The organism is Bacillus stratosphericus (assembly GCF_020524495.1).
In the GTDB taxonomy this organism is placed as follows: domain Bacteria; phylum Bacillota; class Bacilli; order Bacillales; family Bacillaceae; genus Bacillus; species Bacillus stratosphericus_B.
This window is the reverse complement of sequence record NZ_JAIVLB010000021.1, coordinates 1-55,908: the sequence shown is the minus strand read 5'-3', so window position 1 is coordinate 55,908 and position 55,908 is coordinate 1. Positions and strand designations below refer to the sequence as shown.

Below are 55,908 nucleotides of genomic sequence, written 5' to 3'. Positions count from 1 at the left end.
AACCGAAGTTCTGTTTTTCGTCAGTTTGACTGACTACCTATGAAGTATCATAGGATTTTTTTATAATAACTCGAATTAACAGGTACGTTTTGTCTTGTTTAGTTTTCAAAGATCATTTTCGTTATCGATCGTAAGCGACTTTAATATCTTAACATTTCGTATCGGTTAAAGTCAAGAACTTTTTCGATTTCTTTTTTTAACCTCGTTGCTGTTTTGTGGCAACGAATAATAATATACCATCTTGATTCTTACCTTGCAATAGTTTTTTTAAAAAAGTTTCATTTTATGAAACATAAAAAGCGCCACAGTTAAAATGGCGCTTTGATTGATGTATTAGCGGTTTCTCATTTGTGGGAAAAGCAGTACATCTCTGATTGATGGGGAATTTGTTAACAGCATGATTAATCGGTCGATACCGATTCCCAGTCCGCCTGTTGGCGGCATTCCATATTCTAATGCCTCTACAAAATCGTCATCCATTAGATGCGCTTCGTCATTTCCTTCTTCACGTTCTTTTAATTGAGCTTCGAATCGTTCTCTTTGATCGATTGGATCGTTTAGCTCTGTGAATGCATTAGCGTGCTCACGGCGTACGATAAATAGCTCAAAGCGATCTGTGAAGCGAGGGTCTTCAGGATTTTTCTTAGCTAATGGAGAAATCTCCACTGGGTGTCCGTAAATAAATGTAGGTTGAACCAATGTTTCTTCTACTTTTTGCTCGAAGAACTCATTAATGATATGACCCACTGTCATGTTTTTCGTAATTTCAATTCCGTGATCAGCTGCATGCTGTTTCGCTTCTTCTACAGACATCTCCTGCCAGAAGTCTACGCCAGTTGCTTCTTTGACCGCTTCAACCATATGGAGTCTCTTCCATTCAGGCTTGAGGTCAATCTCATCTTCTCCATATTGAATAGTTGTTGTTCCTAGTACCTCTTCGGCAATATGAGCAATCAGACTTTCTGTTAAATTCATGATGTCTTTGTAATCTGCATATGCTTCGTATAGCTCGATCATTGTGAATTCCGGGTTATGACGAGTCGATACACCTTCGTTACGGAATACGCGGCCAATTTCGTATACTTTCTCTAGACCACCGACAATGAGACGTTTTAAGTGCAGTTCAATTGCAATACGCATATAAAGCGGCATATCAAGTGCATTGTGATGAGTAATGAAAGGACGAGCTGATGCACCACCAGGGATGCTATGCATTGTTGGTGTTTCAACTTCTAGGTATCCTTTAGAATCTAAGTATCTTCTTATTGATTGAATGATTTTGCTTCGTATGATGAACGTCTGCTTACTTTCTGGATTGACAATCAAGTCAAGGTAGCGCTGACGATAGCGTTGTTCTACATCTTTTAGCCCGTGGTATTTATCAGGAAGTGGACGAAGTGCTTTTGTGAGAACCTCAAAGCCAGTCGCTTTAATTGAAAGTTCCCCCACATTCGTTTTAAATACTGTTCCTGTCACACCAATGATGTCGCCTAGGTCTGAGCTTTTGAATAATTCGTAGGCTTCTTCTCCTACACTATCTTTGCGAACATAGATTTGAATTTGTCCTTCTAAATCTTGAATGTGAGCAAAGCCAGCTTTCCCTTTTCCACGCTTTGTCATCATACGTCCAGCGATTGTCACTTGGGCCGCTTTTTCTTCTAAGTCTTCTTTTGAAAATTCGTCATATTCAGCAATAATTTGTGCAGATTGATGAGAACGGTCATATCGTTCACCAAATGGATCGATACCCTCTTCTCTCATTTTATTCATTTTGTCACGTCTGACTTGGAATTGGTCATTTAGTTCTTCGTTATTAAGCCCTTCATTACTCATTTATTATCACTCCAATAATGTATTTTGCAATAAAAGCAGAAAAACTGCCAGTATATGCACTAGCAGTGAGCTACAAAAAGAAAGATAGTCTTATCCTACTTTTATACTTTGAAGCTCTTTTGCCTCGGCTTCGTTCGTAAAGTCATCAAGAATCTGTACAAGCTCAGCTCTCGTTTCACTTTGATTAATTTGATTTCTTACGTCTGCGTTCCCTCGGACGCCTTTTAAATACCATGCCGCATGCTTCCTCATTTCCCTTACAGCCACATGTTCACCTTTCAGGTCAATGAGTCTGTCTAAGTGAAGTGTGCATACAGCCATTTTTTCACGCACGTTTGGTTCTTCTTTCAGTTCTCCCGTTTCTAAATAATGAACCGTACGATAAATCATCCACGGGTTTCCTAGTGCGGCTCTTCCGATCATCACAGCATCCACACCGGTTTCATCAAGCATACGTTTTGCATCTTGAGGGGTTTTGACATCGCCATTCCCGATGACAGGAATGGAAACGGATTGCTTTACCTCTTTAATGATATCCCAATTTGCTGTTCCTTCGTACATTTGCAAGCGGGTCCGTCCGTGAAGCGCAACCGCTTGTCCACCTGCTCGTTCCACAGCACAGGCATTTTCGGTGGCGAAGATATGGTCCTCGTCCCAGCCCATTCTCATTTTGACAGTAACAGGTTTATTTACCGCTTCTACGACAGCCGAGACCATTTCAAAAATCTTGTTTGGATCAAGCAGCCATTTAGCTCCAGCATCACATTTCGTAATCTTCGGTACGGGACAGCCCATGTTGATATCAATAATGTCCGCCGTTGTATGTTGATCTACAAACTTTGCCGCTTCTACGAGTGTGTCTTTTTCTCCTCCAAATATCTGAAGGCTCAAAGGTTTTTCACGTTCATCAATGTATAGCATTCCCATGGTTCTGGCATTATTGATCAGGATTGCTTTGTCACTTACCATTTCAGCACAGACTAAGCCCGCTCCAAACTCTTTAACTGTCAGTCTGAAGGCAGAGTTACACACACCGGCCATTGGTGCGAGCACTACTTTGTTTTTAATATCGATATCTCCGATTTTAAACATCTTTGTCCCTCCTTTCTTCCTCGATTAGTGGGGAAAGTACTTCCACCGTTATATTTAAAGCATCTGCTATTTGACCAACCATTTGGATTGTTGGTAATCGATTGCCTCGCTCAATTTCACCTAAAACAGAGATGGCCAGTCTTTTGGCGAACCTTCCTGAGTATACCCTTTTCGCTTTAGGTATGCACGAATTCTTCTACCCTACATGTCTTTTTCCATATACTTACACATTCTTGGTCAGTTACGGCGTTTATTTGTACTTTGCCGATTTCTAGGCAAATCTCACTCATCGGAACAAGAACGAATAAACGTTCGTACATTCTAGGGTGTGGTATCACAAGTTGTTCTGTTTCAATATTTTCACGATTATAAAGTAAAATGTCAAGGTCAGCCGTTCGCGGACCCCACCTCACTTCTCTTGTTCTGCCTAACTCTTGTTCAATTTCCTGAGTAAGTGCTAACAGTTCCTCTGGACGAAGCGAGGTAGAAATCTTCACGGCCATGTTCAAAAAGTCATCTTGGTTCTCGTAGCCTACGGGTGTTGTTTCATATATAGATGAGATCAATTCGACTTGAACATCTGGGTGTTCGTGCAGTTTTTTGACTGCTTCTTTTAAATAGGTTTCCTTTTTTCCTATGTTTGAGCCTAAAGCGATATATGCTGTATTGTTCATGTGCGCGATCTCGTTATTTCAATTGCAACGGACTGATAGTGTCCTGGAATTGGCGGATCTGGCTTAACCACCTTCACTGTACATTCCTGAACTGTCGCAAAGTCCTTTAACACTTGGTTTGCAATTCGTTCTGTTAACGTTTCAACGAGGTTAACCGGCTCTCCTTCTACAATGACTTTGCAAATTTTGTAGAGCTCTGCGTAATTGATGGTCTCGTTTAGGTCGTCTGTTTGTCCTGCTTTACTTAAATCAAGTGAAGCTGTTAAATCCACACGGAATCGCTGTCCTAATTTATTCTCTTCTGCAAATACACCGTGATACCCGTAAAATTCCATTCCGTTTACATACACTTTATCGATGATAAGCGCCTCCCTTATTCAGCATGGCATCCATCATTTTTGCCATTCTTGCAATTTCCTTCACATCATGCACGCGGACCATTGCACTACCCTTTTGAATCCCCAAGCATACCGTCGCACCTGTTCCTTCAGCACGTTCTTCAGGCGGCAGGTCTAAGACAGCTCCGATGAATCGCTTTCGAGATGTCGCAAGAAGCAGCGGGTAGCCGAGGTGGCAAAAATGTTCAAGCTCATTCATGACTATCAGGTTATCTGTTTTATTCTTCGCAAACCCTACACCTGGATCTATTATCATCATGTCATCACGTACACCCGCTTGTTTGGCGATTTGAACACTTTCTTTCAAATCTGCAATCATATCTGAAATCAGATGAGTGTAGTTTCGCTCTGGGCGATTGTGCATTAAGATGATGGGAACATTGTGCCTTGCTGCGACATGAGCCATTTGAGGATCGGCTTTCGCACCCCATACGTCATTAATGATAGAGGCTCCAGCTTTCAACGCCTCATCTGCGACATGGGCTTTATACGTATCAATAGAAATAGGCACATCCAATTCCTTGGTGATCTTTTCAATCATAGGAATCACTCTGGAAAGTTCCTCTTGCTCTGACACAAGTGCCGCTCCCGGACGAGTTGATTCTCCGCCAATATCAATGATATGCGCACCGTCTTCCATCAGCTGGGTGGCATGAGCCAACGCTTTATCCATTTGATTAAATTTCCCTCCATCTGAAAAAGAGTCAGGTGTGACATTCAAAATGCCCATGACCAATGTCTTTTCTTCATAGCTAAGGTTATGATGCTTGGCTTGTATGATTTTAGGCTGCTTTATCACTTGTTGCGTCATTATGCCCACCTACTCTTTATGTTCTAGACGTTCTTTTGTATATTGTGTTCTCAACTTTGTTGAGATTGTTCGGTTGTTTTTTAGCAAGACGATCTCTCCTATACTTCTGAAAGGCACAATTCCTTGAACAGAATTCGTCATCCATACCTCATCACCTGAGAGCATATGCGAGACTGGGTATCGTCCTTCCATCAGCGAGACCCCCAAAGCGGGAAGCGTTTCAATACAATATCGACGGGTTATCCCATTTAAAATGCCTGTATCAAGTGCCGGTGTATAGATCACATCTTCTTTACGCCAAAATACATTAGAGGTAATTCCTTCTGCCACAACATGTTCTTTTGTTAAAAAGATGCCTTCTACCGATGGGTCGTTCCCTATTTCTCTTTTTGCCAGCAGGTTGTTCATATAATGATGAGACTTGAGCCGCCTTGGCCCTTCTGGTGTATTTCTTCTTGTTTTAAGAATGACTCCTTGTTTTTCATTTAATAGAGACTTAGGACGGAATGGTGATATCATGACAAAAATAACTGGTTCCTCATACGGGTCTGCAGAAAATCCTTTGCCTTTGCCTGCCGAGACATTGAAACGTATCCTCGCATGGCCATTTGCTATATTGTTTTGGTTCAGTAAGGTATGAATGATGTCGAGTACAAATGGTTTCTCTATTGTGGATTCGATGCAAAGGTCACGCAATGATTGATTGAGCCTTTCAAGATGCCAATCTAACAGGAAGACTTGTCCTGCCAGGCTGGTAAATGTCTCGAATACACCGATGCCATATAGAAAACCATGATCAAAAGGAGAAAGAGTCGCATCTTTCTCCTCTATATACTGACCGTTCAGATAAATAATCATGCGTTTACTTCATGCCCCTTTTTACGATAGGTTTCGATGAAATTCTTGAGCATTTCTTTTCCGAAGGAAGTCATAATCGATTCAGGGTGGAACTGAACACTTTCAATTGGCAGTTCTTTATGGCGAATAGCCATGAGCTCCCCTTCCTTTGTACTAGCTGTTGCGACAAAGCACTCCGGCAGTGTCTCGTTTTTGACAATTAATGAATGATATCTGGTTGCAACAAGCGGATTTTGGAGTCCAGCGAAGACGCCTTTGCCGTCGTGTTCAATCTCTGACGTTTTACCATGCATTAACCGCTCTGCTCGAAGCACATCTCCACCGAATACTTGTGCGATGGATTGATGTCCTAAACACACACCAAAGATCGGAATTTTACCAGCAAAATACTTGATGGCCTCCATACTAATTCCCGCTTCATCAGGACTGCATGGCCCTGGAGAAATCATTAGAAAGTCTGGCTTGAGCTGTTCGATTTCTTGAATTGTTACTTGATCATTGCGTTTCACAATCAATTCTTCACCAAGTTCACCTAAATACTGAACCAGGTTGTACGTAAATGAATCATAATTATCAATCATTAATATCATACTCTGCTCACCTCTAACTCAAAATAGTCTCTTCTTTGCTCAACTGTAATGCCTTTTTCACTGCATAGGCTTTTTTAATGGATTCTTTATATTCGTGCTTCGGTACAGAATCAATGACAATGCCGGCACCTGACTGCATAAAGGCTTTGCCTTCTGTACAATACGCCGTACGAATGACGATATTGAAGTGCATATCTTGATTGAATCCAAACCAGCCTATAGATCCAGTATAAAGCCCTCGTCTTGTTGGCTCAAGTTCTTCTATAATTTCCATCGTTCTCACTTTTGGCGCACCTGTGATCGTTCCGCCCGGGAATACAGCCCTCATGACATCTACCGCATCATATTCATCACGCAGCTCCCCTTGTACATTAGATACAATGTGCATCACGTGTGAATATTTCTCAATGGCCATAAACTCGTTCACCTGTACTGAGCCGTAAGTAGACACTCGTCCAAGGTCATTCCGCTCAAGATCAACGAGCATGACATGCTCTGCTCGTTCTTTTTCATTTTCGATGAGTTCCTTCGCCAATGCTTGATCGTCAGCGTCGTCCTTACCTCTTGATCTTGTGCCAGCAATCGGTCTCGTTTCTAGTTGAGTACCTTTTTTCTTGATGAGCAGCTCCGGGGATCCACACACAATTTGGAAGTCTGGCGTGTGCAGATAAGACATATAAGGAGACGGGTTCACGTGACGTAATGTTTTGTATAAATGATACGGATGAGTATGAAGCTGTTCATCTTGTCTAATGGATAGGTTCACTTGGAACACATCACCGTTTGCGATATATTGCTTAATTGTTTCTACTGCTTCTCCAAAGGTTTCTTCAGTAAAAGGTGCTACTGGCAGAAATTCCGAAGAAGACACGTTGATAGGTGAGTGTCCTGATTCTTCTGAAGTACTTGTCCAGCTATTTTTCAATTCTTCCAGCCTTTGATTAACTTCACTCACAGGTTCCTCTCCCTCTGTATGAGTGATCAGCCATAACACGTCTTCTTCATGATCAAAGACCGCAACATCATTAAACACGAGGAAATACAGATCAGGTGTTTTGAGATCGTCGATTGACAGCATTTTAAAATACTCTATATATCTTGCATAATCATAGCTTAAAAAACCAATCGCTCCGCCTTGAAAGTCCGGGTAATCCTCGTTCGTTTCGGTTTGAAGAGTTTGAAACCAGTCAGCAAATGCTCTGAATGGATCGCCTTCTTTGAACAGCACCTCATCATGATAATGGATGGTGGTCATCCCATCTTTTCCTTTGGCTTTAGCAATCGGGTGAATTCCAGCAATGCTGTATTCTCCGCCGCGTGCACTTTCAAGAAGAACATGGTGTGTTTCACGCACAGATAATTGCTCGTATCGTTTCAAGAATGCATCTTTCGTAAAAGGAATTTTGATGCCCATCGGCCTGCGTTGTGTCATGTTATCATCCTTTTTCATTTTCATTAATCTTATTGTAATGCAATCCAATTTATTTAGAAAATAGTTTTTCTTTCCATCTTCAAAAATCTAAAAAAACCCCAGCAAATGCTGGGGTTTATCGTTTAATCAAATTGATAAAGAGGTGTACTGAGGTAACGCTCCCCATTACTTGGGATGATCGCCAGAACTCTCTTCCCTTTACCAAGCTTTTTCGCTGTTTGAAGCGCTGCGTAAATAGCTGCTCCTGAGGAAATACCGCCAAGGATTCCTTCCTCTTTCGCTGCCTTTCTTGCAAGCTCAAAGGCATCTTCGTTTTTCACTTGGATAATGCCGTCATATACTTCCGTGTTCAAGATGGAAGGGATGAAACCAGCTCCAATTCCTTGGATTTTATGCGGACCTGGCTTTCCTCTTGATAGTACAGGGGAATCTGTTGGTTCTACCGCATAGAGCTGAATCGACGGGATGGCTTCTTTTAGGACTTCACCAACACCTGTAATTGTACCGCCCGTACCAACACCTGCAATAAATGCATTCAAATCACCATCAAACTGTTCAAGAATTTCTTTCCCAGTTGTACGGCGGTGAATTTCAGCATTGGCTTCGTTGCTAAACTGCTGCGGCATGAAATAACCATGTTCTTCTGCCAGTTCTTCTGCTTTTTTAATAGCACCTTTCATTCCTTCTGCACCCGGCGTTAATACAAGCTCTGCACCGTATGCACGTAAAAGGTTACGGCGCTCCTGACTCATTGTATCCGGCATAACCAAAATGGCGTTGATTCCTTTTGCTGCTGCTACCATCGCAAGACCAATCCCTGTGTTTCCGCTTGTTGGTTCGATGAGCGTGTCGCCAGCTTTTAGCTTACCTTTCGCTTCAGCGTCTTCGATCATCGCTAACGCAATACGATCTTTTACACTGCTGCCTGGGTTCATATATTCAAGTTTCAAGTAGACATCCGCACTGTCTTCTTCCACTAAACGGTTTAATTTAACGACTGGTGTATTTCCTATTAATTCAAAAACTGAATTTGCAATACGAGCCATCACTAACACCTCTATCTCCGAGTAATTTTATTGTATTAATATTAAATTATCAATTTCAAAAAATTTTGTCAATGCTTTTAGTCCTGCTCGCCATCGTAAAACCATGTGACTTTTGCTTCTTTCCACAGGGTTTTGACATTCGCCTTTTCACCTAGATCTTCCATAGCGATCTGCCTTTTGATCTGATCTTTGACTTCTTCATAAGAGAAAGAGCGGCCTTTTAATGTTTCTTTTAATTGTATGATGGCATACCCGTTTTTGGTCTCAATCGGCTCTTTTGTCCATTTATCTGGTTGCAGCTTTTGGGCTTCTTGTATGTATAGGGCTGGAATGCTCTCTTGCTCTTCTGTCACAAACCCAAGATCTCCGCCATAGGGAGATGTATATCGGTCAATGGAACGTTCAGCCGCCACAGCTTCAAAGCTGGATCCGCCTTTTAAATCTTTCAATACACTTTCTGCCTCGCCCTTTGTCTTCACGACAGTATGGCGAATACGATATGAGTCATCATATTGATATAAGTCCTTGTTTTTTTCATAGAAGGATTTCGCTTCTTTTTCCGAAACAACGGCATCTCTCGTTAAGAGCTGTTCTAATAAAATTTGATAACGAATCTGCTCTTTCCATTCCTTTTCACTTGTATGTCCATCTTCGTAGAAATTATTAGAAACCGCTTTAAGCATCAGCAATTCTCGATTGATCTCTTTTGAAGACACCTCTAGCTTGTTCTCTTTTGCAAGCTGATTGACCACCTGTTGATTGATCATTTGTTCAAGTGTTGCCTTTCCGTAGCGGTCTTCCATTTTCTTTAACCATTCTTCACGCACAATTCTCTTTTTTCCAATGGACGCAATTTCTTCACCGCTCTTCCCGTTTAAAGAAGCCTGTGACATTTGTGACTTTGTCAGTACATATGCAATGACAACGGCATTGATCATGAGCAACACAAGGATAAATGTCCATATCACTCTTGCTTTAAGTCTCATCTTTCGTCTCCTTTCCATTATAAAAAGAAAACCCGCTGCTTAGAGCTTAGCGGGTTATTTCTTCACGTAGCTCTTCTAGCTCTTCTTTTGTAAATACATAGGTTTCGTTACAAAAATGGCATTGAGCTTCTGCTTGTCTGTCTTGTTCAATCATATCGTCAATTTCGGCTTTTCCTAGGCTGATAATGCCATTAGCAAAACGTTTTTTTGAGCAGTTACAAGAGAATTCGACAGGTACAGTTTCTAAAATTTGAGGTTTTTCTCCGAGCACTTCTTCTAAAATTTCTTCAGGTGTCATCCCTTTTTCAATAAGTTTGGAGATGGGTTCAATGGTTGATAGCCGCTTTTCTAGTCTTTCAATCACAGCATCTTCTGTTCCTGGCAGCAATTGAATGATGAAACCGCCTGCTGCGAGGATAGAGTTGTCTGAATTCACAAGAACGCCTACACCTACAGAGGAAGGCACTTGCTCAGAAGAGACGAGATAATAAGTGAAGTCATCCCCAATTTCACCTGAAACGATTTCTGTTTGTCCTGTAAAGTGGTCTTTCAGCCCTATATCTTTTACAACACTTAAGGTTCCTGTTGTTCCAACTGCACGTCTTACATCTAGCTTACCATGTTCATTTAAGTCAAAGTGAACTTGTGGGTTTGAGACATATCCGCGCACATGACCTTTTGCGTTTCCATCAGCAATGATGGCTCCGATTGGTCCACCACCTTCAATTTTGACAGTTAACTTATTTTCGCCTTTCAGCATAGCCCCCATCATCACTGTGGCCGTCATGGTTCTGCCAATAGCTGCTGACGCAGTTGGCCACGTATGGTGTCTACTTTGTGCTTCGTTGATTGTATCCGTTGTGTTTGCAGCATATGCACGGACTTTACCGTCATATGCTAACGCTTTAACTAAGTAATCCATTTCAATTAAACCTCCTATGGTACACCGACATGATTACGTTCATAAATTAATTGAAGTCCTTTTAATGTTAAGAACGGATCGACAATATCAATAGAGTTTGATTCGTTTCCAATTAATGTAGACAAACCGCCTGTTGCAATGACTTTCGGTGTTTGCTCGGCTTGCTGCTTCATCCGTTTCACTATTCCCTCGACTTGGCCAACATATCCATAAAGTATACCCGATTGCATCGCACTAATGGTGTTTTTTCCAACGATGTGATCTGGGCGGACGATTTCAATTCTCGGCAGCTTAGCGGCTCTTGAATATAAAGCCTCAGTTGAGATGGTAATACCCGGTGCAATCGCTCCACCCATGTATTGTTTTTGTTCATTAATATAACAGTAGGTTGTCGCTGTTCCAAAGTCTACCACAATGAGAGGTGATCCATATAGGTGAATAGCAGCCACCGCATTGACAATTCGATCGGCGCCAACTTCCTTTGGATTGTCGCACATAATGTTTAGTCCTGTCTTCATTCCAGGTCCTACAATTTGGGGTGTAATGTGGAAGTACTTCTCGCACATTCTTTCGAGTGCAAACATCATCGGCGGGACAACAGAAGAGATAATAATACCTTCTATTTGGTCAAACATCAGCCCTACATAGTCAAATAAAGACCGGATTGACATACCAAATTCATCTTCTGTTTTATGACGGCTTGTTTCAATTCGCCAATGGTAGTTTAGATCGCCATTATGATAAACACCTAAAACGGTATTTGTGTTTCCTACATCTATCACGAGTAACAACTTCATCACCACTTTGAATAGTTTCTCAAAAAGAGCATTTTTCGACTTTCTATCATACCATACACGAATTGAGTTCCATTTGTAAACAATTCGAAACCGATCCATTCAGGAATCGAAATAAAAAAAGCTGCCGGTCATCCCGGCAGCTTTCACAGAAGGAGATTAGATCTCCTCATCTTCTTCTTTTTTCTTGATGTTCACTTTCACATCATCGTTTTTCTCTTCGTCATCTGCGTATATACGCTCTGGAAGCTTTCCAGTTTCGTAAAGAGATTTGATTTGCTCAGCATCTAATGTTTCAACTTCTAGAAGGGCTTGTGCGATGATTTCTAGCTTATCTTTATTCTCAGTGAGAATTTGTTTCGCACGTTCGTAGCTCTCCTTGATGAAACGCTGAACTTCTTGGTCAATTTCGTAAGCGATCGCTTCACTATAATTCTGCTCGTTGTTGAAATCACGGCCAAGGAATACTTGACCTCCTTGTGATTGACCGAATTGAAGCGGACCAAGTTTATCAGACATACCGAACTCTGTGACCATTCTTCTTGCAATGCCTGTTGCACGCTGGAAGTCGTTGTGAGCGCCTGTACTGACTTCACCAAACGTAATTTCCTCCGCAACACGACCGCCGAGCAAGCCGACAATTTTATCAAGAAGCTCTGGCTTCGTTTGGAAATAACGGTCTTCTCTTGGAAGCATGACCGCATATCCGCCCGCCTGACCACGAGGAACAATCGTTACTTTATGCACCATGTCCGCTTCGTCAAGGACAAGTCCAATGACGGTATGACCTGCTTCATGGTACGCCACGATATTACGTTCTTTCTTCGAAATGACACGGCTTTTCTTCGCCGGCCCAGCGATGACACGGTCAGTCGCTTCGTCAATATCACGCATATCGATTTTCTTTTTGTTTTGACGGGCAGCCACAAGTGCTGCTTCGTTTAGTAAGTTCTCAAGATCAGCTCCAGAGAACCCAGGTGTTCTGCTAGCAATGGCTTTCAAGTTTACTGTATCATCAAGCGGTTTGTTTTTCGCATGAACCTTCAGTACTTCTTCACGGCCAATGACATCTGGGCGGTCAACCGTAATTTGACGATCAAAACGTCCCGGACGCAGCAATGCAGGATCTAGGATATCTGCACGGTTGGTTGCAGCAATGATAATAATACCTTCGTTGGCACTAAAACCATCCATTTCAACAAGAAGCTGGTTAAGCGTTTGTTCACGTTCATCATGACCGCCGCCAAGACCTGCTCCACGCTGACGACCCACCGCATCAATCTCATCAATAAAGATTAAGCAAGGTGCATTCTTTTTCGCATTTTCGAACAAATCACGTACACGTGATGCACCGACACCGACGAACATCTCGACAAAGTCAGAACCACTGATGCTGAAGAAAGGAACGCCTGCTTCACCTGCAGATGCTCTCGCAAGCAATGTTTTACCTGTACCTGGGGGTCCTACTAGTAAAACCCCTTTAGGTATTCTTGCGCCAAGCTCCGCAAATTTACGCGGATCCTTCAGGAATTCAACAACTTCTACAAGCTCTTGCTTTTCTTCATCCGCACCGGCAACATCTTTGAATTTCACACGCTTCTTCTCTTCTGTGTAAAGCTTAGCCTTACTTTTACCAAAGTTCATGACTCGGCTTCCACCGCCCTGAGCTTGGTTCAATAAGAAGAAGAATAAAATAAAGATGATGATAAACGGAATGATGGTTGTCAGAACTTGCAACCATCCATTTGTTTCAGGTGCTGGTTCTACTTTTACATCTGTATTCTTCAGTGCACTGTAAATTTGGTCAACACCTTGACCATCTGGAACATGGGTAATGAAGTATTCATCTTTCTTCGCGCCATATAATTGACCACGAATTTCATAAACCCCTCTCACAGGCTGAATGGAGATGCTCTCCACTTTTCCCGCACTTAGATTTTGCGAAAATTTGCTGTAAGACATGTTCTCAGGCTTTTGATTAGGGGATCCTAACCAACTAACAACCCCTATCACAAGTAATAAAATAAGTATATAAAAAATCGTATTACGAAAAACCCGATTCATTCCTTACCTCCTCCCACAGTAAGCACAACTATGTTCAATAGTATCATAGAAAATCATTCCAACACAACCAATAACCTCATGTAGACGTATGCTGATTAGCCTTCGTAAACAGAAGGTTTTAACACTCCAATATACGGGAGGTTTCGGTAACGTTCAGCGAAATCCAATCCATAGCCGACTACAAATGCATCTGGCACTTCAAACCCAACATAGTCTGCTTTGATGTCTGCTTTACGACCGCTTGGTTTATCAAGCAATGTCACAATTTTAATGGAGTTTGCTTTACGGTATCGGAAAAGCTCTACCAGATAGCTCAAAGTTAACCCACTGTCGATGATATCTTCCATAATTAGAATATCTCTTCCTTCAACAGAAGTATCTAAATCCTTAATGATCTTCACTTCTCCAGAAGATTCGGTAGACTTTCCGTAGCTAGATACATCCATAAAATCAAGCTCTAAATATGTATCAATGTGTTTAATCAGGTCTGCCATGAATGGAAGAGCCCCTTTCAACACACCAATAGCCAGGGGAAATTTACCATCATAATCGCTGGTTAATGTTGCTCCCAGTTCCTTCACTTTTTGCTGGATCTCTTCTTCTGAGATCAAAATCTTTTCAATATCTTGTTTCATGCTTTTGCTTGCCCCCTACAAATTTTCGTGCTGTCTATATTGTAATACAATGAGATCGCTGTTTGTCATATCATTTTCTTCAAAAACGGATTTTTTCAAACCTGGGATCCAGATGATTTGATGATCCGAGTCAGTGACGATCGGCCAACTGTCTCTTTCTGCAAGAGGCACTTTTTTATCAATAAATATATCCTTCACCTTTTTTGACCCATTCATCCCTTTAAGTTTGATTCGGTCACCATTTTTTCGTGAGCGAATCATCAAAGGGAGGCGAACATGATCTTTTTGAAGCAAGAAAAAATGGTTTCCGTTCCGTGCATCCTTCGGAATATAATTTGATACCACAATAGATCGTCCATTCGGAAGAAAAAGCTCCTCTCCTAACTCAACCTTTAAGTGATGAGCATAAGACTGATCTATGACAAGCGATCGTTCAAAGGTAAACTTACAATGATCATAAGACTTGACAGCTTGTAAACCTTTTGGCAAATCTAATGATCCAGACGGTTGATCCGTATGAGATAACCAGTCCAAAGTCCCTAGAATATGCTGGTTTGAAAACGCTGATTGAGTTTTTTCATAAAGATAGTTTAATATTAGTTGAATGCCTCTTCTTTGTAAAGGCAAAGGCAGGTCAAGCAAAGTCTTCGTTTTGATCTCGACCTGTTTAGTTGTTTGACTAGTAATGACTTGGTTCATTTGTTCCTTTGTTAATGCCTGCAAGTATTGCTCATCCTCAGTCAGCATGTCGCTTACAAACTGAAAGCTTTCGTGCACATGTGGCGCCTCTTCTTTTAACACGGGAAGAATGTGTCTTCTTATCCGGTTTCTCAAGTAGTCATCTGTGTGATTGCTTTGATCAATGACATAGGGAACATGTTCTTTTTTACAAGCTTTTAGCACGTCGTCCTTAGAATAACCAATCAGCGGACGAATCAGCCACCCTTCTTGAAAGGAGCGCTTTGCTTGAATACCTGCAAGTCCTATTCCAACAGTCCCTCTGGTCAGCCTCATCATCATTGTTTCTACTTGGTCGTCCCCATGATGTGCAAGCGCTATAAATTGAGCGTTGTACCGCTCCATCAATTGAAGAAAGAACGCATATCGGCAGTCTCTTGCAGCTGCCTGTTTGTTTAAGCGGTTTTCTTTTGCATATTGGGTCACCTGTATACGGGCCGATTCAAAAGGGATCTCTTGCTCCTTGCAGTAAGCCTCAACAAATGCCAAATCAGTAAAGGATTCTTCCCCCCTGAACATGTGATCAATATGGGCTGCAATCAGCTGGAAGGAACCTTTTCGACGTTTGTTTAGTTCATGCAGTAAGAGCATGGAATCTGGTCCACCGGAAACCCCGACAATGACGGTCGTATTTTCAAGGAAAACATCATGTTTTTTCAAAAAAGAGTCAATTCTATTCACAACTGCCTCCTCACAAAGAGCAGGTAATTTAAAGATATACATATCCTATCACTTTCAGTAGCTCCAAGCAAAGAAGAAGCCTGCTTTTTTACAGCTCTACAATAGGAATAAAACCACATACGCACAGTAAAGAGCGAGTACGCTGCACACGATGAGAATCGATTCAAAAAGCCCTCCTGATTTTTTACGTACTGACTTTCTTTTCGCTCCAGCAACTTGTGATCGTGAAACCACCTGTTGATTTTGACTAACAGCAGGCTTTTGCCTGTTTTTGTGTGCCTGCTTTTTTTGACGCGTCTTTCTTGAGATAAGCAGTTGTCCTTCTTTCAGTATGGCACTTTTCATATCTGCTGCTGATCGATACTTACCTTGAAAAGCAGCCTTTAACACCCTCTCATATCTCTTTAATAAAGGATGTCCTTCAATGGCTCGATAAAGCTGCTTTTCTGGTTCTGCCCCTTTTTTAAATTCTTTTTTATAGGCACAGTTCACCATCACCATACTTAAGGCAAATAGATCATAAGACGGTTCTGCCTTTCTTGTACCAAATCCCCAGTAGCCTCGATCAAAGAACTCAGTATACTCCTTGATTGCCCTTCCTGCCTTTGTCGTTCCTCCAACATCAATACATCGAATAGTGGCTGGAGGACCTGAAACGATGAGATTATCCGGCTTCAAGTCACCAAATATCCAGCCTTCCTTGTGTAAATGAGCCAGGTTAGACAAAAGCTGAATCATTAAGACAACGATCCACTCATCACCTTTTTGTTTAACAAACTCTAGCAGTAACGGGCCTCTCACATACTCCATCACATAAAACGAGCGCTTTTGTAACATACCAGCATAAATGGCATCATCCATATCATAAAAAGAAGGCCCCATGGTTTTCACAGGAGCCTTTGAAAAGGATTTTAATACATTGACTTCAGATGCAATGAGCATACTGTCATCACTCACTTTAAGGGCCACTTGCCCATTTGGCGATTCGGCCAGATAGACAACACCGTTCGCCCCTTTTCCCAGCTCTTTTACAATGCGGTAATGATGGTGATGCCATTTCCCTTTAATCATCGTGCCTAATGGGATGTTAGAAGCCGAATTCATCATTATGCTCTTCCTTTGCTTCAAGTAGCCCTTTACGTGATCGAACTGATTTGAAATGCTGAAGTGCTTCTCGGAGTGCTGGTCCAGTCGGAGTAATTCCCCCGGTTGTCAGCTTTGGAAAAATAGATGATAACGAATCGAACCGAGGCGTCCAGTTCAACACAATTTCTGCATCTGAGTTTTTCCCGGGAAATACACACATCCCAAACCGATTTTCACCAATTCTTGAATTTAAACTAATAGAGAGATCGATGAGTGCTTCTTTGACGGTCGGCAATTTTGGCTTCATACTTGCACTTGTATCAACAAGCACTAGCACTTGAAGATGAACAGTCTCCCCTAACTCATCAACAACCTCCATTACTTCTCCACGCTTATCTGGCGGAAGTTCTTCAATTTCAGCATCTTTACCGAGAATTTGCTGTAATTCTTTATTCACAACACCCTGTAATGTTTGTGTCATCGCCTTTTTTGTGACCATTTGTACCGTTTGAGATAATTGCTGGACGTAGACAACCTGATGGATGCCTCCGCCAGCGAGAGCAATCCCCTCTACTTCTTTCATCGCTTCATGATCGTGTCTGTTTTCTTCCATAATGCCAATGACATTGACTGTGATCCCTTGTTCCTTTGCCAATGCGGCAATCGCAAGTGGGTCTTCCCCATGATTTGAGCAGCCATCTGTAATCAATAAGATTTGGTTTACGTGACCTTTTCGCATCTTCATTCCTCCTGGGATTGTAACTGAATGCTTGTATTCCCATCATCGCCAGAAGAAATTCATATTATACGATATTTTAAGAAATCTCTTGTTTCTCAAGATAGAATGTACCTGTGGGAATGGATGCCCATTTTGGTGTGTTGTGGTCGAGCCTAATGACTACAACCGTCATATCGTCATCAATTTGACCTGCTCTTGTTCGAATGACCTCTTCCATTAATAAATCAGCAATCTCTTGCGGATCTTCTGTTTTAAAGCTTTTCATTTTTCGTTTGACCCACAAATCATGATTTTCAATATGCTTTGGTCCTTCAAAAATGCCGTCGCTCATCATAATGAGCAGATCTCCTGCCTTCATCTGTTCACTCACGACCTCCACTTCAAACTCATCAATAATCCCAATCGGCAAGTTGCTGGCTTGTATCTTCATCACCTGATCACCCCGTTTAATAAAGCTAGGGGTTGAACCGATCTTTAGAAACTTACAGCTCGCATGCTGTAAATCAATAATTGATAAATCTAATGTTGAGTAGATTTCATCCGTCGTCCTTAAAGATAAAATACTATTAATGGTCTTGATCGCCACTTTTTCATCAATACCAGACGCCAATATTTTTTCTAACAGTTTGATCGTTTCATTGCTTTCAAAATGAGCCCTTGCGCCATTTCCCATCCCATCACTAATAGCTGCGGCATATTTACCTGCACCTAGCTCCATCATGCTGTAGCTATCTCCAGATACTAACCCTCCGCCTTTCGCTGCATGCGCTACGCCTGTAGCCACTCGATACGATTTTGCCGAGCCAAAAACAACATGACAATAGCCTGTTGGATGCTCTGCGCACTGCTCTGCTTTTACTAAAATCTGTTCTTCTAAAATATCTGAGAGCATTGGAGCAATAATTTTTTCACATTCCCCATGACCTTGGCAATATGGGATTCTCATTTCAATATCGACATTCCCCTGCTCCAAGCTATAGATTTCTACTTGCTGAATTTCAATCCCGAAGTGCTGAAGCGCTTCTATCATCTGTTCTTCCTGAATAAAATGCTGTTCTCGTTCCCGTTTTATTTCCCGGGAAAAATCCTCCATCACTTGCGAGACGCCCATCAGCTGTTCCGCCACAAGACGCCTGCTGTCTTGGACCTTTTTCTTAAGGGTCTGATTTGCTTTGTAATAAGCAATCTCCTCTTCAATCAATTCCTCGACATGTTTTGATTTTGAGCAATGCTGGCTAAATTTCTTTTTCAATTTCCGGTTATTCTCATACGTTTTTTTATCAGATTCATGCATAACTTGCTTCATCAGTTCATAGGTTGTATCAAAGTTCTGCACCCAGCATTTATTTTTCTTATAGCACGTTTGACAGGATCGTTCTGTGATTGTACTTAAAAAAATATCTACATCTTCTTCCTGCTTCTTCTCTTCAGGAATGGATTCGTAAAATGTCGCAAAACTCTCAGACAGCGCATGAAATACATTAGAGAATTGGTCTACTTTTTTTGCTGTCACATCTCGTACTTTCCGAGCATATTGCTGTTGCTCCTGTACATGCTCTACCGTTCCAGGGATATATTTTGCCACCTTAGAGGTAACTGATTGAGGCGTGAGCAAAAACAGTGCAACGGCAATGAGTGATTCATATAGCGTAGTCATGAGACCTGCTGATCCTTCACCGTACAGTGAAATAAGTAAGGAACCTACAATTAATCCGATGGCTGCTCCTGCTTTCTTCCCCTCTTTTAGCAATCCGCCTAATAAGCCTGAAAAGGCAAGAAGACTCATCTGATAAAGATTCCCTATGTTAGCAAGTCCGAGAATTAATCCTGTCACGACACCAACCGTACAACCAATACTGGCGCCTCCAATAAAGGCAAAGGTAAGCACTACGTAACGCGACAAAATATGCTCTGCTTGCATCCCTTGAAAGGTGATACCCGCTAAGCCTGTTAAAACGGACGCAATTAAAATCATAAAACAAATGATTTCTTCAACCTTTAAGGAGTGTTTGATTTTCCTGACTGTAAAAATCGGTAAACTTTGCAGAAAAATCAATGTCAATATGAACGCAAGTCCTGCTTCAACGCCCGCCATGACGTAATCGTAGCTTTGAACAGCACCTTGCTCAAAATAAACAAATGACCCTCGTGTGATCAGCATGGAAAGAACAATCACAACCGGCAAGGTTTTCACTGGATCTTTGATGATGAAAGAAATGACTTTTGACATGCTAAGAAATACGATCAATGAAGCAAACACAAATAATGCATTTTGAGGTGATATGGTCATTGCCCCAGCGAGTAAAGCAAGACAAGCCAGCATCACTTTATCCTTTTTAATGAGTAGCATGGAACCAAAGAAAGGCAAAGCAAACGGCATAATTTCAGATAAAATAAAGGCTCGTCCTAATAAAAAACCGAGAACAACATAAATAAACCCTCTATAGAAAAAAAGAGAATGCGTATGATGAAGAAACAGGTTTTTTATCTTTTTCAAACCTGCACTGATTCTTTCAAACCCCGCTCCTGTTAAATCCGTTCTTCTTTCTAGTTTTTCCATCTTCTCATCCCCCACCTGATATTCATTGCTTGTCATTATAGCGAAGGTAAAAAGGAAATTTTGTCAAAAGAAGTTGTCGTTTCCAAAAAACGTTCGACGCTTTATTCGTGGAAGAGGCATACTTTCATGTAAGTCGATTTCTTTCATCAGGATTTTACGAAAAGCACAAAAAAACAGCTTTCTTTATGAAAGCTGTTTTGGAAATGACCCGTACGGGATTCGAACCCGTGTTACCGCCGTGAAAGGGCGGTGTCTTAACCGCTTGACCAACGGGCCTTGTTTTTCGTTCTACTTAAAAGGATAGCGGCGGAGGGGATCGAACCCCCGACCTCACGGGTATGAACCGTACGCTCTAGCCAGCTGAGCTACACCGCCATATTTGAAAATGCGCTAAGAAGCACAAGAACTATAATACAAAGGATTCGCTTGTCCGTCAATAGAAAGTTTTAAATTAAATGATGAAATCTCAAAAAAACATCGTGTCAGTACAGGAAAAAAACAGATGCTTTCAGCGTGTAGACAAACCCTCGCATTCGTTGTCAGCCCTGCGTGCTGGTGCTCACGAATCTAAAATTTGCTCCGCTCCAGTACTCGTCCTTCCTAGACTTCAAAGGTTTTCAATCACGCTGAAAAGAAGACAAAGGGCTTAAAATAAAGATCATTTTAGCCCTTTGTCAACAATCTAAAAACACCCGCTGAAAAGCAGATGCTTTGTTGTGATAGATATATAGAAAGCAGCAACAAGTTAACCTCTTCTTGCTCCGCGCCCCCCACGTTTTGATTCCGTGTTACGTTTTAAAGATGTTAAGCGATCTTCGCTATCTTTTAAGAATTTGTTCATTTTTTGCTCAAACGATTCCTTAGGACGGAAATCATTTCTGCTTGGTCTTGATTGTTGTTGAGGACGATCTTTTGCTTTTTTAATGGACAAGCCGATTTTACCGTCTTTTTCAACGTTAATCACTTTCACTTCAACTTGTTCACCGACTTTTAAATGTTCATTAATATCTTTTACATAGTTATCGGCTACTTCACTGATATGAACGAGACCAGTTGAACCGCCTGGCAACTCCACAAAAGCTCCAAAATTTGTAATGCCCGTAACTTTCCCTTGTAACTTGCTGCCAACTTCAATCGACATAAAAAAAGTGCTCCTCCTTAGACTTATAAAAAAATCTCATTTGTTCAATTATACATAAACTGAATTTTAAGTGTCAACAAGGCTAATCGCTCTTATTGTCCACATCAAAGATTTTTTCGCCTTTTTTGGACAAATAATAGTCCCGTCGTGCTAGTTCGAGTACGTATTCCTTGCTTTTCAGCTTCTTGATTTCATCAGAAATATCTTCCTGCTTTGTTTGTAATTGCTTCAATTCTTTTTCGAGCACAACCTTTTTCTCTTCTTTTTCCTTTAATGCGGACGATTGAGACCAGAGGGCACTAGTCACCAAGACAGCAAACATGAGCACGATCACACCAAACACGGTAAGCCTTCTAAGGAGTCCACGGCGTTTGCGTTTTAAGCGCTGTGCTTGCTGTTCCATTTGTTTTTGGTAATCGTTTTGAATTTGTGCGATATTTCTTTTTCTCTCGTTCAAGGATGAAGGCCTCCTCTCTTACTTTGTCCAGAATTGTTTCCATTTCGTTTTGATTGTACGGGATAATTTCTTGGTCCCTTGTAAAATTCCTGCTCCTTTTGAGAAAAACAATCTAACTGATGTTCGCCATTTTTCGGGAATCCGATGAATAATGGTCACATTGAGTAACCAGATGAGCGGATAACAAACAATCGATAGCACCTTCCACACGAGTCGAAACGTAAAACGAACAATACGTAAGAACGAGTGGAGCAAGAACAGAATTGCACTTATGATCAATGTGACAAGCCAGCGGATCGGCTGAAAGACAATGGACATGACCAGTCTTTTAAGGACTAGAACGGCCTTGTATATACACGTGATGATGAACTTCAGAATTTTGATATATAGCTGTTTCATCAATGCCTGATACATTGAGAAACCTAAAGCAACAGCTAGAAAAATATAAAGCCTGAATTCTCCCTCGTTTGTTAGCAGCAGCACATAAAAGAATAAGAGACCTTGCACCATCCAAAAAAGGAGATCGTGAATGACTAGGAACCATTTTGATGTTTTTTCCCGGTTCACAAACAGCTTGTACGTATCAAGCGATGCGCCCAGCCAGATGCCCATCGCCGCCATCGAAAGCATCGTATAAAACTGGACTGTCAGTGTCATTTAAACAGCTTGCTAAAAAATCCTTTAGCCTTCTCCCCATGCTGCTCATCTACATAAATTAAGTCAAAGACACGACCTTTGATGGACACAACGCCTTTTTCTACGTCTAAATTTTTCATTTGTAGATTTTCTCCGCGGATGGCTAGAATCCCCATTACCGTCTCAAGCAGAAATTCTTCACTATCAAAGCTTTCTACCTGCTTGACGCCGGTAATATCTAAATGCTTTCTGTTTCGCATTGTGACATTGTGCTCTGCTTCTGATGACAGCTTCGTGCCTTGAGGTTGATTATAATATTGATTCATTTATACATCCCCCATATCTCATACTTGCAATGTTACTGCATTGTATGTGATAGGAGGGTCTTTTAGAACAAGCCCTATTCTGCTGTTTTTTCTTCTTTCAGCACGGTATACATGCCAGCAGCTTCTTCTTTTTTCGTGGTGTCCTTTAACTCGTTGACTTGAATGGTCACAAGTTTTTGACCAAAGCGAATTTGAAGCTCGTCTCCTTCTTCCACGTCAGAGCTGGCTTTTGCCTGTGTTCCATTAATTGAAATTCTTCCTTGATCGGCTACTTCTTTCGCCAATGTTCTTCTTTTAATTAAACGAGAAACTTTTAAAAATTTATCTAGTCTCATGTGTGTTCACCTCTTTCTATGCGTTTGGCATCGTTCCACAGATCATCCATTTCCTCTAGTGTCATGTCCTCTAGTGAACGTCCCATACCCTTTGCTTTTTGTTCTATATGCTGAAAGCGCCGCATAAATTTTGTGTTTGCGGAAGAGAGGGCTGTTTCAGGCTCTAGCTGATAGAACCTGCCTATGTTGACGAGAACAAACAAAATATTCCCAAATTCATCTTTCATTTGCTTTGTTGCACCTTCGTCCGTCATCTCTTCCACTTCAACGAGGAATTCCTGCTTTTCTTCTTCGTATTTGTTCCAAATATCTTCTACTTCCGTCCAATCAAAGCCGACCTTAGCTGCTTTCTTTTGGAGCTTATAAGCCTTTGTTAGAGCTGGGAGTGTTGCTGGAATGGACTGCAAAATAGATGCTGCCCGTTCTGGCTTCTCCTGCTGCTTAATTTTTTCCCAATTGGCCACCACATCCGATGCTTCAGTGACATTTGTATCACCAAACACATGCGGATGTCGTCGAATCATTTTTTCTGTCACATGCTGGATGACATCATCAATTGAGAAATAGCCATCATCTTCACCAATTTGAGCATGGAGTAAAACCTGCAGCAACACATCTCCAAGCTCTTCCACCATATGATCTGGATCGTCTTCGTCTATGGCTTCAAGTAGCTCATAGCATTCTTCAATTAAGTAAGGTTTGAGCGACTCATTGGTCTGTTTTTGATCCCACGGACAGCCTCCTGGTCCCCTTAATGTACGAATGACTTCTCGGAAAGTATCAAATTGTTGATAGAGCAGCTTTTTATCTTGAATTGGAGGCACATAAACACTCGTTAAGTTATTTATCGACATATCTCGATCAAGTTGAAATAAAGGAACAGCTGTCATCTGTTCCTGACTACTCCCTGCCGCAGTCACAATATAAACTTCATAGTCGTCTGGTAGCTTTTCCATCAGCGTGAGCTTGATATTTGAAGCGGTCATCTGATCATACACCTGACAAATCAATACATGCTGGCTTAAATTAAGATCATCTGCCCGCATATCCCCTGCATCAACGAATTGTAGTCCTTCAATTGGGTCAATCTGCAAGGAATTAAAGGTCGCATCAAGAAAGCTTTGTCCACCGGCAACAGACACCTCAATCCCGTGTTCCTTCTGCTGAGCGACAAGAAGTTGCACTGTTTTTTCTGCTACAAATGGATGTCCTGGTACTGCATAAACAATATCTTTGTCCGCAGCCTCAGCAAATAGAATTTCTGTGATTTCCTGATACACTGATTCAAACTGATCATGCTTTTCATAAACCTCATCCAAAAAGGTAATAGACGGGATCTCCTGCTTTAATTCCGCAGTGAGCGGGTGATCCTTCGTTCTCATAAATACTTCTTTCGCCTGCTTCAGCTGCTTATATACGCCGAGCGTCAGCTGATCCATGTCGCCGGCCCCAAGACCAACGACTGTAATCTTACCAGCCATTTCTATTCCCTCTCATCTGTTTAAAATATAAAATCTTTTCTCCTAATGGAATGAGTCTCCATTCCTCGTCCGTAAATACCTCTAGCTTAAGAATACTATATAAAAAGGCGAAACCACCAATAAAAACTGATGTCAGGCTCTCTAAAACGGAAAACGGACGTTTTTCAAAAGGTATGATCCAAGAAAATAATGCCTGATACCCCACTAAAACGATGGCCATGAAAGCCGCTGATAAAAGAATTTCCACTGGGAACAGCTCTCTCATTGAGATCCACCCTTTGCGTTTCAAATAAAACGCATTGCACATGGCTGCTGTGAGATAACCACATACTGTAGACCATGCGGCCCCATGGATACCAAATAGCGGGACAAGCGCAAACGTCAACCCCCATTTCACTAGCACACTGAGAATGATCACAACAGCTGGGTACACGGGATGTCCCAGCCCTTGAAGCAAAGCTGTTTGCGTAATCGCAATTGACGTAAATGCGATGGAAATACAAAATATTTGCAGCGCATCTGTTCCTAAGTCATTACGAAATAACATTATATTTACTGACGATAGAATACAAATAAGCCCGACCGCTGATCCAATCCCTAGCACCGACGTTGTCTTAAACGATGTACGAACCTTTTGACGAATCACTTCGTGCTGTCCTTCCCTCAAGGCTGACGACAAAAATGGAACAAGAGAAGTTCCGATACTAATTGCAAACACCGTTCCTAGCTGCAAGAAAGGCTGACCTCGGTCATACACACCTTTTGCCGCTTTGGCTTCCGTCTCACTCAGCCCCTCGCTGCGGAGCAAAGCATACAGGTGAAAGGCATCGATCATTTGCATCCATAAAATAAACAATCCACTCACACAAATCGTCAATGTATACAGAACTAAACTTTTCAAAACATCTTTTTTTCGCAGTGTTGCCTGTTTTAACGTCATGCCTGAAGCAGGCTGCTTTCGATATGTCAGCCAAAGGAAAAGAAGCAGTATAAGTGAGACCGCACTTCCTGCGATAGAGGAGAAAACGGCACCCACTCCTGTTTCATAAAGAGAATAACCGTGCCTCATTAAATAGAAGGATAAGACAAGCAAAACACCTACTCTAATGAGCTGCTCAACCAATTGGGATATAGCGGTTGGAAGCATCATGCCGTCACTCTGAAACACACCTCTTAGCATGACTGTGAGCGGCAGGAATAAAAAAACAAATGCACTCATCTGGATGAGTAAGATTAATTCGCTGTCAGCCATCAAGTCCGAAATCCAACCTGCTCCTATGTATAGACAGAGAAATAAGACCAAGCTTAGCAAAGAGATATACACCAAGGATACCCTTGTAATGATCCGGCGATTCTCTTCACCATGCTCACTCAGTAGCTTGGACACCATAACAGGGTACCCTGTTGTTCCGAGCATGATCGCAATGCCGAGAAAGGGATACACCTGCTGATAAATATAAAAACCAGTGTCTCCTACGATGTTTTGAAAAGGGACACGATAAACGGCACTTAGTACCTTTGATAACAAGCCTGCGATGGTCAATATCACCGCACCTTGGAAAAGCCAATGCGGCTGATTCACAGCATTTTTCATGGATGACTCCTTTATGTTCAATCAAAAAATAGAGCTACATTTAAACGCACTCATTATATCATACGTCAATAGAAAGCTGTTTCTTTCTAAGGAGTAGACGACACATTGCATGTTTCGTTTCATCTCATATAAAAAACGCCGACAAAATCAGATGATTTTATCGGCATTCTTTCGTTTTATCAAAAACATATAGAATTATTAGACCTAATGTTCCATTTGACGGGCTAAGAAGCCAGCTGCCGTTTCCGCCGCTTTATGCTCCACTTCTCCCATTGAACGCTCTTTCGAAAATAAGACGACGGCGCCAATTGGATCTCCGTTTGCAACAATAGGTGCTATGGTATAAGCAGATACGTCATCATCAATACCATCGACTAGTTGAATTTCTTTCTTGCTTTCCTCTAATACAGAATTACGCTGATCGAGTGTTCGTTCAATTAAATCACTAATGGATTTGTTTAAGTACTCTTTTTTCGAACTGCCGGATACAGCAATATACGTATCGCGATCACAGATCAGGATGGAATGACCCAAACTGTCGAATAATGCATCAGCATATTCCTTCGCAAAGTCTCCTAGCTCACTAATCGGTGAATACTTCTTCAAAATCACTTCTCCATCGCGGTCGACAAAAATCTCAAGCGGATCTCCTTCCCGGATGCGCAATGTTCTGCGAATCTCCTTCGGAATAACCACTCTACCTAGATCATCGATGCGGCGTACAATTCCAGTTGCTTTCATTCACTGCTTCCTCTCTTTCATTTGATGATATGTTGGGTGAATGGAACAAAAGCGTCCACTTTATGTAACATTCACCACTTGACCCTGAGTTTAGTATCCGTCACATCAAACGTAATATACACGAGAGACAAACAAAATTTTATGAAGATGGAATGGTTTCTTTTTTCACATTTTGAAGGCCTCGAAGCATGCTAAGAACGACCTCCAGCCATTCCTTGGTCTTCTTGCCTTTCGTTTGAACAGATATAATCAGCTTACTGCCTTCCATTCCTAGGCCAATCTCACGTCCATATCGACTGCCTAACTCAAATAATTTTTGACCATCGATTTCGCTGCTTGGTTTCTCATCAAGGGTGAGTCTGACAATGCCTTTCTCCAATTTGATCAACTCAACACGTTCCTGCACAGCGTACACCTTCATCGTCGCAATCGTGAACAAATCAGCCACTTCTTGTGGATATTCACCGAATCGGTCAATCATTTCATCCTGCAGCTCTTTCCGTTCTTCAATGGACCCAATGGCTCTAAACTGTTTATACATCTCGATTTTTTGCTTGCCATCAGAAATATATGAGTCTGGAATGTAGGCATCAATTTGCAAGTCGATCTCCGGCTCAAATTTTTCTTGAGCTGTCGTGTCGCCTCTTCTTTCTTCAATCGCTTCTTTCAGCATTTGAGAATAAAGGTCAAACCCAACGGAATCAATAAATCCATGCTGCTGTGCCCCAAGTAAGTTCCCTGCTCCTCGAATCGTTAAATCACGCATCGCAATTTTAAAGCCTGATCCGAGCTCTGTGAATTCTTTAATGGCCTGAAGTCTTTTCTCTGCTACTTCAGAAAGAACTTTGTCTTTTCGATAAGTAAAATATGCGTAGGCGACACGATTAGAGCGCCCAACTCGTCCTCTTAACTGGTACAGCTGAGAGAGCCCCATTTTATCAGCATCGTGTACAATGAGCGTGTTCACATTTGGAATGTCTACGCCCGTTTCAATAATGGTTGTACTGACCAACACATCTGATTCTCCTTCAAGGAAGTTGATCATCACAGATTCTAGCTCGTTCTCACTCATTTTCCCGTGTGCACAGCTGACTTTAGCGTCTGGAACAAGCATAGAGATTTCGTCTGCTTTCCGTTCAATATCCTCAACACGGTTGTAAAGGAAGTACACTTGACCGCCTCTCGCTAGTTCTCGCTCTATCGCTTCTCTAACTAAAGCGCCATTGTACTCGACAACATAGGTTTGAACAGGGAAACGGTTTTCAGGTGGTGTTTCAATAATGGATAAATCTCGTACACCAAGCATCGACATATGAAGCGTACGCGGAATTGGCGTTGCCGTTAATGTCAGTACATCAATATTGGCTTTCATTTGCTTAATTTTCTCTTTATGCGTCACACCAAAACGCTGTTCCTCATCAATGATTAACAGTCCTAAATCCTTATATACAATGTCTTTTGAAAGAAGGCGGTGTGTCCCAATGACCATATCAATCGTTCCGTTCTTCATCCCTTCTAACGTTTCGGTTGTTTCTTTACGCGTACGGAATCGGCTAAGCTGAGCGATTTTGACAGGGTGGTCCTGAAATCGGTCCATAATCGTGTCAAAATGCTGCTGTGCTAAGATCGTTGTCGGAACAAGTAATGCAACCTGCTTCCCGTCAGCAATGGCTTTGAAGGCCGCACGAATCGCCACCTCTGTTTTTCCATATCCCACATCTCCACAAAGCAGGCGATCCATCGGACGTTCCCGCTCCATGTCTTTTTTGATTTCTTGAATAGAGCGAATTTGATCATCTGTTTCCTGATAAGGGAACGCAGATTCAAACTGACGCTGCATCTCATGGTCAGGTGAGAAGGCATACCCTTTGCTTGCCTCACGTTCTGCGTACAGCTTAATGAGATCATCTGCAATGTCCTGAACAGATGATTCTACTTTTTTCTTGACGCGTTTCCAGTCGCTGCCGCCTAGTTTGTACAGCTTTGGCTCTTTTCCTTCTGATCCTACATACTTCTGCACCTGGTCAATTTGTTCAACCGGTACATAAAGCTTGTCGCTCCCTTGGTAATGAATATTTAAATAATCTTTATGAATGCCGCCGATCTCAAGCGTTTCAATGCCTAAATACTTACCAATCCCGTGGTTAATGTGCACTACATAATCGCCCACTTGAAGCTCTGAATAGCTCTTAATTCGCTCTGCGTTGGTCAGCTTTTGCTTACGTGCCTGCTTCTTCACACGTTTTTTGAAAAGCTCACCTTCTGTGATCACTGCAATTTTTGATAATGGCAGTTCGAAGCCTGTTTGTAGCTCACCTTGTAAAATATACACTTGCCCGGTTACAAGCTCAGCGTCCGGTTTGGCAAGAGCAGCTTCAATGTCATAATCATGTAAAACAGACGACAGCTTCTCTGTACGCTCTTCATTCGCACCTAAAAAGACAACCGTATAATTTTGTTTTTTATAACGTTCAATTTCACTCGCAAGCACATTCATTTGCCCGTGGAAATTCTGCATTTGCTTACTAGATACATTGACAATATTTTGCGGATTGGTCTGCTGGACATGTCTTAAGAACAACGAGTAGTAGAGAATTGACCTCGATTGCTGATTCATCAGCTCTTGGAACGGGAAGGAAAGAGATAAATCATGAAGAATATTCCCTTCTTCAAGCAAACTAATGGTCCAATCTGCTTCTTCCTGTTCAAGCTGTTCTTCCATCTCCTGAATTCTGCTAATTTCATCTAGGATGATAATCGTATCTTGCGATGTATAATCTAGCAAACTAGCAGGCTTTTCATAGAAATAGGAGAGGTACTTCGTCATCTCCTGTGTCACGATACCTTCTAGCAGCTTCTCTCGATCACCAGAAATATTCTGATGCAGCAGCTCTTTTTGTTTGTCTGAGTTGAACTTCTTTAAACTTTTTGCAAGACCGTCATCAAGCTGTTCAATCGCTCTTACTCGTTCAGGGCCTCTCACAATCAGCTCTTTTGCTGGGCCAATCTTGATCTCTTGAAGCGTTTCTAGTGACCGCTGTGTATCAGAGTGGAAGGTCCGAATCGAATCCACTTCTGTATCAAACAATTCAATACGGATAGGATGATCTCCCGTTAACGCATAAATGTCGATGATTCCTCCACGCACACTAAAATCTCCGGGCGCAGCGACCATAGACGTCCGGTCATAACCGATTTGCACGAGTTGCTTTGAAAACGCCTCCAAATCAATTTCTTCACCGAGCTTTAAATGGATTTGACTCTCCTTCCAGATCTCGACTGGCGGAAGCATTCTCCGCACCGCCGCTGCCGGAGTTACGACAATGGGGTTTTCTCCATTTGCTAGTCGATTCAGGACATCGAGTCGCTGTGCTCTTAGCTCAGGGCTGGCAACGGCAATCTCTGATGCAATGAGTTCATTTACAGGATAAAGAAGGACCGACCGATCCGACATCACACTTGCTAGATCATCCGCCACCTTCTGCGCTTGATACAAATTGTGGGTCACAATAAACATCGGCCGCTTTAGTTGGTCTGATATGGCAGCTGAAAATAACGATCTAACGGAGCCTGATAGTCCGGCGAGCAGCTGTTCTTTTAACCCTTCCTTTAGCCCATTAAAAATGGACTGAAAATCATTACTTTGTTTGATAAATGATTGTATGTTTTTCATTTGGCTCCTCCTCCCTGCTTGTTTAAAACAGAAAAACGCTTTGGTCTATTATCCTACACCAAAGCTTTTTATTGAATAAATGTATGATACTGATGGTAATCAGGATTTCTTTCGAGTGCCTCTTGGCAATCCTCACAAATGGTTTGTACATGTAAATCACCATTTTCCTTATAAGAAATCATATCGTTTCTTTCTTCATTTGTTAAGTGATGAAACCCAAGTGCTTCACTTTGAACAGCGATTTCATCTAAACTCCCAACCATTACACCACAGTGCCGGCAGTAATAATGCAAAGCCATACGTGAGATCCTCCCATGTTGAGATTTATGATCAGTATGTGCTTTGCTTAACATTCTTATACCTTTTTATTAAAATCATTCATCACTTCTAAAAATGGCTTTGTTAGAGCTGCCTCACAAGCTTCAACAGACGCTTGAATGGCTGATGCGATGTCAAACTGTTCCTCTTCCGAGAAGCGCCCTAGTACGTAATCGACGACCTTCATGCCATTTTGCGGACGGCCAATACCAATGCGAAATCGGTCAAACTCAGGTGAGCCTAAGTGCTGGATCAACGATTTAATCCCATTATGCCCTCCTGCACTTCCCTTTGTGCGCAAACGAATCCGCCCAGTTGGTAAATCAAGATCATCATAGATGACTTTCAAATGTTCAAGGAGAATATCATAGTAATCCAAAAGTGGGCGCACGCATTCTCCTGATAAGTTCATATATGTAAGAGGCTTAACAAGTAGAACCTTTTGCCCCGAAACAAAACCAGTTCCATATTGTCCCTGAAATTTTGATTGATTTAATGGAATGTTCCATTTTTTTGATAGTTCATCTATTGTCATAAATCCGACATTATGTCTTGTTTTTTCATATTCTCTTCCTGGATTCCCCAATCCAACGAATGCAATCATAAAACCAATAACCTCCTTTGTCCCACATGCACACGCCTAAAAAATGAGCCATATGATTGCCTCATGCAAAAACGTATGAATTCTTTTCATTCTAGCACAAAAGACGCAACCACGGGAGGGTTACGTCTCTAAATGACCAGTTATTCTTCGTTGTCATCCTTTTCTTTAATGGCCTCAGGTTCTTGGGTTTCCTCTTCACTATCTGGTTTAGGAACCTCGGATTGCTGAGGTGGCAAGATAGATGCAACGACTTCTTCTGGATCGTTATTAATTTGGTAAGTTGCTTGAACAGACAGATCACCGACTGTTAGTACATCATTTACATCTAAGTTTGTAATATCAGCTTCAATATTTTGTGGAATATCCTTTGGTTTGGCTGTAATGGATAGTTCAAATAGTGGCTGCTGGAGCACACCGCCATCTTTTACACCTTTGGATTCGCCAATCAGTTGTACAGGTACATCTGCGTCAATATCTCTTTGAAAATCGACCACTTGGAAATCAGCGTGGACAAGCTCATTTTTCAACGGATCTGTTTGTAATTCTGTGACCATCACAGACTTTGTTTCACCGTTGACTTCTAATGTGATGATTGTATTTTTCCCTTCATCACGTAATGTCTTTAATAAATCGATGCTATCTAATGAAACAGCTAGGTTGTCTGTATTTTTTCCGTATATGACACCAGGAACGTGTCCTGAATGACGGATTTTTTGCAGTGTGGAACGTTTGAAATCAGTTCTTTTATTTGCTTTTAAAGTTACCATATTCAGCACCATCCTATTTCTTTTTTGTCACTACTTTCATCAATACCCATAACGGAATCATTTTAAACCTAGTTGGCTGTCATTTATCACAGCAAAAAGAGACCCTAAGCTGCTGCCTAGGGCCTTTTTGATAAGAGAATTAGCTGAAGAGGAAGCTAACAGATTCTTCTTCATGCACACGGATGATGGCTTCTGCAAGCAATGGCCCAACTGAAAGTGGAATGAACTTATCTACTTTCTTGTCATCTGTTAAGTGAATACTGTTCGTTACAACCAATTCTTTGATTTTAGAGTTTGTGATGCGTTCTACTGCTGGTTCAGACAATACTGGGTGAGTACAGCAAGCATACACTTCAGCCGCTCCATTTTCGACAAGCGCATTTGCTGCTAGTGTAATGGTACCAGCTGTATCAATGATATCATCAATCAGAATCGCCGTTTTGCCTTCAATGTTACCAATGATGTTCATGACTTCAGCAACGTTTGGCTTCGGGCGACGTTTGTCGATAATTGCGATTGGCGCTTTCAGGTGGTCTGCCATTTTACGCGCACGCGTCACACCACCGTGGTCAGGAGACACGACGACAATATCATTCAAGTTTTTCTGTTGGAAATAGTTTGTTAAGATTGGCACAGCCATTAAGTTATCGATTGGAATATCAAAGAAACCTTGGATTTGCGGCGCATGTAGATCAAGTGCGATGACACGTGTAGCACCTGCTGTTTCAAGTAAGTTTGCAAAAAGTTTCGCAGTGATTGGCTCACGAGGTTTTGCTTTACGATCTTGACGTGCATATCCGTAATAAGGGATCACAATGTTGACAGTTTTCGCAGAAGCACGTTTTAGCGCATCAACCATAATGAGCAGTTCCATAATGTGCTCATTGACTGGCGCACTTGTTGATTGAATCACATAACAATCACAGCCACGAATACTTTCTTCAATATTGATTTGGACTTCACCGTCACTAAAACGTTTAACAGAGCTCTTTCCTAGATCAACTCCGATACGCTCGGCAATTTCTTTAGCAAGTTCAGGGTTTGAATTCAAAGAGAATATCTTTAAATTCGCATCAGCATAACGATTAGACATGGTAAACCTCCGGGTATTTGGATTATTATTTATGAATATTTTTCACATAATCTTCTTTATTGACTTGTCTTGCTCTAGCAATAGACAATGCATCCTGTGGCACATCTTCTGTGACCGTTGAACCGGCTGCAACGCATGCCCCTTTTCCGACAGTGACTGGTGCAACAAGGTTTGAATTACAACCAATAAAAGCGCCGTCTTCAATCTTCGTTAAGAATTTGTTCTTCCCGTCATAGTTGACTGTAATTGATCCACAGCCAAGGTTTACATCAGCTCCGACCTCTGCATCTCCAATATAGCTCAGGTGAGATGCTTTGCTGCGGTCACCGAAAACCGTTTTCTTAATTTCGACAAAATTCCCGATCTTCACTTGATCGCCAATTTTCGACAACGGTCGAATATGTGCAAACGGTCCAATTGTCACATCTACTCCAACTTCACTATCACAGACAACAGATTGCATAATCATTGTCCGATCTCCGATGATGCTATCAACAATTTCAGTGTTCGGCCCAATAGTGGTGTCTGCACCAATGTTTACATTCCCTTTGATGACCGTTCCAGGATAAATGATTGTATCTTCACCGATAACAGCTTCTGGCGATATATACGTGTTCTCAGGATCAATCAAGGTTACACCATTCTTCATATGCTGATGATTAATACGTCGCTTCATGAATTGCTCTGCTTGTGATAGAGCGATACGATCATTGACTCCAAGTGTTTCTTCAAAATGCGGTGTTTGATAAGCTGCAACTGTTTGCCCTTCATTCTTTAAAATTTCAATGACATCTGGTAGATAGTATTCACCTTGTGCATTTTCATTCGACACTTGCTCAATCACACGGAAGAGATCTTCATTTGAAAAGCAATAGGTCCCTGTATTAATTTCATTGACTTGACGTTCAGCATCATTCGCATCTTTATGCTCCACTATCTTCACAACAGCACCTGTTTCGTCACGAATAATACGTCCATAGCCTGTTGGATCATCCGCATGTGCTGTTAAAATAGTGATTTTTGCTTGATGTTTTTGATGCTCGCTTAACATGGCTTCCATTGTTTCCGCTGTCAATAATGGCGTATCTCCACAAATGACAATTGTTGTTCCCTTTTCCTGCGCAAGGAACGACTTTGCTTGTTTGACAGCATGTGCTGTTCCCAGTTGTTCTTCTTGAAGTGCATATTCACTTCTGTCCCCAAGCTGTTCCTTGACGTCCTCTGCTCCGTGACCGACAATCGTCACAAGCTTAGCTAAAGAAAGCTTTAACGCTTCATTTGCAACATGCTCGACCATTGGTTTTCCGCATACTGGATGAAGTACTTTGTATAGCTTTGACTTCATTCTCGTTCCTTTTCCCGCTGCTAAAATCACTGCGAACCGCTTATCCATTGATTGGCCTCCAATATCCCTATTATCCATAGAAAAATATATCCTAAATAAGGGCCAATTTCAAGGATACTTGAGGAAGTACAATAATTTTCTAATGAATAAAACACAAAGAAACATGAGGAGAAACGCAAAAAAGACAGCATTTAAAAGAAAACATTTCATTTTCTCTTAAAGCTGTCTTTTGGGAATCACATATGATTAAGAAGCTCCAGCTTCTTCATATTCGATTGTTTCTTCTTCTTCGCCTAAGCGATGATATTCATTTAAAACAGCATCTTGGATTTTACCTCGAGTGCTTGAGTTAATTGGATGTGCAATATCACGAAACTCCCCATCAGGCGTGCGTTTGCTAGGCATTGCAACAAACAAACCATTATTTCCATCAATCACACGAATATCATGAACAACAAATTCGTGATCCAGCGTGATGGATGCAATCGCCCTCATGCGACCATCGGTATTCACGCGGCGTAATCTTACGTCAGTAACTTCCACAGTAGTTCACCACCTTTTCCCAATATAAAAGCATTAATTAGGTATTCAACGATTGTGGTGATTCTCCTGCAAATTTTTTTAACTTTTTTTGAAATATCGGGATAATTATACATTTTTTGTCATTCTAATGACGGCACTTACATCTTCTGCGTGAAAAAAAGACATCATGATGATGCCTTTTCTGCATATAATGAAACCAACAGCTTTTATTGAGACTGCCTGTTTATTTCACTAATGCAACAACTTCAATTTCTACAAGCACATTCTTTGGGAGTCTTGCTACTTCTACACATGAACGAGCTGGCTTATGCGTGTGGAAATACTCACCATAAACTTCATTTACTTCAGCGAATTGTTCCATATCTTTTATGAAAACAGTTGACTTTACGACTGTTTCAAATGAAGCACCTGCTGCTTCAAGCACAGCTTGAATATTATGGAAAACTTGATGTGTTTGTTCTTTAATATCTCCGTTGATAAAATCTCCATCTGGTGTTAATGGAATTTGACCTGAGCTGTAAAACATGTTATTGACAATAATCCCTTGAGAGTAAGGTCCAATGGCTGCTGGTGCGTTTTTGGTTTGAACAACTTTTGTCATATCAATCTCTCCCATTCAAATACATGTTTGATCAAAGGTTAAGCTTTGGAATGAAAAAACTCGTGGAAATTGCCTTCATTGATCTCAATCATCTTCTGCTTCATATCAATGGTTGAAAGCTTCAGCAACGATATATATTCATCGACAAGACGTTCATCTACGCCTTCGTCTTCTAAAAGAACACCGATTCCTGCGACATTTGCATTAAATTCCCCAAGCAAATTCATCATGCCATTAATGGTTCCGCCTGCTTTCATAAAGTCATCAATAATAAGGACATTGGAACCTTTATCTAAGCTCCGCTTTGCAAGTGACATGGTTTGAATTCGGTTAGAAGAACCTGACGCATAATTAATACTAACAGTTGATCCTTCGGTTACCTTGTTGTCTTTTCTAACGATCACAACGGGCACGTTTAAGTAACCTGCAACAGAATAGGCAATCGGAATCCCTTTCGTCGCAACGGTCATGACCATATCAATCGCACGGTCTGCAAAAAGGGTCGCAAAAAGCTTACCGATTTTTGAAAGAATCGATGGATTGCCTAAGACATCGGTTAAATATAAATAACCGCCAGGAAGCACACGTTCAGGAGTAGATAAAGCCTTTCCTATATCTTTTACGACTTCATTCGCTTCTTCTAGGTGAATCTTTGGAATATATTTCACTCCGCCAGCTGCTCCAGGTACAGTAAGCAATGTGCCTATTCCCTGCTGTTCGAAGGTTTGTTTAATAATCGTTAAGTCTTCACTAATGGAGGACTTCGCAGATTGATATCGCTCTGCAAAAAATGTTAACGGTACTAGTACGTGCGGGTGGGTTAACAAATAATTTGTTAAGTCCACCAACCTGCCGCTTCGACGAAACTTCATGAACTCCCCCCCAGAACCCGAATAATTTATGAATAATATAACTTAATATACGGATTTAATCAAGGACATTTTATTCGCCGATCAGGCGGACAGCATAAACTTGATCACAAAATCCTCTCAGTCCGTTATATATTCTCTGTACCTTAGATTCATATTGAATCAAGCCAAATACAGTTGGTCCGCTACCACTCATTAAAACAGCATCTGCACCAAAACGCTTCATCTGTCTCTTAATCATGTCTACTTCTGGGTACATCTTTAATGTCACAGATTCCAGAACATTACCAAGTGAACCACACATCTCCTTATAATCTTTCGCTTCAATTGCTTCAATCATACGCTGTACATTTGGGTGTTCTACTTTGCTTGCATCATATTGTCTATAGACTTCAGCTGTAGATACCCCGATCACCGGCTTCGCTAAAATAACCCAGCAATGTGGTGGTGACGCAATAGGCTTTAGTTTTTCTCCACGACCTGTTGCTAGTGCTGTCCCTCCATGCACACAAAAAGAAACATCTGAGCCGATTTCTGCTCCAAGCTCAGCTAGTTCATCTAACGTGAGATTCAATTTCCACAAACGATTTAAACCGCGAAGCGCTGCCGCCGCATCACTGCTGCCCCCAGCTAAACCTGCTGCGACAGGAATTGCTTTTGTAATGACAATCGATACTCCTTTTTGAATACCGAACCTTGTTTTTAGTAATTTAGCCGCCTGATAAGCCAAGTTACGCTGATCATCTGGTACAAATCGATTATGAGATGATACACGGATTTCATCCTTGTCCAGCTCCGTCAACTCTATGCGATCTGCAAGGTCTATTGTTGTCATCACCATCTCTACCTCATGATATCCATCCGGTCTTTTTCCATGAACATCAAGTGAGAGGTTAATTTTTGCCGGTGCTTTTTCTAAAATACGCAAACATTTCACCTACTTCTCCATCTAAACATAAGTATCAATATTGTATCACATTTGATGGATCTGATGAATATTGGCTTTTGCGACTAACACACTTACTTTTCATCAAAAAAGCCAGAGACACCCGAGGTATCTCTGACCCGTTTATTTATCGTTGATTCTCATTTTGAGCCATGTGCTGTTGAGCTAATTCAATGGCACGTTTGACCATATTACCTGCGTCACGCGCACGAATTTCTCCCCAGCCTCCATTTTTGACGGTATCATAAAATCCAAGATCCTTCGCCAGCTCGTATTTGAACTCATCTGACATAATGCCTCGGCGTCTACCCAAACGAAACAGCCCCTTTAATTGAGAATTAAAATCATTGCCACTGCATTCGTGGCTTTATTATTTTATATCGAATCTTTCCTTTTATCCCTTTTAAATAATGGACAGCTCCTACTGAAAAAAGGCAAAACAAAAAGCAGTAAACGAGAAGTTCACTGCCATTAATAAGCGACTGAGCTAGCAGTATCGTCGAACGTTAATTCGACCGTCTCAGTCAGTATATCTGCATAACTGTAAGAAACTCTTTCAAACGAATTCTCATCTTGATCTAATTGAATCACAAAAACAGAAGGGTACGTTTCAGCTAAAATGCCCGAACGCTCAATTGTTTTTCGGCGGCCTCCGTTAGCTTTTAACGTCAAACGTTTACCTAGGTTACCATCAAGCGATCTTTTGATGTCGGACAAAGTCTTCGCCATTGCATCCACCTCACTGAGATAATTATACAACAACGGCCCATTTTTGTCAAATAAAAATTAAATTATATCAACGAACACGAGCCATTGTCAACAAAATAATTTTGACAAACTTCTACCTTTTCTTCTCCCTATTTTCCCAAAATTCCGGTGAATTATGTATCGGTATGAAATTTCTTTCAAAACATAAAAAAACCAGACTGAAATCAGTCGGGTTATGTCGATTCATGGTCTCTTTTATATGGCATACCTACTCTTAAAACACCTTTCGTTTCAATTCCTCCGAGACCTTTTTCTCTTGTTAATGTATTTCGTAGCACATCCCACACGTTGATTCGATCTACAAATGGAGTGAAGCTGATCTTCCCAACAATATAGACGGGGTCGAGCGCATGGATGTTGACACGTGAAGGTGAACTTGCAAAATTGGCACCTGCTTGGATCAAAGATTCAAAATGAGATTGACAGGCACCTGCAAAAATTACGAGCTGATCTAAATGAGGAATTTTCTTTCTTGCTTTTTGAACCGTTTCAACGAAATGACGAGAATGGCGATATGCACCGATATCATTTACGCCGCCCTTTTGTTTGGAATACGCATCATGTCCTGTGATGACCAAGATATCAGGTCGATAATGATCAATTAACGAGTCAATCATGCTTGGCATTTTCTTTTCGTGGCAATGTACACCATACACAGGCACACCAATTCTTTTATATACGTCTAAACATTTCTTTAAGTATGAAGCATCTCCATCTAAATGGAGAACCTTTCCAGGCATGTGGAAATACTGCTCCTGATGCTGATATTGTCCAGATGTATAATACTCTTGTTTTTCACGTAGCAACTGATAATCCTGCCTGAGTAAGTCGAGCGATTCGTTAATTTTCCGTTCGTCGTCCTTCTCCCTTGTCAGTTGCTCCTCTTTTTGTATCAAGACCAAGTCTGACATCTTTGCATCAGCAATCAGCCTCACTTCATTCCCATGCAAAATGGCGGTGGCTTCGTGCTGATCTGTCTCATCAATTCGAATGATACGAAACATAATATCCATTTGATAGGATGCCCTCGTCACCATATCTCCTATTTGAAATTGCATGCTTTTCACTCCACAATCAGGCTCATATCCTGTTGGTATCGTCTTGCGTTGAACATGTTCGTCTTTCATGTGTGCTGTTCTTTCTAGCCTATGCCTGAATAGTTGAAGTGGTGAAAAGCAAAAGAAAAAAGCACTTAATGTGATATGATCCCCTTTAAGTATACATGTAAAAAGCCCAATTTTCATAAGCGTCTGTTACACTATGGAAGAACGGCTGGTCTGTATCGCCAAAGTATCACGATCGGGGTATTATAAATGGTTTAAGAATCAAAGGGTTTGAATCGAATCCTTTTTCTCACATCTTAAAACAGAGAACGCTTACTTTTCTTCGTGTCAAACTGAGGAAGAGCTTCATAAAAGCATAGAAGATTACATTCAATTCTATAATCACGATTGATTCCAGAAAAAATTAAACCAGTGTGCGCCGATAGAATACCGTCACACACTGGCTGCTTAGGCTTTTTATATGTGTCTACTTGACAGGGATTAGACCAAATGTAGGGATTTTTGTAAAACGTTCGACAAACGAGCAAATTCTTCGATTGATAATGATTCACCGCGGCGCTTTCCATCGATGTCGGCTGTTTCAAGCGCTTCTTCAATGAGGGATTTATGTTTCTTACCATCAGGGAGATTGTTCATTAGATTATTCATCAATGTTTTCCGCCGCTGACCAAAGCTCGCTCGAATGAGTTGAAAGAAAAACGCATCATTTTCTACTGAGACAGCAGGCGTTTCACGAACGGTTAGTTTAATGACTGCCGAATCCACATTTGGCTGGGGAACAAAAACTGTTTTAGGCACAACCATCACCGTTTTCGTTTCCGTATAAAATTGAACCGCAATGGACAACGAGTTGTATTCCTTTGATGAAGGGACAGCTGCCATTCGATCTGCTACTTCTTTTTGCAGCATGACCACAATCCCTTTCAATGGAAGGTTTTCTTCAAGCAACTTCATAATAATTGGCGTCGTCACGTAGTATGGAAGGTTTGCTACCACCATCACTTCTTTACAGTCAGCAAAATTTTCTTCAATAACCTTTCTTACATCAGCCTTCAATACGTCTTGATGAATAATCGTGACATTATCATATGGAGAAAGCGTATCGTTTAAAATCGGCAATAAGCGCTGATCGATTTCGAAAGCCGTGACTTTCTTTGCCCGTTTAGCGAGCTGTTCTGTCAACGCACCGATACCAGGCCCAATTTCAATAACGCCCGTTTCATCCGTGATCTCAGCATGATCGACAATGCGATCTAAAATATTTGTATCAATTAAAAAGTTCTGCCCTAAGCTCTTTTTAAAAAAGAAACCGTACTTCTTCAATATTTCCTTTGTTCTGACGGGTGTCGCAATATCTTTATTCATCGGCTTCCTCCTGCATGACGGTCTTTAAGGCCACAATAAAATCATGTTTGGTTATTTGAAACATGTGAAGGCGCTTTTGCAGCTGCTTTGCATTTGTATATCCAATATTTAATAGCACACCAAGTCGTTCACGGCGTCGTTTAGAAGCATCTCCTCCGATAAGGCCTGCGTCGAATAAGTCGTCTAATGAAATGTCGCTCCCCGATTCTTCCATTTCCTCATGGACATGGGCAAGGCATTCCCGAATACTGTCCAAAGAAGCGTGCTCGACGCCAATTCCTTTGTCACGCTTCGCCTTGGCACGATGTTTTGGCAAAAAAGCGTGCTTACAGCCCGGAACCGCTTCTGCGATGGTTTTACGTATCTTTTCACCTGGAAAATCGGGATCTGTTAAAATAATGACGCCTCGCGTCTCCTGAGCAAGACGTACTTGTTGAATGACTGTGTCGCCAATGGCAGATCCATTCGTTTCAATCGTATCTGCATCAACGGCCATCTTCACCCTGGCAGTGTCATCACGACCCTCCACCACAATGATTTCTTTGATTTTCATTTATTCCTCCGCTTGCAAAAACAAAAAATATTTTTGGTCAAAAAATGAAACCTTTCATGCTGTTTTTGCGTCTAATTAATTAGAAAACAGTGCTTCTATTATAACCAAAAAAACAGAGGGTGCGCAAAGCCCTCTGTTCATATAAATGATTTGATGTGTTTATTTGAGCACTCTAATTTTCACTCGTTTATTTCCCCATTGATAAGCTGCCGACTTACTAGGGACGAACACATCAATTTTATTCGCTTTTATAGCAGATCCAGTGTCTGATGCGACGGCATATCCATAGCCTTCCACATACACTTTAGAGCCTAGCGGAATGACACTCGGATCAACTGCTATCACTTTTGCACCCGGATTTGCTTTTAAATTAAAGCCTGTAGACGTTCTGCCCGTACATCCAGAACAGCTCGCTGTATAAGCTGTCGACGTCACATAGAATTCTCTTCCTGACGATTCATTGCTTCTTGCAACCGCAGGGGACGCTTTAGGTTCCTTTTTGGACACTTGTGTACCAATGGCCACTAAACGATCCTTGCTATGTTTTTCAGTTACTTCTTTGATTAATTCTTTAGACACCACTTTGCCGTTTTCTTTCACAATGGCATAGTGCTTTTTCAATTTACCTTCTTCACCTTTTTCAAGTACTTTCTTTTTTCCTTTTTCAAGAGAACGATCCATTTTACGTTTGGTATCAAAAGCAATTTTCTCTTCCACTACATCGGTAACTTTTTCCACCCGAGTGATCTGAATATCTGCGCTTTTTTTAGTAATGTTACTATGTAACGCAGGCTTGATCTTATCGTGCTTCTTGAGCTTGAGCTCTTGTTGCTTTAAAAAGTCAGCGACCGTAGTCGAAGTGGTCCACACTTTTTTATCCTTGCCTCCATCATTTAAGCTGACCTGGAAGGCCTGCTGAACCACAAGATTCATATTTTTTTTAATCTTGTCGTTCTTTCCTGGAGTCACTTGATCGTGCTTCCCAATATCTATCTTCTCATTCTTCAATAATGCTCCAACCGTCTGATCTGTTGTCCATATCGTTTTCTCTTTCCCATCTAGGGTAAGATGAACCGGTATAGCCGCATCATACACAATGTTCATATTGTCTTGAATCTTTGTATTTAGACTTGGAGAGATATGATCCTCCGCCCTGGTCTTTATCCCAAGGTCTGAAAGCAGCTGTGCTACTGTCTCTTCATGTGTACGAATTGTCTTCTCTTTGCCATTTATTAAAATGGTAATAGACTGCTTAGTGAACTCATGCGCACCGTAAGCCGTCCCAGTTCCAGCTAAAAGCAAGCAAGCGACTAAAAATAAAACCTTGCCTTTTCCTAGCTTGACAGAAAACAGATTTTTCATTTTTTGTACGATGAAAAACGCCTCCTTCTCCTCGGAGAGATTATATAGAGTATCTCAAAACCTGTCAACCCTTCCACCCACTGTACAAAAATGCTCGATCGTATACCTATTATGGGAGATTTATGTAAGGAAGGGAAGAAAGACTTATCGACAACTTATCCTATGAGGAGTAGCAAACGTGTAGAACTTTTTCGTTATGTTTCACAATTGGACAAGCTTAAACAAGGATTGACATAATATACTGTCAGTTTATACGGAAAACTTTTTTCGCATTTTCTGTTGTCAATTCAGCAAGCTCTTCAAAGCTTATTTCTCGTAATTCAGCAATTTGTTCTGCGATATATTTAACATAACTTGGCTCATTGCGCTTCCCTCTAAATGGCGCTGGTGTTAAGTATGGGCAGTCTGTTTCAATCAATAGTCGATCACTCGGTATGTCTTTTACAACTTCCTTCGGTTTTTTCGCATTTTTAAATGTCACGGGACCACCAAATGAAATATAGAAGTTCATATCCATGCAGGCTTTTGCGATTTCGAGGCTTCCTGTAAAGCAGTGCATGATACCTCCAACAGCCGCCGCTCCCTCTTCCTTTAAGATGATCACGACATCTTCCGTTGCGTCACGATTATGAATGATGATTGGAAGGTTCACTTCCTTTGCAAGAGCAATTTGACGTCTAAAGACTTCTTTTTGCACATCTTTTGGCGACTTGTCCCAATAATAATCGAGACCCATTTCTCCAATGGCAACGACTTTTTCGTGCTGAGATAATTTTTTGATCCAAACCAAATCCTCATCTGTCATATCAATTGCATCAACAGGATGCCAACCGATGGCCGCATAAATAAAATCATACTCTTCAACTAATTCCATCGCTCTCGTAATTGTTGGTCGATCAAACCCGACCACCACGATTTTCTCTACCTTTTCACTTTTCGCTCTTTCAATTACCTGCTCTAAGTCTTCATTGTATTGTTCCGCATTTAAGTGGGCATGTGTATCAAATAACATCATTGATTTCTCCTTTCGACAATTCTCCTAAAAAACAAAAGGTGTTCGACGAAATGTTACACGTGGAACACCTTTGTTGATTTATAAAATTTTTGTTCCATTCGCTAGAGATTGATCTACTTCAAGAACTTGCAATTTCCCGCCAGTTTCTCCAGTTAAAATCATCCCCTGGGAGATTTCCCCTCTGAGTTTAACTGGGGTAAGATTCGCTACGCAAACGAGCTTTTTCCCTACTAATTCTTCTGGTTGATAGTGTTTGGCAATCCCAGAGACTATTTGTCTTTTTTCAAATCCAAAATCAAGCTGAAGCTTTAAAAGACGATCCGCTTTTTTCACTGGGGCTGCTTCCAAAACCTGAGCGACTCGAAGATCGACTTTCGAGAAATCATCAAATGCAATTTCTGCTCCCAGCTCAGGTAATTCTGTTTCTTCTATTTCAACTTTCTCTTCTTCTACCTTAGGTGCACTTCCCTGCATTTTTTCTTTAATGTAGGCTACTTCTTCTTCAACCTCTAAACGCGGGAACAAAGGCTCTCCTTTTTGTACCCTCGCTTGTTGAATCGCACCAAAAGAAAGAATGCTGTCCCAACTTTTGAGCTTCTGTTCTTCAATTCCAATCTGGAAGAAGATTTTCTCAGGTGTTTTTGTTAAGAATGGTGTTAATAGCACTGCTGTGATTCTAAGTGATTCTGCTAAGTGATACATGACAGAATGCAATTCTTTTCGTTTCGTCTCATCATTAGCTAACACCCATGGAGCTGTTTGATCAATATATTTATTGGTTCTGCTAATTAATGTCCAAACATTTGAAAGAGCCACCGAGAATTCAAGGTTTTCCATTGCTTCTTCATAGGCTTTCACCGTTTGTTCAGCCACCGCTTTAAGCTCCTCATCAAACTCATTGACAGGACCTTTATAGCTGCTTAATGTACCGTCAAAATACTTTTGCACCATGGCAACCGTACGGTTAAGCAAGTTCCCTAAATCATTGGCAAGGTCATAGTTTATACGTTCCACGAATCCTTCTGGTGTAAACACACCATCCGCACCAAATGGTACCTCGCGAAGCAGATAATAACGAAGGGCATCAAGGCCATAACGATCAATTAATGAGACCGGATCTACCACGTTCCCTTTTGATTTTGACATCTTGCCATCTTTCATGAGTAGCCAGCCGTGTGCGAAAATTTGTTTCGGTAGTGGCAGATCAAGTGCCATTAGCATAATCGGCCAATAAATTGTATGGAACCGCACAATTTCTTTCCCTACAAGATGCACATTAGCAGGCCAATATTTTTTATATTTTTTATCCGGATCTGTTCCATAGCCAATCGCAGTTAAATAGTTAAATAAAGCATCAATCCATACATAAATAACGTGTCTCGGATTATTAGGTACCTTAATTCCCCAATCAAAGGTTGTTCTTGATACAGCTAAATCCTCTAAGCCTGGTTTAATGAAGTTATTGATCATTTCATTCTTTCTTGATTCAGGCTGAATGAATGATGGGTTCTTTTCGTAATAGTCTAGTAAACGATCCGCATACTTACTCATACGGAAGAAGTATGATTCCTCTTTAATCAATTCAACAGGGTGTCCACTGTCAGGGCTTTTCCCACTAATGACTTCACCTTTCTTATTTCGCTCAACATCAACAAGCTGTGTTTCTGTATAGAATGTTTCATCAGGAATACTGTACCAGCCCTCATATTGATCTAAATAGATATCTCCTTGATCAAGCAGCTTTTGGAATACTTGCTCAATGATTTTCGTATGTCTTTTTTCCGTTGTACGGATGAAATCATCATTTGAAATGTCGAGTTTCTTCCATAATGATTTGATGTCTGCAACGACTGGATCTAAATACTCAATGGGTTTAATATTTTGCTCTTCTGCTTTTTTCTGAATTTTTTGTCCGTGCTCATCTGTACCTGTTAAATACATCACATCATAGCCTTGAAGACGTTTATAACGAGCCATGGCATCTCCTGCCACTGTCGTATAAGCATGTCCAATATGTAATTTTCCGCTCGGATAATATATAGGTGTTGTCAGATAAAACGTTTTTTTCTTTTCCGGCATGTCGGAACCTCCTGCGTTTGTGTAAATATTAAAAACCCCCGCCCAATGGACGAGAGCGGTTATGATAACTTCGTTAAAATGTGAAATATGCAATTATTTTTTGCGCTTATGCTTCTCTATGATACCATCTTAGTCTTTAAGATCAAGCATATATACATAGAATGGGCTGAAATGATCGAAAAAGATGAGTTTTTCTAAAAAGACGACAAACCGCTCGACATTTTGTCGAATATTGTCGTATGAAATCTACTTCCAGATTTACAATTGTCTAATTTAGGGCAAAAGTCTTGTCAATCTGTATTCGCCATTTATCATATTTCATAGATGAAATCCGAAGAATCCTTATACATCAATAGTTTCAAGGCCTTTTGACTTTAAGAGTTATATTTTACAAACAATAGTAAACAAAATGATTGACGATTTATGGAAACCTTGTTATGCTAGGAATGTAAGGAATTTGTCGAATAATGACGAAGATAATCTTATATTAAGAATAAGAACTTTTTGGGAGGAGAATGAAGATGAAATCTACAGGTATTGTACGTAAGGTTGACGAATTAGGACGCGTGGTGATTCCAATCGAACTTCGCCGTACTTTAGGAATCGCTGAAAAAGACGCTTTGGAAATTTATGTTGATGATGAAAAAATTATTCTAAAAAAATATAAACCAAACATGACCTGCCAAGTAACAGGTGAAGTATCAGACGATAACCTTAAACTTGCTAATGGTAAATTAGTTCTTAGCCGTGAAGGTGCAGAGCAAATCATTAACGAAATCCAAAACCAACTTCAATCACAAAAATAAGTTTTATATAAAAAGGTTCTTGCTCCGTTTGCAAGAACCTTTCTTTATTGTTCAATATGATAGGCATCATATATCGTGCGCTTTGGCACACCTCGTTCGACAGCTGTACGCTTAATGGCTTCCTTCGACGTCAATCCTTCCTCTATGTAATGGATCACGTGTTCTTTTTCAGATAAGGGCTTCCACCAGGCTTCTTCATTCAGCTCTTCTTCTCCTTGATCATTTCCTTGTACCACAAGACAGAATTCGCCACGAATTTGCTGCTCCGCAGCCCACATCAGCACATACTCTAAATCTCCACGAATAAACTCTTCAAATTTTTTTGTCAGTTCTCTCGTAATGGCAATGTTTCGGTTTCCCCACACTTCCTTCATAACAGTCAGCGTTTCTTTTAACCGATGGGGGGCTTCATAAAAAATAATCGTTTCTTGGCGTTTTTTCAGTGCTTCCAGCTGTTTTCTCTTTTCCTTTTTTTGACGATCAAGAAAACCGTAAAAGAAAAAAGGCTGAGGTGCGATCCCTGAGGCAATGAGTGCTGTTAGTGCTGCGTTTGCACCAGGTAACGGAATCACATAGCCTCCGATTTTCGTAAAGTCTTGAACCACTTCAGATCCTGGATCAGAAATAGTTGGTAAACCAGCATCACTCACTAGTGCAATATGTTTTCCTTCTTTTAACCACTCAATTAATTTGTGACCACTGCTATCTTTATTATGCTCATGATAACTTGTTAACGGAGTATCAATTTCGTATACATGACAAAGCTTTTTCGTTTGTCTTGTATCTTCTGCGGCAATATAGTCTACATCTTTTAACGTTTGTATCGCTCGGAACGTCATATCTTCTAAATTTCCGATCGGGGTTGGTACGAGATAAAGTATTCCCATATCTGAATGACCATCAAAGCTTTTCTGTGTCTTTCGCATGTGCCGTCTCCTTTTCCATTCGCATTTCTTCTATATACATGTCTTTCTTTTGACGGGTCCATGTTTTGAAACGATATTCTTGCTGCATTGCTTCCCTTTTGGTTGAAAAGCACTCATGGTAATACAGTTCAACCGGTCGTCTCGCTCTTGTATACTTTGCGCCCTTACCACTATTGTGAACGGTTAGCCTTTTTTGCAGATCATTTGTATACCCAGCATATAAACTGCCATCTGCACATTTCAATACATAAAAGTAATGATTATCCTTCTCCATACAGTATCGTCCTGATTTCCTCTGTATACTCTTGGTCTTCCCCATAAACAAAAAGTGGCGGCAGGATTTTCAAATCTGGCTTTCCATCTTTAATGCCTTCTACTAAGATAGTATTGGCTTCTTTTCCCTGTTTAGGATAAACAAATTGAATTCTTTTTGGCTCAATTCGGTAATTCTTCATCAGTTCAACAATCTCAAGCAAACGTCCTGGACGATGGACCATTGCCAATTTGCCTCCTTGCTTCAGCAGAGTGGAAGACACACGAATGACATCTTCTAATGTACAATGAATTTCATGACGTGCAATCGCCAAATATTCATTTTCATTGATTTCTTCCTTAGATGGTGTCTTAAAATATGGCGGGTTACATGTAATCACATCTACCTTATGGTTGCCATAGCGTTCTGGCATATCCTTCAAATCACCATAAATCAATTCAATCTGGTACTGTAATTGGTTATGCTCCACACTTCTCTTTGCCATATTAAACAAGCGTTCTTGAATTTCAACACCTGTAATAGAGGCCTTCGAACGAGTCGAAAGCAAAAGCGGCACAATGCCATTTCCTGTACAAAGATCAATAATCTCCCCTTTTTGAATCGGAACATAAGCAAATTTTGCTAATAATACCGCATCCAATGAAAAGGCGAACACTGTTTTACTTTGTATAATCTTCATATCTTCAGCGAGCAAGTAATCTAAACGTTCATCTTCTCTTAATGAAACCATGCTGTATCCTTTCTCTTCCTGTGAAAAAGGCTCCCGATTCAGCGGAAGCCTTTTCTCATTTTTTATTTAAAAATGACAGACAGAACAAACAGTCTCCCTCTTTACGAATGCTCCCATAATGTACATTACAAATATGGAAGCCCTCCTGATATAAACGAGCAAGGTTATCATGACCTTCTCCTATATCATAATGACTTGGCTTCTGGGCAAAATCATTCTTCGCCTTAGGCGATTTGTCTTGATCTGACTGATCCAGACGTTCACGCAAGTGCTGATTCTCCATCTGAAGCTGATGATTTTCTTCAATCACTTCACCAATATGATTTTTCAAATCACCTAGCTGGCGATAAAGAGAACCGATTTGTTCTTCTAAATTGATCACCGTATCAAATAGTTCCTTTTTATCCAAGGTGGCACACCTCGTTACTCAGTTGTTTGTGCAGATACAACGCCTTCTTGTAATAATTCTTCCCAAGTATATTCTATCACTTTTTCTTGCCCAGTTAATTCAACTTGCAAAATTCGTTCTAAAATGTTGAGTCCTACTACCTTTCCAGAGCCATTAGACGTCTGAATCGTTTCACCTATATCCGGTAATTGTTCTTTCGCCGTTTCATACTCATCATTCTCATATTTCAAGCAGCACATCAAACGTCCGCAAAGCCCTGAAATTTTCGTAGGGTTTAAAGACAGGTTTTGATCTTTTGCCATTTTAATGGACACTGGTTCAAAATCTCCTAAAAATGTTGAACAGCAAAGCATTCGTCCACAAGGACCGATGCCGCCTAGCATTTTTGCCTCATCTCTTACACCAATCTGGCGAAGCTCAATTCTCGTCTTGAAGATCGATGCGAGATCCTTCACTAGCTCACGGAAATCCACTCTGCCATCCGCTGTGAAGTAGAAGATGACCTTGTTTCGGTCAAATGTGAATTCAACATCAACTAGCTTCATTTCCAGACCGTGTTCACTTACCTTCTGAAGACATGTATCAAAGGCTGACATCGCTGCTTCTTTGTTTTCCTCAACAATGAGCCGGTCTCGTTCGTCTGCTACACGAATTACCTTACGTAGAGGGAGAACCACATCGTGTTCATCTACTTTTTTGTTCGCGATGACCACTTGTCCGTACTCAACCCCTCTGACCGTTTCTACAATGACACAACTATCATTTTCTATATGAAATCCATTAGGATCGAAATAATAGATTTTGCCCGCTTTTTTAAAGCGAACACCAATTACGTTGTACAAGCTTATCCCTCCTGCAACATCAACACCAATTGCTCCATTAGCCCTTGGGCATTCACGTTGGATTGAAGTCTCTTTTTCGCTTCTAATACAGCAAGTATCTGGTTTGTCACCATCTGCTGTGTGGAATGCAGCGCGTGCTGCTTCATTGTCTGGAATAAGTCTTGATAAATGATTTTATCTTCATTTCCTATTTGAATCGACAATACATCACGATATATAAATAAAAGCATATCCAGACCTGTGTCTTGAAGGTCTTTCTCTTTGAAAAAGGGCATCCATTGATCATGTATATAAAAAAATGCATGTTCTTTTCGCTGGTGTAAGACTTCATACAATTTTATCACTTTCGCTCTAGACTCTGCAAACTGATCATTTCGACTTAATTCTAGTGCTTCTGCTAAATTATTGGTTAAATTCGACAAAAGTCTTGCAAGATGCTGAGTTACACCTTCTTGTAAAAGCTGCTGCTCCAAGGATTGTGGCTGCAGCGGCTGAAAACTAAGCATCTGACATCTTGAAATAATCGTATCCAGCATTTTATGTGATTGCTCAGTGATTAAAACCGCCATCGTTTCCCGATTAGGCTCCTCTAAAAACTTCAATAAACTGTTCGCGGCATTGACCGTCATTTTGTTTGCATGAAGAATGATATACATTTTTCGGTGTGATTCTACACCTGCTTTTGTAAATTCCTCCTGCAATGCCTGCACTTGCGCTTTCTTAATCGATTGGCCGTCAGGCTGCACTAGATGTAAATCTGGATGGTTGCCAGACTCAATTCTTTTGCAGTTTTGGCAGGATTCACATGGTTTCACTCCTGCTTCCAAACAAAAAAAGCTCTTAGCCAAAAGCATCGCAGCATCTAGCTTTCCTGTCCCTTTTTTCCCTTCAAATAAGTAAGCATGAGCAAGTCGCTCTTTATCAATACTATTAAAAATCAGCCGCATGACGCGCGGCTGCAAATCATTCATGTCATCCCAGCTAATTGCCATGTTATCACTCTCTATGTGTAAAGGTTAATCAACAAACCTTTTATTTCTCCAATACGTTCAAGCAAATCAATCGATGGTTTCTCTTGATCCATCATATCCTCTGTTAATTCAACAAGCTTTTCATCTAATGCTTTGACTAAAGCGAGTGTTCGTGTGTTGCCGTAAAGGTCAAAGCTCCTTGATGTCTCTATATTTAATCCATTATCGACTGTCTCTTTCACAAAACGCTTCACAAGTCCTTTAAACCTGGCCAAATCCTTTAGGTTTCGTGACTTTGTCAACTTTTTACCAAACACTTCGATATCACTCAGCATGACTGTCAGTTGTTCTAAACGCATTTTGCCGCTTTGCGTCTCCATAGAAGCTTTAAAAGAGGCAGACGTCTGGCTTCCTTTAATTGCTTGAAGTTCGCGCTTTTTTAAAAGCAGCCGCATATCTTGATTAATTTTCACAGCAACCCATCCTTAAAATTGATGAAATTGTTCAACTGGCAGAATAAAGACAGTAGCTCCACCAACTTCAACCTCAACAGGGTATGGTACATATGAATCTGCATTTCCGCCCATTGGTGATACTGGCGCAATCATTTGATCACGTTTACGGCAATTTTCCTTTATAAGCTGTAATGCTTTATCCACTCGGACATCATCACAACCAATGATAAAAGTCGTATTCCCAGACTTTAAAAACCCACCAGTTGAAGCTAATTTTGTCACGCCGAAATGATGTTCAGTCAATATCTTCAACAATTTGCTACTATCTTGATCCTGTACAACGGCAACAATTAGTTTCATTCGATTGGCCTCCTTTGTTTTAGGCAGATGACATGCCGATGTCTTCCTCTATATTATAACAACGATTGGGAATCAGGTCATATTTGATTTTTCTTTAATGTGTCCTGAATCAACAGAAGTACTTCTTCATAGACGTCCTGCATCGGCTGAGACGCATCCACAACACGAAATCGTTCTGGTGATTGCGTAATCAACAATTCATAGCCTTCTCTGACCAGCTGGTGGAAATTCAGCGCTTCAACGTCTAGTCGATTTTTTTCTCTTCCTCGGTTGGCATCGATTCTCTTTAGTCCTTCCTCCGGCGTAATGGAAAAGTAAATGGTCAATTGAGGCATCGTGCCATTAATGGCAAAATCATTAATCGATTTTACTTCTTCAATCCCAAGACCTCTCGCATAGCCTTGATAGGCAAGGGAGCTATCTACAAAACGATCACATAAAACAGTGTCTCCACGCTGCAATGCCGGTTCTACCTTCTCAGCCAAATGCTGTCTTCTTGCTGCTGCATACAGCAAAGCCTCTGTTTTCGCATCCATTTTTGTATTTTTTTCATTTAAAATGACTTCACGAATCTGCTCAGCAATTTCGATACCACCCGGCTCGCGTGTCGCCGTCACTGCATAACCTTGGCGTTCCATTTCTTCATACACTTTTCGAATCACTGTCGTTTTTCCGGCACCCTCTGGTCCTTCAAACGTGATAAACATACCACTCATAGTGTCTCCTCTTCTATATAAACATATAATTTTTTCTGGTGAATCACCTGACTTGCTTGAACATGAACCTGATGCCCGAGCAAATGGCTTAACGTCGCAATCTGATCTACTTCAATGCGCTCTCCCTTCAATATCAAAGGAATGCCCGGTGGATAGGGTATGACCGATTCTGCACTAATCCGGCCTGCTGCTTTTTCAAATGGGACGACTTCTATGCCTTGTCTTTGCTTAACGAGCTCTATTGATGGCGATCTCTTTTGAAGCTGCACTTTGCCTTCAAGTAATGAATCACTTTGTTGAAGGGCCTGTTCTATGACTGTAAAAGGAACCTCCTTCATCTGACCTAGACCAAAAACGAGTAAGACTTGATGTTCGTCCGCGAGTTCTGGGTGAACCTCTACCGATTCAAGCACCCTCTTTAGTTCATAACCTGTCAGCCCTTTTGTTGAACGAATCACGCATTTTAATGGATCGGTAGATAGCGAGTCAGTCTCAACCACTTCAAGATGAGAGATACGGTTGAACTGTTTTTTTAGCTTTTCCAGCCCTCTCATCAATCCGTCCAATTTTCTCTTTTCCTTCATCTCTTCAACATAAGCTCTCGCTACATCTAACGAGGCCATAATTGGAAAAGAAGGTGAACTGCTTTGAAGCATCGTTAGCAATGTTTTTATACACTGCGAATCTATTCTATTGCCCTGAAGATGGAGAAAGGACCCCATCGTCATCGCCGGAAGGGTTTTATGTGCTGATTGTACCACCACATCAGCTCCATAGGAAAGAGCAGATGGAGGAAAGTCACCACCTAATACAAAATGCGCTCCATGTGCCTCATCAACCAAAACGATGATCCCTGCATCATGGCACAATTTTACTAAATTTGATAAATCAGCTGCATGTCCGTAGTAATTCGGATAGGTCAAAACGATTGCTCGGCATTTAGGAAATTTCGCAATGGCTTGTTTGACTGTTTCATCAGTAACATGTGTTGGCACGTGCAAGTGTCGATCTACCTCAGTTTCTAACATAATAGGCGTTGCTCCTGCAAGCTCAATCGCATGGAACACAGACTTATGGCAATTTCGTTGAACAAAAATCTCATCTCCTGTACCGCATGTAGCCATCACCATTGCCAAATTTCCGACCGTCGTGCCATTCACGAGGAAAAAGCTTTGATTTGCACCATATAGCTTTGCCAATAAATCCTCTGCCTCTTGAATCACACCAGTCGGGTGTTGGAGATCATCTAGACCTTCAAGCTCCGTCACATCCAGCTGAAGAATTGATGCATAATAGGACCGTGCCTCATCAAAAAAGACATCTCCATTGTGATGTCCTGGAACGTGAAAAGAATAAGGCTTCTTTTCCGCATGTTGTGATAATGCTGTATATAAAGGTGTTTTCAAACAAATCGACCCTTTTCACTTAAACGATATCTTATTTCTATTATAACGTTCAAACAAGTGAACTGAAAGATGGATTCTCATTCCTTTATTGGTTTATGGTTCGCCAGCTTCTGCTCTGCATCGTACATGTTGCTTTTCAATTGAGCTCTCTCTTGGCTTCCATGCTCTTTCACCTGTAAGGTTTCCTGTAATGTTTCGGCTAATTGGAGTTGAACCTTTTTCAACGCTTCTATCGGTGTAAAAGATGCGTCTTTAAGAAGCTGTCCCTGGTGCTTTGATACCTTTTCAAAGGTTTGCTGGATTCGCTGCTCAAGGGCGGAATTGGCTCGCTGCTGAATATGAGTTAACGCAATCGACATTTGGTTGATCCATAGAGGAATAGATGCGGAAATAGTTGATTGAATGTGGTTGGCTAATGTATGATTTGTATGCTGAATCATTCGAATTTGAGCATTACATTGCAGTGCAATTTGACGACTTAAAAGCAAATCATACTTCCGTTCTTTCAATCTCTTCATATATTCCTCCTCATTTACTTTCTGACTCATCAATTGCTCCTCTAATGTCCGATCATTTGACCGTTTCGTTTCTGATAGGGCCTGCTGCTCTAAATGTGTCAATTTCTCTTCAATTGCTGCAACCTGTAAAGTCATCTCTTGGAAATAAGACTGAATTTCTTCAAATAAACGCTCTAATAACTTATGGTCCGAAATTAATATGCCCCTTGCGTAACGCAACCTTGCTGATAATCTCTCTATCTGAGCTTCTGCTTGTTTAAAACGAGAAATGACCTCATGGGTAGAACGCCTCTCTCGTTGAAACAACCTCAAAAAAAAGCCTCTCTTCTTTGGCAGTAAATCCTCGGGATCCACTAAATGTAGTTGCTGCAAAAAAGCCTCAAGCACAGCTCCTATTTGATCAATATCTTTTTTCTCAACATACTGCATCATGTGTTGTGATTGTTCGAATAACCGCTCCTGCACACGTGTACCATAGAAAAGCAGCTTTTGTGGATTGTCAGGGATCTTTTCCGCACGCTGTTTAGCCTCTTGTTTTTCCTCATCAGATAAAATATCAAACACCCGAAACTGAAGATCTGTAGTAGATGCTGATGATGGTGTAACTTGATCTTCTGGTTTCATCACGTTTGACTCCTTTCATCTATTTTTTGATCATTTTATCTGCCACTTCAAGTTCAATATGAAGTGCTTCTATGTCTCTTCCTAAAACTTGCTGCAAATCATTCGCCAATTGCTTTTGCAGCTCGGACAGTGTAACTCGAGCTTGGCTCAGTGTCATTTCAAGCTCATGACTACGTTTTGGCTGATTATACAGTAGTGCATATTTCTCGGTTAGTTCAACAACAGAATCCAAACTTTCAAAATAAAACCGCTGTGCATCATAAAATCGGTTCGGCTCTTTTTTAGTAATCGTATAAATTCTTCGTGCAAGCCGAAGGATTTCATAATTATGTTTTATCGTCTGTACGTTCTTTACAGCAAATAAAGCTTTCTTTAAACGAACCAGCTTTTGTCCTGCTTCTTTTAGATGCTGTTTAATATATACATAATCACTGCGAGACAGTCCGTGTTTCTTTAAAAACAACCGGAAAGCAACCCATCTGCTCCCTGCAAACATCACGCCCCACCCAATCATTGCAAAAAGTATCGATAATCCAACATGATAATGGAAAACCCCAATACTGACAGTTAAAATCACAAACGAAAAAAGAGTAGAGAGGAAGGCCCATATAAATGCGAAAAAGATTGATTTCATTTCCATCGACTCCTATGAATAATCAGGCTCTCTGTTTATTTTATTATTTATTACGGTTTATGTCCAAACTAAGTACCAAAAAACAGTCCCAATCCTTCATAGATCATAAAAAAAGACCAGTTAATGGTCTATGAATACAAAGGTGGCGTATGGAGATTCTTCAGCTTTCTAACATAATCGGCATAGCTAGGATCCGAGGTCGATGTAGATATTAACTTTCGCTCACAGTCTCGGCACAAAAACTGATGATATAAATAAATTCCCTTTGTTTTTTTCTCTTCACAAATCAAACAAACCGCTTCTCGCTCTTTTTTTTTCATTGTGACACCTCCACTTATAGCTTCAGTATGCCCTAGCGCTTTCAATTGTATACAAAATTAAGAATGTTTTAGATGGTAGTTTAATATATGTATCCATGTCGTATTGAGTGTTTGTTCCTTTTCTTATAAAACACAAAAAAGACCAGTTCCGTCTGGAACTGATCCTTATAAAGCTTGGCGGCATCCTACTCTCACAGGGGGAAACCCCCAACTACCATCGGCGCTGAAGAGCTTAACTTCCGTGTTCGGTATGGGAACGGGTGTGACCTCTTCGCTATCGCCACCAAACCTGATGGAGAGAA

Annotated in this window: 58 protein-coding genes, 2 tRNA genes, 1 rRNA gene and 2 pseudogenes; 2 read left to right on the top strand and 61 right to left on the bottom strand. The window is 41.0% G+C overall.

Annotated elements, in window-relative coordinates:
- Positions 1-333: 333 nt before the first annotated feature.
- The 42 genes and pseudogenes from lysS to yabG all read right to left on the bottom strand — a co-directional run bounded on the left by lysS (position 334) and on the right by yabG (position 39,235).
- Positions 334-1,833: a lysine--tRNA ligase gene (gene lysS / locus LC033_RS10150; protein WP_226568128.1), complete on the bottom strand. Its 1,500-nt coding sequence runs from the start codon at positions 1,831-1,833 to the stop codon at positions 334-336.
- Positions 1,834-1,923: 90 nt separating this feature from the next.
- A complete protein-coding gene (gene dusB, locus LC033_RS10145; protein WP_226568127.1) occupies positions 1,924-2,925 on the bottom strand; it encodes a tRNA dihydrouridine synthase DusB in 1,002 nt (333 codons plus the stop codon).
- A pseudogene (locus tag LC033_RS17035) lies at positions 2,918-3,117 on the bottom strand (helix-turn-helix domain-containing protein). Before LC033_RS17035 ends, dusB begins: the two are co-directional and overlap by 8 nt.
- The gene (gene folK / locus LC033_RS10135) at positions 3,102-3,599 is read right to left on the bottom strand and encodes a 2-amino-4-hydroxy-6-hydroxymethyldihydropteridine diphosphokinase (protein WP_226568126.1); all 498 of its coding nucleotides are present in this window, start codon (positions 3,597-3,599) and stop codon (positions 3,102-3,104) included. Before folK ends, LC033_RS17035 begins: the two are co-directional and overlap by 16 nt.
- Positions 3,596-3,958 (bottom strand): dihydroneopterin aldolase, encoded by a 363-nt coding sequence (folB, locus tag LC033_RS10130; RefSeq protein WP_226568133.1) that lies wholly within the window; start codon positions 3,956-3,958, stop codon positions 3,596-3,598. Before folB ends, folK begins: the two co-directional genes overlap by 4 nt.
- Positions 3,951-4,808, bottom strand: coding sequence for a dihydropteroate synthase (folP, locus tag LC033_RS10125; RefSeq protein WP_226568125.1), 858 nt, complete (start codon positions 4,806-4,808; stop codon positions 3,951-3,953). The genes folB and folP overlap by 8 nt, the downstream gene beginning before the upstream one ends.
- Before the next feature lie 9 nt (positions 4,809-4,817).
- A complete protein-coding gene (gene pabC, locus LC033_RS10120; protein ID WP_226568124.1) occupies positions 4,818-5,666 on the bottom strand; it encodes an aminodeoxychorismate lyase in 849 nt (282 codons plus the stop codon).
- Positions 5,663-6,256 (bottom strand): aminodeoxychorismate/anthranilate synthase component II, encoded by a 594-nt coding sequence (gene pabA, locus LC033_RS10115; RefSeq protein ID WP_226568123.1) that lies wholly within the window; start codon positions 6,254-6,256, stop codon positions 5,663-5,665. Before pabA ends, pabC begins: the two co-directional genes overlap by 4 nt.
- 13 nt (positions 6,257-6,269) lie before the next feature.
- Positions 6,270-7,688 (bottom strand): anthranilate synthase component I family protein, encoded by a 1,419-nt coding sequence (locus LC033_RS10110; protein WP_226568122.1) that lies wholly within the window; start codon positions 7,686-7,688, stop codon positions 6,270-6,272.
- Between the two features lie 122 nt (positions 7,689-7,810).
- Positions 7,811-8,734 (bottom strand): cysteine synthase A, encoded by a 924-nt coding sequence (gene cysK / locus LC033_RS10105; protein ID WP_226568121.1) that lies wholly within the window; start codon positions 8,732-8,734, stop codon positions 7,811-7,813.
- Between the two features lie 77 nt (positions 8,735-8,811).
- Complete coding sequence (locus LC033_RS10100) at positions 8,812-9,720, bottom strand: peptidyl-prolyl cis-trans isomerase (protein ID WP_226568120.1); 909 nt, start codon at positions 9,718-9,720, stop codon at positions 8,812-8,814.
- A 46-nt stretch (positions 9,721-9,766) separates the two neighbouring features.
- Positions 9,767-10,642 (bottom strand): Hsp33 family molecular chaperone HslO, encoded by an 876-nt coding sequence (gene hslO, locus LC033_RS10095; protein WP_226568119.1) that lies wholly within the window; start codon positions 10,640-10,642, stop codon positions 9,767-9,769.
- A gap of 14 nt (positions 10,643-10,656) precedes the next feature.
- Entirely contained in the window at positions 10,657-11,433 is a 777-nt protein-coding gene (locus LC033_RS10090) for a type III pantothenate kinase (protein WP_226568118.1), read from the bottom strand.
- 162 nt (positions 11,434-11,595) lie between these two features.
- Complete coding sequence (gene ftsH / locus LC033_RS10085; RefSeq protein ID WP_226568117.1) at positions 11,596-13,500, bottom strand: ATP-dependent zinc metalloprotease FtsH; 1,905 nt, start codon at positions 13,498-13,500, stop codon at positions 11,596-11,598.
- Positions 13,501-13,595: 95 nt separating this feature from the next.
- A complete protein-coding gene (gene hpt / locus LC033_RS10080; RefSeq protein WP_226568116.1) occupies positions 13,596-14,135 on the bottom strand; it encodes a hypoxanthine phosphoribosyltransferase in 540 nt (179 codons plus the stop codon).
- Positions 14,132-15,554, bottom strand: a pseudogene (tilS, locus tag LC033_RS10075) (tRNA lysidine(34) synthetase TilS). The gene hpt and the pseudogene tilS overlap by 4 nt, the downstream one beginning before the upstream one ends.
- 96 nt (positions 15,555-15,650) lie before the next feature.
- Entirely contained in the window at positions 15,651-16,658 is a 1,008-nt protein-coding gene (gene prkT, locus LC033_RS10070; RefSeq protein ID WP_226568132.1) for a serine/threonine protein kinase PrkT, read from the bottom strand.
- Positions 16,642-17,379, bottom strand: a complete 738-nt coding sequence (locus tag LC033_RS10065) for a vWA domain-containing protein (RefSeq protein ID WP_226568114.1) — start codon at positions 17,377-17,379, stop codon at positions 16,642-16,644. The genes prkT and LC033_RS10065 overlap by 17 nt, the downstream gene beginning before the upstream one ends.
- A gap of 76 nt (positions 17,380-17,455) precedes the next feature.
- Complete coding sequence (gene spoIIE / locus LC033_RS10060; protein ID WP_226568113.1) at positions 17,456-19,939, bottom strand: stage II sporulation protein E; 2,484 nt, start codon at positions 19,937-19,939, stop codon at positions 17,456-17,458.
- A 204-nt stretch (positions 19,940-20,143) separates the two neighbouring features.
- Positions 20,144-20,215: transfer RNA gene (locus tag LC033_RS10055), tRNA-Glu, on the bottom strand.
- A 25-nt stretch (positions 20,216-20,240) separates the two neighbouring features.
- Positions 20,241-20,314, bottom strand: a tRNA-Met gene (locus tag LC033_RS10050).
- 370 nt (positions 20,315-20,684) lie between these two features.
- Positions 20,685-21,080 (bottom strand): S1 domain-containing RNA-binding protein, encoded by a 396-nt coding sequence (locus LC033_RS10045; RefSeq protein ID WP_008357409.1) that lies wholly within the window; start codon positions 21,078-21,080, stop codon positions 20,685-20,687.
- An 82-nt stretch (positions 21,081-21,162) separates the two neighbouring features.
- Positions 21,163-21,537: an FtsB family cell division protein gene (locus LC033_RS10040; protein ID WP_226568112.1), complete on the bottom strand. Its 375-nt coding sequence runs from the start codon at positions 21,535-21,537 to the stop codon at positions 21,163-21,165.
- 18 nt (positions 21,538-21,555) lie between these two features.
- Positions 21,556-22,194 (bottom strand): spore cortex biosynthesis protein YabQ, encoded by a 639-nt coding sequence (yabQ, locus tag LC033_RS10035; RefSeq protein WP_226568111.1) that lies wholly within the window; start codon positions 22,192-22,194, stop codon positions 21,556-21,558.
- Complete coding sequence (gene yabP / locus LC033_RS10030; protein WP_048239558.1) at positions 22,191-22,499, bottom strand: sporulation protein YabP; 309 nt, start codon at positions 22,497-22,499, stop codon at positions 22,191-22,193. The genes yabQ and yabP overlap by 4 nt, the downstream gene beginning before the upstream one ends.
- A 74-nt stretch (positions 22,500-22,573) precedes the next feature.
- Entirely contained in the window at positions 22,574-22,834 is a 261-nt protein-coding gene (locus tag LC033_RS10025) for an RNA-binding S4 domain-containing protein (RefSeq protein ID WP_226568110.1), read from the bottom strand.
- On the bottom strand, positions 22,831-24,315 hold the full coding sequence (yabN, locus tag LC033_RS10020) for a bifunctional methyltransferase/pyrophosphohydrolase YabN (protein WP_226568109.1): 1,485 nt from the start codon (positions 24,313-24,315) through the stop codon (positions 22,831-22,833). The genes LC033_RS10025 and yabN overlap by 4 nt, the downstream gene beginning before the upstream one ends.
- Positions 24,305-25,909 carry a putative polysaccharide biosynthesis protein gene (locus LC033_RS10015; protein WP_226568108.1) on the bottom strand — a complete coding sequence of 535 codons (1,605 nt, stop codon included), beginning with the start codon at positions 25,907-25,909 and terminating at the stop codon, positions 24,305-24,307. The genes yabN and LC033_RS10015 overlap by 11 nt, the downstream gene beginning before the upstream one ends.
- 204 nt (positions 25,910-26,113) lie before the next feature.
- On the bottom strand, positions 26,114-26,650 hold the full coding sequence (gene spoVT / locus LC033_RS10010; RefSeq protein ID WP_226568107.1) for a stage V sporulation protein T: 537 nt from the start codon (positions 26,648-26,650) through the stop codon (positions 26,114-26,116).
- Between the two features lie 139 nt (positions 26,651-26,789).
- Positions 26,790-30,323 (bottom strand): transcription-repair coupling factor, encoded by a 3,534-nt coding sequence (gene mfd, locus LC033_RS10005; RefSeq protein WP_226568106.1) that lies wholly within the window; start codon positions 30,321-30,323, stop codon positions 26,790-26,792.
- A 68-nt stretch (positions 30,324-30,391) separates the two neighbouring features.
- The gene (gene fin, locus LC033_RS10000; protein ID WP_226568105.1) at positions 30,392-30,622 is read right to left on the bottom strand and encodes an anti-sigma-F factor Fin; all 231 of its coding nucleotides are present in this window, start codon (positions 30,620-30,622) and stop codon (positions 30,392-30,394) included.
- A 56-nt stretch (positions 30,623-30,678) separates the two neighbouring features.
- Entirely contained in the window at positions 30,679-31,245 is a 567-nt protein-coding gene (pth, locus tag LC033_RS09995) for an aminoacyl-tRNA hydrolase (RefSeq protein WP_226568104.1), read from the bottom strand.
- 140 nt (positions 31,246-31,385) lie between these two features.
- The gene (locus tag LC033_RS09990) at positions 31,386-32,012 is read right to left on the bottom strand and encodes a 50S ribosomal protein L25/general stress protein Ctc (RefSeq protein WP_226568103.1); all 627 of its coding nucleotides are present in this window, start codon (positions 32,010-32,012) and stop codon (positions 31,386-31,388) included.
- Between the two features lie 139 nt (positions 32,013-32,151).
- The gene (locus tag LC033_RS09985) at positions 32,152-33,105 is read right to left on the bottom strand and encodes a ribose-phosphate diphosphokinase (protein WP_226568102.1); all 954 of its coding nucleotides are present in this window, start codon (positions 33,103-33,105) and stop codon (positions 32,152-32,154) included.
- A 25-nt stretch (positions 33,106-33,130) separates the two neighbouring features.
- A complete protein-coding gene (gene glmU, locus LC033_RS09980; RefSeq protein ID WP_226568101.1) occupies positions 33,131-34,498 on the bottom strand; it encodes a bifunctional UDP-N-acetylglucosamine diphosphorylase/glucosamine-1-phosphate N-acetyltransferase GlmU in 1,368 nt (455 codons plus the stop codon).
- A gap of 198 nt (positions 34,499-34,696) precedes the next feature.
- A complete protein-coding gene (gene spoVG, locus LC033_RS09975; protein WP_008357439.1) occupies positions 34,697-34,993 on the bottom strand; it encodes a septation regulator SpoVG in 297 nt (98 codons plus the stop codon).
- 223 nt (positions 34,994-35,216) lie between these two features.
- Positions 35,217-35,594, bottom strand: coding sequence for a 2-iminobutanoate/2-iminopropanoate deaminase (ridA, locus tag LC033_RS09970; RefSeq protein WP_226568100.1), 378 nt, complete (start codon positions 35,592-35,594; stop codon positions 35,217-35,219).
- Positions 35,595-35,632: 38 nt separating this feature from the next.
- Positions 35,633-36,466 carry a pur operon repressor gene (gene purR / locus LC033_RS09965; RefSeq protein WP_226568099.1) on the bottom strand — a complete coding sequence of 278 codons (834 nt, stop codon included), beginning with the start codon at positions 36,464-36,466 and terminating at the stop codon, positions 35,633-35,635.
- Positions 36,467-36,536: 70 nt separating this feature from the next.
- The gene (ispE, locus tag LC033_RS09960) at positions 36,537-37,391 is read right to left on the bottom strand and encodes a 4-(cytidine 5'-diphospho)-2-C-methyl-D-erythritol kinase (RefSeq protein ID WP_226568131.1); all 855 of its coding nucleotides are present in this window, start codon (positions 37,389-37,391) and stop codon (positions 36,537-36,539) included.
- Positions 37,392-37,536: 145 nt separating this feature from the next.
- The gene (locus tag LC033_RS09955) at positions 37,537-37,722 is read right to left on the bottom strand and encodes a small, acid-soluble spore protein, alpha/beta type (protein WP_226568098.1); all 186 of its coding nucleotides are present in this window, start codon (positions 37,720-37,722) and stop codon (positions 37,537-37,539) included.
- Positions 37,723-37,880: 158 nt separating this feature from the next.
- On the bottom strand, positions 37,881-38,138 hold the full coding sequence (gene veg, locus LC033_RS09950) for a biofilm formation stimulator Veg (protein ID WP_003217979.1): 258 nt from the start codon (positions 38,136-38,138) through the stop codon (positions 37,881-37,883).
- Positions 38,139-38,350: 212 nt separating this feature from the next.
- Positions 38,351-39,235, bottom strand: a complete 885-nt coding sequence (yabG, locus tag LC033_RS09945) for a sporulation peptidase YabG (protein WP_226568130.1) — start codon at positions 39,233-39,235, stop codon at positions 38,351-38,353.
- A gap of 280 nt (positions 39,236-39,515) precedes the next feature.
- Between yabG and LC033_RS17270 the strand changes: the two genes are divergently transcribed.
- Positions 39,516-39,632: an IS3 family transposase gene (locus LC033_RS17270; protein ID WP_226568129.1), complete on the top strand. Its 117-nt coding sequence runs from the start codon at positions 39,516-39,518 to the stop codon at positions 39,630-39,632.
- Between the two features lie 89 nt (positions 39,633-39,721).
- On the opposite strand, the gene rsmA is transcribed toward LC033_RS17270, so the two are convergent.
- The 5 genes from rsmA to metG form a co-directional block, all read right to left on the bottom strand.
- Positions 39,722-40,606, bottom strand: a complete 885-nt coding sequence (gene rsmA / locus LC033_RS09935) for a 16S rRNA (adenine(1518)-N(6)/adenine(1519)-N(6))-dimethyltransferase RsmA (RefSeq protein ID WP_226568097.1) — start codon at positions 40,604-40,606, stop codon at positions 39,722-39,724.
- Entirely contained in the window at positions 40,599-41,159 is a 561-nt protein-coding gene (gene rnmV, locus LC033_RS09930) for a ribonuclease M5 (protein WP_226568096.1), read from the bottom strand. Before rnmV ends, rsmA begins: the two co-directional genes overlap by 8 nt.
- A gap of 159 nt (positions 41,160-41,318) precedes the next feature.
- Complete coding sequence (locus tag LC033_RS09925; RefSeq protein WP_226568095.1) at positions 41,319-42,521, bottom strand: ubiquitin-like domain-containing protein; 1,203 nt, start codon at positions 42,519-42,521, stop codon at positions 41,319-41,321.
- A gap of 244 nt (positions 42,522-42,765) precedes the next feature.
- Positions 42,766-43,533, bottom strand: coding sequence for a TatD family hydrolase (locus LC033_RS09920; RefSeq protein ID WP_226568094.1), 768 nt, complete (start codon positions 43,531-43,533; stop codon positions 42,766-42,768).
- 81 nt (positions 43,534-43,614) lie between these two features.
- Positions 43,615-45,615, bottom strand: coding sequence for a methionine--tRNA ligase (metG, locus tag LC033_RS09915; protein WP_226568093.1), 2,001 nt, complete (start codon positions 45,613-45,615; stop codon positions 43,615-43,617).
- Positions 45,616-46,136: 521 nt separating this feature from the next.
- On the opposite strand from metG, the gene abrB reads away from it, so the two are divergent.
- Positions 46,137-46,421 carry a transition state genes transcriptional regulator AbrB gene (gene abrB, locus LC033_RS09910; protein WP_003217913.1) on the top strand — a complete coding sequence of 95 codons (285 nt, stop codon included), beginning with the start codon at positions 46,137-46,139 and terminating at the stop codon, positions 46,419-46,421.
- 44 nt (positions 46,422-46,465) lie between these two features.
- Here abrB and rsmI read toward each other — a convergent pair whose 3' ends face one another.
- The 14 genes from rsmI to rrf all read right to left on the bottom strand — a co-directional run bounded on the left by rsmI (position 46,466) and on the right by rrf (position 55,894).
- Entirely contained in the window at positions 46,466-47,347 is an 882-nt protein-coding gene (gene rsmI / locus LC033_RS09905; protein WP_226568092.1) for a 16S rRNA (cytidine(1402)-2'-O)-methyltransferase, read from the bottom strand.
- Entirely contained in the window at positions 47,322-47,621 is a 300-nt protein-coding gene (locus tag LC033_RS09900; protein ID WP_226568091.1) for a GIY-YIG nuclease family protein, read from the bottom strand. Before LC033_RS09900 ends, rsmI begins: the two co-directional genes overlap by 26 nt.
- On the bottom strand, positions 47,608-48,351 hold the full coding sequence (locus LC033_RS09895) for a tRNA1(Val) (adenine(37)-N6)-methyltransferase (protein WP_226568090.1): 744 nt from the start codon (positions 48,349-48,351) through the stop codon (positions 47,608-47,610). The genes LC033_RS09900 and LC033_RS09895 overlap by 14 nt, the downstream gene beginning before the upstream one ends.
- Positions 48,352-48,406: 55 nt before the next feature.
- Positions 48,407-48,760 carry a DNA replication initiation control protein YabA gene (gene yabA, locus LC033_RS09890; protein ID WP_226568089.1) on the bottom strand — a complete coding sequence of 118 codons (354 nt, stop codon included), beginning with the start codon at positions 48,758-48,760 and terminating at the stop codon, positions 48,407-48,409.
- Positions 48,761-48,774: 14 nt separating this feature from the next.
- Complete coding sequence (gene ricT, locus LC033_RS09885; RefSeq protein WP_226568088.1) at positions 48,775-49,602, bottom strand: competence/sporulation regulator complex protein RicT; 828 nt, start codon at positions 49,600-49,602, stop codon at positions 48,775-48,777.
- A 2-nt stretch (positions 49,603-49,604) separates the two neighbouring features.
- A complete protein-coding gene (gene holB, locus LC033_RS09880) occupies positions 49,605-50,594 on the bottom strand; it encodes a DNA polymerase III subunit delta' (protein ID WP_226568087.1) in 990 nt (329 codons plus the stop codon).
- 11 nt (positions 50,595-50,605) lie between these two features.
- On the bottom strand, positions 50,606-51,046 hold the full coding sequence (locus LC033_RS09875; protein WP_226568086.1) for a YaaR family protein: 441 nt from the start codon (positions 51,044-51,046) through the stop codon (positions 50,606-50,608).
- Positions 51,047-51,058: 12 nt separating this feature from the next.
- Positions 51,059-51,388 carry a cyclic di-AMP receptor DarA gene (gene darA, locus LC033_RS09870; RefSeq protein ID WP_024425625.1) on the bottom strand — a complete coding sequence of 110 codons (330 nt, stop codon included), beginning with the start codon at positions 51,386-51,388 and terminating at the stop codon, positions 51,059-51,061.
- A gap of 77 nt (positions 51,389-51,465) precedes the next feature.
- The gene (gene tmk, locus LC033_RS09865) at positions 51,466-52,104 is read right to left on the bottom strand and encodes a dTMP kinase (RefSeq protein WP_226568085.1); all 639 of its coding nucleotides are present in this window, start codon (positions 52,102-52,104) and stop codon (positions 51,466-51,468) included.
- On the bottom strand, positions 52,101-53,510 hold the full coding sequence (locus tag LC033_RS09860; protein WP_226568084.1) for an aminotransferase class I/II-fold pyridoxal phosphate-dependent enzyme: 1,410 nt from the start codon (positions 53,508-53,510) through the stop codon (positions 52,101-52,103). Before LC033_RS09860 ends, tmk begins: the two co-directional genes overlap by 4 nt.
- Before the next feature lie 77 nt (positions 53,511-53,587).
- Positions 53,588-54,652 (bottom strand): toxic anion resistance protein, encoded by a 1,065-nt coding sequence (locus tag LC033_RS09855; protein ID WP_226568083.1) that lies wholly within the window; start codon positions 54,650-54,652, stop codon positions 53,588-53,590.
- 19 nt (positions 54,653-54,671) lie between these two features.
- Positions 54,672-55,286 carry a 5-bromo-4-chloroindolyl phosphate hydrolysis family protein gene (locus tag LC033_RS09850; protein WP_226568082.1) on the bottom strand — a complete coding sequence of 205 codons (615 nt, stop codon included), beginning with the start codon at positions 55,284-55,286 and terminating at the stop codon, positions 54,672-54,674.
- Between the two features lie 128 nt (positions 55,287-55,414).
- Entirely contained in the window at positions 55,415-55,606 is a 192-nt protein-coding gene (locus LC033_RS09845; protein ID WP_226568081.1) for a sigma factor G inhibitor Gin, read from the bottom strand.
- Positions 55,607-55,778: 172 nt separating this feature from the next.
- A 5S ribosomal RNA gene (gene rrf / locus LC033_RS09840) occupies positions 55,779-55,894 on the bottom strand.
- Positions 55,895-55,908: the final 14 nt, after the last annotated feature.

Coding starts and splice junctions, on each gene's coding strand:
- lysS (WP_226568128.1), bottom strand. CDS start 1,833: ATGAGTAATGAAGGGCTTAATAACGAAGAACTAAATGACCAATTCCAA.
- dusB (WP_226568127.1), bottom strand. CDS start 2,925: ATGTTTAAAATCGGAGATATCGATATTAAAAACAAAGTAGTGCTCGCA.
- folK (WP_226568126.1), bottom strand. CDS start 3,599: ATGAACAATACAGCATATATCGCTTTAGGCTCAAACATAGGAAAAAAG.
- folP (WP_226568125.1), bottom strand. CDS start 4,808: ATGACGCAACAAGTGATAAAGCAGCCTAAAATCATACAAGCCAAGCAT.
- pabC (WP_226568124.1), bottom strand. CDS start 5,666: ATGATTATTTATCTGAACGGTCAGTATATAGAGGAGAAAGATGCGACT.
- pabA (WP_226568123.1), bottom strand. CDS start 6,256: ATGATATTAATGATTGATAATTATGATTCATTTACGTACAACCTGGTT.
- LC033_RS10110 (WP_226568122.1), bottom strand. CDS start 7,688: ATGACACAACGCAGGCCGATGGGCATCAAAATTCCTTTTACGAAAGAT.
- cysK (WP_226568121.1), bottom strand. CDS start 8,734: ATGGCTCGTATTGCAAATTCAGTTTTTGAATTAATAGGAAATACACCA.
- LC033_RS10100 (WP_226568120.1), bottom strand. CDS start 9,720: ATGAGACTTAAAGCAAGAGTGATATGGACATTTATCCTTGTGTTGCTC.
- hslO (WP_226568119.1), bottom strand. CDS start 10,642: ATGGATTACTTAGTTAAAGCGTTAGCATATGACGGTAAAGTCCGTGCA.
- ftsH (WP_226568117.1), bottom strand. CDS start 13,500: ATGAATCGGGTTTTTCGTAATACGATTTTTTATATACTTATTTTATTA.
- hpt (WP_226568116.1), bottom strand. CDS start 14,135: ATGAAACAAGATATTGAAAAGATTTTGATCTCAGAAGAAGAGATCCAG.
- prkT (WP_226568132.1), bottom strand. CDS start 16,658: ATGAATTCGGCTTCTAACATCCCATTAGGCACGATGATTAAAGGGAAA.
- LC033_RS10065 (WP_226568114.1), bottom strand. CDS start 17,379: ATGCGAAAAGGTCACGTAAACCAAATCTTATTGATTACAGATGGCTGC.
- spoIIE (WP_226568113.1), bottom strand. CDS start 19,939: ATGGAAAAACTAGAAAGAAGAACGGATTTAACAGGAGCGGGGTTTGAA.
- LC033_RS10045 (WP_008357409.1), bottom strand. CDS start 21,080: ATGTCGATTGAAGTTGGCAGCAAGTTACAAGGGAAAGTTACGGGCATT.
- yabQ (WP_226568111.1), bottom strand. CDS start 22,194: ATGACACTGACAGTCCAGTTTTATACGATGCTTTCGATGGCGGCGATG.
- yabP (WP_048239558.1), bottom strand. CDS start 22,499: ATGAATCAATATTATAATCAACCTCAAGGCACGAAGCTGTCATCAGAA.
- LC033_RS10025 (WP_226568110.1), bottom strand. CDS start 22,834: ATGAGACTAGATAAATTTTTAAAAGTTTCTCGTTTAATTAAAAGAAGA.
- yabN (WP_226568109.1), bottom strand. CDS start 24,315: ATGGCTGGTAAGATTACAGTCGTTGGTCTTGGGGCCGGCGACATGGAT.
- LC033_RS10015 (WP_226568108.1), bottom strand. CDS start 25,909: ATGAAAAATGCTGTGAATCAGCCGCATTGGCTTTTCCAAGGTGCGGTG.
- spoVT (WP_226568107.1), bottom strand. CDS start 26,650: ATGAAAGCAACTGGAATTGTACGCCGCATCGATGATCTAGGTAGAGTG.
- mfd (WP_226568106.1), bottom strand. CDS start 30,323: ATGAAAAACATACAATCATTTATCAAACAAAGTAATGATTTTCAGTCC.
- fin (WP_226568105.1), bottom strand. CDS start 30,622: ATGGCTTTGCATTATTACTGCCGGCACTGTGGTGTAATGGTTGGGAGT.
- pth (WP_226568104.1), bottom strand. CDS start 31,245: ATGATTGCATTCGTTGGATTGGGGAATCCAGGAAGAGAATATGAAAAA.
- LC033_RS09990 (WP_226568103.1), bottom strand. CDS start 32,012: ATGGTAACTTTAAAAGCAAATAAAAGAACTGATTTCAAACGTTCCACA.
- LC033_RS09985 (WP_226568102.1), bottom strand. CDS start 33,105: ATGTCTAATCGTTATGCTGATGCGAATTTAAAGATATTCTCTTTGAAT.
- glmU (WP_226568101.1), bottom strand. CDS start 34,498: ATGGATAAGCGGTTCGCAGTGATTTTAGCAGCGGGAAAAGGAACGAGA.
- ridA (WP_226568100.1), bottom strand. CDS start 35,594: ATGACAAAAGTTGTTCAAACCAAAAACGCACCAGCAGCCATTGGACCT.
- purR (WP_226568099.1), bottom strand. CDS start 36,466: ATGAAGTTTCGTCGAAGCGGCAGGTTGGTGGACTTAACAAATTATTTG.
- veg (WP_003217979.1), bottom strand. CDS start 38,138: ATGGCGAAGACTTTGTCCGACATCAAAAGATCGCTTGATGGTAACCTA.
- yabG (WP_226568130.1), bottom strand. CDS start 39,235: ATGCAATTTCAAATAGGAGATATGGTGACGAGGGCATCCTATCAAATG.
- rsmA (WP_226568097.1), bottom strand. CDS start 40,606: ATGAATAAAGATATTGCGACACCCGTCAGAACAAAGGAAATATTGAAG.
- rnmV (WP_226568096.1), bottom strand. CDS start 41,159: ATGAAAATCAAAGAAATCATTGTGGTGGAGGGTCGTGATGACACTGCC.
- LC033_RS09925 (WP_226568095.1), bottom strand. CDS start 42,521: ATGAAAAATCTGTTTTCTGTCAAGCTAGGAAAAGGCAAGGTTTTATTT.
- LC033_RS09920 (WP_226568094.1), bottom strand. CDS start 43,533: ATGTTATTTGATACACATGCCCACTTAAATGCGGAACAATACAATGAA.
- metG (WP_226568093.1), bottom strand. CDS start 45,615: ATGCCGGAAAAGAAAAAAACGTTTTATCTGACAACACCTATATATTAT.
- abrB (WP_003217913.1), top strand. CDS start 46,137: ATGAAATCTACAGGTATTGTACGTAAGGTTGACGAATTAGGACGCGTG.
- rsmI (WP_226568092.1), bottom strand. CDS start 47,347: ATGCGAAAGACACAGAAAAGCTTTGATGGTCATTCAGATATGGGAATA.
- LC033_RS09900 (WP_226568091.1), bottom strand. CDS start 47,621: ATGGAGAAGGATAATCATTACTTTTATGTATTGAAATGTGCAGATGGC.
- LC033_RS09895 (WP_226568090.1), bottom strand. CDS start 48,351: ATGGTTTCATTAAGAGAAGATGAACGTTTAGATTACTTGCTCGCTGAA.
- holB (WP_226568087.1), bottom strand. CDS start 50,594: ATGGCAATTAGCTGGGATGACATGAATGATTTGCAGCCGCGCGTCATG.
- darA (WP_024425625.1), bottom strand. CDS start 51,388: ATGAAACTAATTGTTGCCGTTGTACAGGATCAAGATAGTAGCAAATTG.
- tmk (WP_226568085.1), bottom strand. CDS start 52,104: ATGAGTGGTATGTTTATCACGTTTGAAGGACCAGAGGGTGCCGGAAAA.
- LC033_RS09855 (WP_226568083.1), bottom strand. CDS start 54,652: ATGAAACCAGAAGATCAAGTTACACCATCATCAGCATCTACTACAGAT.
- LC033_RS09850 (WP_226568082.1), bottom strand. CDS start 55,286: ATGAAATCAATCTTTTTCGCATTTATATGGGCCTTCCTCTCTACTCTT.
- LC033_RS09845 (WP_226568081.1), bottom strand. CDS start 55,606: ATGAAAAAAAAAGAGCGAGAAGCGGTTTGTTTGATTTGTGAAGAGAAA.